Here is a 57,671-nt window from a genome sequence, read left to right on the forward strand (position 1 = left end):
TGCCGCCACGTTTCTGCGCTTGGGATTTGTCGCGTTCGTTGCTGAGAAAATTCTCAAGGCAGGTGAGCAGGAACGTGCGGACCCGGCCTTTGGCCGGGTGGACCGTTTGCAGACCGTCGCGCGAAAGTAAATCCGCAAAAAATCCCTGAGTGAGGTCTTTTGCATCGGCAGGACTGCGTCCGCGCCGCCGGATGAAGGTGTAGAGTGGAGGCCAGTAGGTTGCGCAGAGTTGCTCCAAAGCTTGCTTTGCGTCGGGCGACCGCCGGTTCGCAGCGTCCAAGACCATGGTCCAGTGCGTGAGATCGAACCGAGCCTCCGTGGCGACAGGTGTTGTCTGACTTCCTTCAGACATGCTGATTCCTTTCGTCTGGATTTAACCTTAATTGAATGGTCAATGCAAGCCGCCATTGACGTGGTTTTCAGTGAAAAGGAACTAACTTGCTTAAGCGCCGTTGGACTTTAGTTTCCGTGCATGTCGCAACGAACTCTGACCCTCGGCCACTCGCCCGACCCCGATGACGCGTTTATGTTTTACGGGTTGGCGAAGGGCTTCATCCCGACGCGCGGCTTCAAGTTTGAGCACATTCTGCAGGATATCCAGACGCCCAACGAGCGGGCCACGCGTGGTGAATTGGACATCTCGGCCATCAGCATTCATTCCTACGCGTACGTCAGCGACCAGTATGCTTTGCTGCCGAGCGGTGCGAGCATGGGCGATGGTTACGGGCCAATGCTTGTAGCGAAGCAGAAGTTCTCCAAAAACGAAGTTGCCCGCAAAAAAATCGTAGTACCGGGCACGATGACCAGCGCTTTTCTCGCTTTGCAACTTTGGCTCGGCAAGAGCGCGAAAGAGATTGATTACGTCGTCGTGCCGTTCGACCAGATATTTCAAGCTGTCCGCTCGGGCGCGGCGGAGGTGGGATTGATCATTCACGAAGGACAACTCACCTATCGCAACGAAGGTTTGCAGGTTTGTGAAGACCTTGGTGTCTGGTGGGGACGCGAGAATGACGGACTGCCGTTACCTTTGGGCGGTAACGTGATTCACAAACGGTTCGAGCCGACGGTCCGCAAAACAATTTCTGGGATTCTGACCGCGAGCATACAATACAGCCTCGATCATCGTGCGGCTGCGGTGGAGCACGCGCTGCAATACGCCCGCGACATGGGGCGCGACCTCGCGGACCAGTTTGTGGAGATGTATGTGAATCACTGGACGCTGGATTACGGCGAGAAAGGGCGCGAATCCATCCGCCGATTGTTGGGGCTTGCTTTTGAACGAGGGCTGATTCCGCACCGGCAGGAGTTGGAGTTTGTTGTGTGATGGCGCTCGCGCTTGGCGACAATAAAATGATTTATTAAAGGGCTTTACACCTTCCTCTCAAAAAATTAGACTCACCACCCTATATTAACGAGAAATGGAAATTGGAACTATGGAAGCTAAAGTGAATACGATTGAAGACGTGCGATTGCACGAACGAGACACCGGTTCGGCCGATGTCCAGATTGCTTTGTTGACACAGCGCATCAATCACCTGACCGAGCATCTGCAAAAGAACATCAAAGATCACAGCTCGCGTCGCGGTCTGTTGGTGATGGTGAGCCAGCGTCGCCGGTTGCTTGATTATTTGCACAACACGGACACCAATCGCTACCTGGCGATCACCAAGAAGCTCAAGCTTCGTAAATAGTTTTCTGTGGAGGCGCAGGCGGATGCCATTCATCCGCCGGTCCGCAGTCGGAGTGCCTCCCACCCCTGATTTAGTTGAACTGCCAATCGCGCCCGGTTCAATTATGATTCCTAAACAATTGCGCGTATGAAAATCCCATTGCTCCCGGGTAATTTCAACGAGCCCCGAATCAGTTCGGGGCTCCTTGAAGTTCCTCGGAGCCAATGGGTGTAGAAAGAAAGTTATGTCAGAAAAAATCATTGCCCCATTGGGCGATAAGCAAATCATTATTGAATCCGGCAAAATTGCCAAACAAGCCGACGGGGCCGTCGTCATCCAAATGGGCGAAACCATCGTCATGGTGGCCGCCGTGGCCGCCACCAAAGCCAAACCCGGCCAGGATTTCTTTCCGCTCACGGTGGATTACCGCGAAAAGGCCGCCGCCGCGGGCAAATTTCCCGGCGGTTACTTCAAACGCGAAGGCCGTCCGACTGAAAAGGAAATTCTCACCTGCCGTTTGATCGATCGGCCCATCCGTCCGCTCTTTCCCAAGGGCTGGTATAATGAGGTGCAGGTGCAAAGCATCGTGTTGAGCGCTGATGGTGAGAATGATCCCGACATGCTCAGTCTGCTTGGCGCTTCGGCAGCTTTGATGGTCAGCGACATTCCGTGGGACGGACCGTTGGGCGCGGTGCGTGTCGGTCGGATCAACGGCAAGTTTGTGGCAAATCCTACGCACGCGCAAATGGCTGAAAGTGATCTCGACCTCGTTTACGTCGGCACCAGCGCGGACATCGTGATGTATGAAGGGTCGGCCAGGGAAATAACCGAAGCCGACTTTAACGCGGCGTTGGAATTTGCCCGGGAAAGTTGCCAGCCGCTCATCGACGCCCAAAGGGAGTTGGCTACTAAAGCGGGCAAGCCAAAGCGCGCCATCACGCTCAACATCGTTCCCGAGGAAATCCTTAAGGAAGCCAAAGCCTTGGCCGGGGATCGCGTCGTCGCGGCGCTGCTCACGCCTGGAAAACTCGCGCGCGAATCTGCCGTCAGCGCAATTTTCGAGGAGGTTGGAAAAAAACTGGTGGAGAAATTCGGCGAAGAGAAAGTGACCGAGTTCGTCATCAAAGACGCCTCGTACTACATCCAGAAGGAAGCCGTTCGCGGTCTCATCCTCAACAGCGGCAAGCGGCTGGATGGTCGCGCGTTTGATGTGGTTCGTCCCATTTCCGGCGAAGTCGGCATTTTGCCGCGCGCCCACGGCTCGGCGCTGTTCACGCGCGGCGAAACGCAGACCGTCACGCTGGCCACGCTGGGCACGAGCGAAGACGCGCAGGAGTTTGACTCTTATACCGGTGGCGAAACCGAGAAAAAATTCATCCTGCACTACAACTTCCCGAATTTTTCCGTCGGAGAGACTGGACGCATCAGCGGTCCGGGCCGTCGCGAAATCGGCCACGGCGCGTTGGCGGAACGTTCCATCGAGCCGATGCTGCCGTTGAAGGATTATCCGTATGCGATCCGTGTCACCAGCGAGATCATGGAGTCCAACGGTTCCACGTCGATGGCTTCCGTGTGCGGCGGCACGCTGGCGCTCATGGACGCCGGCGTTCCGATGACGCGACCTGTGGCTGGCATCAGCATCGGGATTTGCACTCAGCTTGATGATCAGGACAAACTTTCCCGTTACCAGTTGCTCACCGACATCATCGGTTGGGAAGACGCGTTCTGCGACATGGACTGCAAAATTGCCGGCACGTCGAAAGGCATCACCGGATTTCAGCTCGATCTCAAACTGCGCGGCATTCCGCACAAAGTGATGGCGGAGGCTGTGGAGCGGGCAAGAGTGGCGCGCCTCTTTATCCTGGGCGAGATGGCCAAGACTCTGGCCGAGCCGCGCAAGGAAATGAGCAAGTACGCGCCGCGTATCGTCACGGTGAAGATCAACCCGGAGAAGATTGGCGCGTTGATCGGGCCGGGTGGCAAAAACATCAAGCGGCTGGTGGAGGAGTCCGGTTGCGAAATCAACATTGAGGACGACGGCACCGTCAATATCTACTCCGTCTCGGAAGAGGGAATGAAGATTGCCCGCGACGCAATTGAAGGCATGACTGCCGAAGCCGAGATTGGGAAAATCTATCGTGGCAAAGTCGTCACGATAAAGGAATTTGGCGCGTTCGTTGAATTTCTGCCCGGCAGGGACGGCCTGTGTCACATCAGCGAGCTGGCCAACTTCCGCGTCAAGCAGACCGAGGACATCGTCAAATTGGGCGACGAAATCTGGGTCAAGTGTCTCGGTGTGGACGAAAAAGGCCGGGTGAAACTTTCCCGCAGAGCTGCCATGGCCGAACGCGATCAGGAAATGGCTGACAAGAAACAGCCCCCGGAAAACTGAATCACAGTCGGCCCAACATCGAAGAGTCAAGGCCGTCGGGTTGCAGCGCTTTCGCAGCCCGCCGGCTGAAGTTTCTTTTCATGATGTCGTCGATTGATGTTTGCCGCATTCTCCTGTTTGCCACTTTGCTGCTGACCTGCCCGGCATCCGACTAATTAGCCACGCCGCGAATGTTGTTGAGGAGAAGCGGTAACTGGAGCACATCCTGAACGGTGCCACGTCAACCCTTGGGAGCCTGATCACGAAATTTCTTGGAGCACTCCGGGCAAATGCCGTGTGAAGTCTGCCCGCCGGTTTTGCGCGTAAAATGTTCCTCAAGCGAAAGCCATTGATTGTCGTGCTCGATCTTCCGACACCAGGCACAGACGTGGAGAAAACTTTCCAAGTAGCTGAGCCGGGAAACGACCAGGTAAATCTTATAGGCTGAAAGCATCCACAGTAGGATGATGACGGCGGTCGAAATGACCGTTTGGTTGATGTCTTGGTCCTGCTGACGTAATCCAAACCAATGATGCGTCAAGTCGAACAACGCATTACACCATGTCAGGACGATGATGATGAGGAAACCCAGACTCTGCCAAAAAATGGCTTTCTGCCAGTATAGCGTTTGTTTGGGTGGCGGAGATTTGAATGGTTCGTTGGTCGTTTGCATCGGTTGAAGGTATTTTTCTTTGAACGCTAAATGGGCTGATGAACCACGACAATCTTAAAATGCCCGCCGCCTTTGCATTCACAAGGATGACCGACTGGAGCAGAAAGCTACGACAGTTGGGACTTCCAAACTCTGATGAATCTGCTATCCTTGACCATCGTTAAGCCAAAGAAGAAACGACCGAGAGATTTGAGATGAAAATTAACCGTAATCTTCGCTGGGCTTTTCTTTCGCAGTTCGTTTTCGTCGTACTCTTCGCCGCGCAGTTGTACGCGCCTGTAGTTGGTGACTTCCATGTGCGGTACGCAGTCGGACTTACGTTGGCGTGTAACCCGCTTGATCGGTTTCCACCGGGTGTAAACAATGCCGTTCCAGTTCCGCTGAATGGAGTGTCGATTTTCGCGATCCGACCAGAGGGCTTTGTCGCCGACAACTATCTCGGGGGATGGACTGACCCAGATTTGCCACTGCCTCCCGGAGATGCTTGGTTCTTAAGAAACCCATTGACTCTGTTTACAAACGAGTTTTTTGGGGCGGTCCATGATGGGACGAATCAATTGTCGGTGGGTTGGAATGTATGTGGCGCAATCGCTCCTTATGATGGTCTTCTCAGCACCGATCACGGGTGCCCGGTTGTGTCCAATGACGTGGTTTACATTTTCAATAGTACGAACCAAGCTTACGAAGCATACACTTTCACCACAAACTGGCAGCCTTTCGAGCCTTCAATAGCAGTAGCACAAGGGTTTTGGATCCAAAAGTCTTTCCCGGCGGAGTGGACGGAATTGGTGTTACCACCAGGCAACCAAATATCGCATTCGCTGACGACGATTTCTTCCACAGTCGGCCAGATCAATTTTTTCACTTATAACCCTTTGAATGGTGGACTTGGCCGTGTATTCGATCTCGGAGGTTCCGTTCCAGCCGGGACAAACTACTTTGGGCAGTTGTACGCGAGTCTCATCAATCAGGAATCATCGCTTAACCCAATTGGTCTCCCGATTCATTTGCTTGGCGGAACTTGGGCGGGCTATATTCGAGGGAGCAGCGTAAACGTTCCTGATACAGTCGGTGGAGATACCGTTTACCTACAACTTCGCGTATAGGAATGGTCTTTAGCTGACTCTTTCGAATCCGCGAGCAGGATCGGCGCGGTGCGAGGCAAGTCCGCAGTGTTTACGGCTCAAGCCGGTGCCACAATAGTCGATGGCCACCCGGGTCTGCCGCCGGCACGAACGGATGCTTTCCCGTCATTTTCAGTCCAGGCATTAGCTCCGGAAGGCACGCTTGTCGCTACCGGCATCAGCCTGAGCAATGGCGTTCCAGTGATCGCTTATTTGGGAGCGGCTGGTCAGACTTATGTCATCGAGTCAGCAACAAACCTTGCTTCGCCCGTGTGGATTCCCGTTGGCACGAACGTCGCCGGCACCAACGCGACTTTCGAGGTGATCGATTCAACGTCAATCCTAACACTGGAGAGATTCTACCGAGGCAGGTCAGCTAATTGAGCCTCTTCGACTTGGGGAGAGAAGCATCGAACCAAGTTCAATGTCGCCGTAAAATCAACCGATGCTCTATCCGCCGGGTCTGGTGATATTCCAACGGCGGCAGATCGGTGAGTGTCGGCGATTCCGTTTCGTTCAAAATGTCTTTGGCCAGCTTTTGCAATTCGCGCCAGCGCGGCCAGTCTAATTCCGGCGCGTGGGAAATCTGTCGGAGCAGGCTGCGCCATTCGATGATGATGCGGTCGATGTCGCCCGCGCCCAGCAGTTCCGTCACCCATCCGCTTTTACTCGCGGGGTTCTTGTGTACCGACGCCACCACCATTTCCGCGCCCGAACCGTATTTTGGTGGCACGCCGTTTTCCAGATAGCCCGGAATCGATTGCAGTCCGAAGCGTTCCTGACAAACCATCGCCAGCCGCCCGCCCCAGCGATTTTCGTCGCCGCAGAAACGGAAGCCGGCGTCGAGATTGGCCAGGTCGTAAATCAACTCGGCCAACGGATACTTTTCATCTTCCAAAGCGGCGGCCACGGCCAGACCGTCGCCTTGCGCAAAAAAACTCGCCACTTGACCGCGTTGCGTCGGCGCACCGTCAGCCTCGACCAAACTAAGCCGCCGCCAGAGTAACGCCACGCCCGTCGACGTGGGAAGCTCACGGCAAATCGGCACGAGCGAACAGCGGGCGCAATCTGCAGGCAACACTTCGCGCTCGATCGGTTTCCAGAGCGCGACACCGTGCGAATCCACCGGCACGCGCATTGTCAGTTCGGCGAGACTGACTTGGGCCACGATTTTGTGTGGATGGTTGGTGAAGCGGACAACGGGAGTTTTTTGCTGGGCGAGTTTCTTTTCCACCAGTGGAACGATCTTTTCGTTCCAGACCGCGCGTGGCGCCTGGCGTCCCGACCAGTTGGTCAAGCGGCGAATCCACTTGGCGAGAATGACGCGGTCATGGCCCAACCGGTCGGCCACGGTGATGGCGCGACCGTAGATTTTGCCCCCCTCGTTCTCAGATAAAACAAAGAGCGTGCCGGTGCCAATTTTGTCGAGCGCCGCGGGGATTTGAAGTGCGGGAATCAACCGTGTTTCGTGAGGCGCGTGTTGCGTGTTGCGTGTTGCATCAAGTATTGCTCCCTCGTCCGACTGGTGTTTGAGGGAAGACGCAAGACGTAGCACATCTGCGCTGACGAATATTTCTCGCAATGGCTTCTCCACCGGCGTCGGGTAAACCTCCCACTCGCCCCGGCTGTTGAGCATCTCTCGGACGCGCTGGCGGACGTGACGGGCGCGTTCGGCGTCGGTTTTCAAGCCACAGGGTGTGTCGGGATGTTTCAACGATTGTTCGACGCCGAGAAAAATTGGTTTGGTGGTGAACAGGCGTTCCTGCACCCGCACGGCTTCCGCGAACGGCTCCCGTCCTTGTTGCGCGGCGATGGCCATCAAGCCGAGCAACGCACTCCAATCCACCGCGCCGCTGCGCGACAGATGGCAGGGACGGGCGTCCAACAAGCGAATTTGGTTGGCGGTGACCAGCACGAAACCGATTTCGTCGATGCCGCGTCGTCCGGCGCGACCGAACATCTGCAAAATTTCGTCCGCCTTGAGCGGCTGTTCCAAATTATCTCGGCGATAGGAATCGCCGGCCAAGGCCACGCTGCGAAGAGAGAAATTAATTCCCGCGGCCAGTCCCATGGTCGCCACGACGACGCGGAGTTGACCAGCCTTGGCCAGCGGCTCGATGACGCCGGCCCGCGCGGCGTAGCTCAATCCACTGTGATGATAAGCAATGCGGCTCTTCAACATTTTGGCCAGATGATCGCCGACGAGGAGCTTTTGTTCGGCGCTGAGTTGAAGCGGATTGGGCGTCGGCAATATGCGGGCGAGTTCGGCAGCCATTGATTCAGCAGACTGCCGGCGTGGAGCAAAAATCAAAATTGGCCCCAAATCATCTGCGAGCGACTTCGCCACGAAGCGCGGCCAATAGCCGCGGATTTCAGTCGGGACACGGTAATTCAAATCGTTCGCATTGACTTCTTCGAGCGGAACAGGTCGGTGATCGTTGCGAATCAAGACGGCGTCGCGTCCCAGGCGGCGCAACCATTTCACCACGTCTTGCGGATTACCGACGCTGCCGCTCAAGAGCAGAAGCTGCGTTTGCGGAGGCGACAAAGCCAGGGCCAGTTCATAATTCAAGCCGCGGTCGGCGTCGCTGATCATTTGATATTCATCCACCACCAACAACGCCGGACCATCGCCTTGAATCAAGCGGTTTTTCTGCGTTTCCAATGTGGCGACAAGAACGGGCGCATTGAGGTTTTCGGCAAGGTCGCCGGTGGCGATGCCCACGTCCCAACCGCGCGCGCGCCATTCGGCGAGTTTGTCGTTGGCCAGCGCGCGCGTGGGCACAGTGTAAATGGCCTGGCCGTGATTCTTGCCCTGATTGGACCAGAGTTCAAAAATAAGTGTTTTACCCGCGCCGGTCGGTGCTTGAACCACGACGTCCTTGACTGCGCGCAAGGCCGTCACCGCTTCCTGTTGCCAGAGGTCAGGCACGGTGACCTGATTGAAGGCGGTTTGCTCCGTGAGTTGTTCAGCGAACGTCTGCACGTCGCCAAGATAGTCGAAGAAACCAAATGTGAAACGAGGATTTTGCTGACCGAGGGAAAAATACAGAATTCTGAAACTTTTTTGCCGACGACTGTGTCCTTGGGGTAACATGGCCCTGAACCTGTTCAGGGAAGACAATGACAGAACCGGAAGATTTTGAGGTGTTCATGAAGAACTACCAGAACATGGTTTATACGACCGCGGTCCGCATGCTTGGCAACGAGGCTGATGCGGAGGACATCTCGCAGGAGGTTTTTCTCAAGGCCTGCGAGCGCTATGAGGAACTTTCGCGCAGCCACCGAGCCGGCGGCTGGCTCAAGACTGTGACGAAGAACCTTTGTTTGAATCATCTGTCGCGTTACCGCTCCCGCTGGCGTTTTTTTTCGGAGATGTTTCACGAGGAAACAGGCGAGGATTATTCCGCTACTTTGGCCGCGCCCGAGGTTCACGAGAAAAACATGGCCGAGACTGAACAGCGTGAAACCTTGGAGACTGCCTTAAAGAAACTGCCCGCCGATCAGCGCGTACCTTTGGTGCTCTACCATTTTGAAGACATGAGTTACGAAGAAATCGCGCGGCAAATTGGCATATCGCTGAGCAAGGTCAAGATCGACATTCATCGCGGGCGCGAGGCGCTGCGACAGAAATTGAAGTTAAAACCGATAGGCGATTTCATGACGGGCAGCGCGCAAATGATGGCGGACCGATCGGCTGCCGAAGTCAACCGTCCGGCTCAATCGAACTGATTAATTCATGGAAAGGGATTTTGAAAAACAGTTGGAGGAACTGATCCATCGGGAACTGCGCAAGCTGCCCGACCTGCCGGCCCCGGACACGTTGATTTCGCGTGTCCGGTCGGCCATCGCCGCCCAGGACCGCCAGCCGTGGTGGCAGCGGCCGTTGCTGACCTGGCCGTTGGCGATGCGGCTGGGTTTTGTGGCATTGCTTCTGGGTGCTTTGGGAGCGGCTGGCTTTTACGGTGCGGAGATTTCGCAAGGCGCAAGTGTTGTCTTTCAAAATGTCGAGCAGATCATCGCGTCGTTCACACCGTTGTGGGAGCGCCTGAGCGCGTTGGCGAACGCTGTGTTAATTCTGAGCCGAGCGATCAGCGCCCATTTTCTGATTTACGGGGCGGTGTTGTTGGGACTGATGTATCTGACCTGCGCCGGCTTCGGGACACTCTTTTACCGGCTAACTTTCGCCAAACGTTAAGCAAAATATGAAACTAGAATCCGCCATTCTAAATGTGTCACTCGTTCTGACGCTGACATTACAGGCAGCGTGGGGTTTGGATGCGCCACAACCCCCAGCCGACGTGGTTCAACCTGAGCTTGGCCTGATTTCCCGCGCCGACAAGGAAGTGGGTACCAACGCGTCAGCGGAAACGGAGGAGGAGTCGAACCAAAAGGAATTCAGGGATATTGTGAAGGTGGGAGGCGATGTGGTGCTCAAAGCGGATCAGACCAGCAAGGATGTCGTGGTGGTGCGCGGCTCCGCCACCATCGACGGAACAATTGAGGGAGATTTGGTCGTGGTCCTCGGCGCGGCAACGGTCAACGGCACAATCAAGGGAGACATGGTCGTGGTGCTTGGTTCTGCAAAATTGGGGCCGAAGGCGGAGGTCAAGCGCGGTGCAACAATCGTGGGCGGAAAACTGGATGCTGATCCCGAAGCGAAGATTGGCGGGCAACGGGTGGAGATCACTGCTGCGAAGGTGCCGGGACTCGGGCCGTTGACGGATTGGTTCAAGCACGGCTTTTTTTTGGCGCGACCTTTGCCGCCGCAAGTCGGTTGGGTTTGGATTGTCGCGATCGTGATGTTTCTGATCAACTTGCTGCTTTGCGTGATGTTTCCTCGTCCCATTCAAGCGTGCATTGACCGTGTGGAGAAAAATCCCATCGGTTCATTCTTCAGCGGGATTCTGGCGCTGATTCTGTTCAGCCCGTTGGCAATTTTGCTGGTGGCGACCGGAGTGGGCATTGTGATCATCCCGTTTTTGGTTTGCGCGTTGGTGGTGGCGTATTTATTTGGAAAGGTCGCAGTGTATCGGTACGCCGGTCTGCAAATCGTGCGGCCGATGAGTTCCGCTGTGGCCCAATCGGCGCTGTTGACACTGGTCGCGGGCACAGTGATTTTCTATCTGCTTTATATGGTGCCGGTAATCGGATTTGTCGTGTGGGGCGTGGCGGGTGTTTGGGGACTCGGGGCAGTGTTGCTGGCGGCGATTGGAAGTTTTAGGAGGGAAAGGACAAGTCCTGCTTCCGGCGCGTCCAACAGCGGAACAGCGCCGGCTTTCGCGATGCCGCTGGCCGGAAGTAATCCGCCGCCGATTTCTGCGGAGCCCACCGTACCACTTGCAGGAAGCAACCCTCCCATCATCACGACCGAGAGTACGCTGCCGCGCGTCGGTTTCTGGTTGCGCTTTCTGGCGAGCGTCCTGGATTTGCTCTTGATCGGGACAATTTCCGCGTGGATGCACCTGCCGCGATGGTTTCTTATTCTGTTTGGAATTTATCACCTTGCAATGTGGACATGGAAAGGAACCACCATCGGCGGGATCGTGCTGGGAATTAAAGTTGTCCGCGTTGATGGTCGTCCACTCGGTTTTGCCGTGGCGTTGATCCGATGCCTTGCCAGTGTGTTTTCGGCTATGGCGCTGTTTGTCGGATTCTTCTGGGCGGGGTGGAGTCGCGAGAAGCAATCATGGCACGATAAGATTGCCGGCACCATCGTGGTCAAAGTGCCCAAAGCCATGTCGCTGGTCTGATCATTTTGTGGCGATCAAAGTCAGGCGCTGCCACCACCAGACAATCTTCCCGTCTTCCTCAGCCAATCGAAATAACTCACGGGCTGACTGCGGTGCAGCGGCGACCAAGGACCGAACCTGCTCGCGGTTTTCCGTCGGAGTGGCGGCAGTGTCGAAATACCAATTGAGGTCGGGCTGTTTGAACGGTCTCAAGATCGCCTGCGTCACTTTCAAACCGTTCGCTTCGCAGATTTGAATCCAGGCGCGTGGAGTCAGCAGCCGATGATGGCTTGGGTCGCGAAGTTTTTCCACGTCGTGCAGCCAGGCTTCGGCTCCGGGTTGATCGTCGGCCACGCTGCCGTCGATCAATAACAGATGGCCCGGCGATTTGAGCACGCGTGCGGTTTCCCTGACGAACGATTCCGGGGAGCTGAAGTGATGGGCGGCGACACGGCAGGTGACCAGATCGAAACTGGCGTAGGAGTAGGGAAATTGTTCGGCGGGGTGTGTTCGGGTTTGCACTTTCAAGTTGCGCCGGGTCGCCGCTTCCGATGCGCGCGCCAGCATGGCGGGCGAAATATCGGCCAGCGTGACGTGATGGCCGAGGCTGGCGAGATACAAGCCAGTATGGCCGGCGCCGGTCGCGACATCGAGTACGTGCGAAGCGGGAGCTAATGCGATGGTTGAAATTGCCGCGCGCACATCATCGACGTTTTCGAGGATGTGACCCTGGGCGTAACAATGGCTTTGTCTGGAGAATTGTGATTGGGCGGCCTGTTGAATTTCGTCGAGTGTCGGGCCGGTGCGTCCGTTTGCTGGAAGGCGCTTGGACATAGTTGAGTAATGTTTCGACTAGTTTGATTACCTCGAGATCGAGTGATTCGCCAGTCGAAAGGCAAAAAGGATCCCCGGCGAAGATAACGGTTTGACTTGCGCAAAGCTCAACCGTAGGGTGTTGGCGCATGCTCGCTGCTGAAACCAGAACCCCGACAGCGGCGGTCGGGGCGGCCACCAACTTAAATCCAGAACCTCCGGCCCGGAATCTGCGCCCCGGTGTGGCTCCAGTTGCCTGGAAGCAGATTGTGGAGCCGTTGGAGCCATTTCTTCAAGCCGTGGCCAAACGTCTGGAAAAGCAGATCGAGGAATTTGAGCCCGCCATCGCGCCGTATGCAGAATACGCGTTGACGGGGCAGGGGAAGCAATTGCGGCCGGCGTTGGTGGCGTTGAGCGCGGGCGCGACGGGCGAAATCAACGACACTCACATCACCGTGGCGGTCATCATCGAGATGGTGCATCTGGCGACGCTGGTGCATGACGACGTGATGGACGAGGCGGAAATCCGGCGGGGACGACTGACCTTGGCGGCGAATTGGGGGAACGAAATCGCAGTGTTGTTCGGCGATTGTCTGTTCGCCCACGCGCTGAAGCTGGCGGCCAGTTTTCCCACACCCGAAATCTGCCGGGCGGTGGCGATGGCGACCAACACGGTTTGTTCCGGTGAGATATTGCAGACGCAACAGCGGCGAAACTTCCAATTTTCACGCAAGGAATATTTCAAGGTGTTGGAAATGAAGACGGCGGAACTGTTTGCGCTCTCGTGTGATTTGGGGGCGTGCCTTAGTCGGTTCCCGGGTGCTCGAAGGAACGCATTGCGCCGGTTTGGATTGGCATTGGGCACGGCGTATCAAGTGTATGACGATTGCCTGGATTTGTACGGTTCGGAAGCGGTGGTCGGCAAATCGCTTGGCACCGACCTGGCGAAAGGGAAATTGACGTTGCCTTTGCTATTGCTTTGGGAACGCGCGGATCGGCTCGAGCGCGAAGAGTTGCAGGAGTTGATCCAACAATGGGAATCAAAATCTTTTCCACGGATTCTCGAATTGCTGAACAAACATGAGACGCGCAATGGTTCCTTGGAGGTCATTCGGCATCATTTGGAAAAGGCGCGGCAGACTTTGAGCGCGCTGCCCGGGTCGGAAAGTCGGACTGGCTTGATCGGCCTGACTGAATATCTGGCACGGCAGGCGGAAATTTTGGGGGCTAACGGCCTATGATTATGACCGACCGCGTACCCCGTAAGGCAACAACGGGCTCGTCAGCCAAAGAGCCTGCGGCGGCTTCATCTGCCGATAAACAGCCCGATGAATCCGCCCTGGTGCAACGCGCCCGCAAAGGAGATTTGTCCGCCTACGACGGTCTGGTCCGGCGCTACCAGGAGCGCATTTATGCCACGCTCTACAACATGACTTCCAATCACGAGGATGCCAATGATCTAGTGCAGGAGGCGTTCATCAAGGCTTTTCAGGCGCTGAAGTCCTTCAAAGGCGGCTCGAGTTTCTACACCTGGATTTACCGGATTGCCGTCAATCGAACCATCAACTTCCTGAAGCAACGGAAGAATCGGACGCATTTAAGCTTGAACGATCTGGATTTTAATGCCGAACATGATCCCGATCTCGTGGCGCTGGTTTCGGACAAGACACCGCGTCGCGAGGTGCAACTCAGTGAGTTGCAGGAAAAATTGAACGCGGCCATGCAGAAACTGTCAGAAGATCACAGATTGGTTGTGACGTTGCATGATATTCAAGGTCTCTCGCATGAGGAAATTGGTGAAATTATGGACTGCAACATCGGCACGGTACGGTCGCGGCTGTTCTACGCGCGCCAGCAATTGCAAGGTTACTTATCCGAATATTTGAAGTGAATATGAACTCCGCTCCTGAAGACTTTGGTCAGTTGCGTCGCTTGTTGGTGTTGAAGCGATATGAACAACCGCCACCCCGTTATTTTAACGAGTTGCCACGGAGAGTGCTTTCCCGATTGGAGGCGGCCCAATCCGCGGAATCGGTTTCCTGGCTGGAGCGGTTGATGCAGATTTTTGAGTTGAAACCCATTCTGACCGGGGCGTTCGGGATCACCGCGTTCGGCTTGTTGCTCATCGGTTTGGTGTCCTTTGAGCGACCTGAGAACGCGACGACGACGATGAATCCAATCGTGGCCGAAGGTTCAAGAGTCCCGGCGACACCTTCGGATGGTGGAGTAAATCAATTTGCGACCGCAACTGCCGAGTCGGGATCCAGCGTTGACCCGGCGATCAGTACCCAACCGTCCAGCGCGATGTTCCCGGGCTACCGTTTGAATGTGCAGTCCATTTCGTTCAATCCGAGCGGCAACTGAACAAGTGCGGAGTGGTGAGTGCGGAGTCCGCACTTTTAGATTTCCCGTTCAAAAACCAGCGCGACGCCCATACCACTTATCGTCAATTTGTCGCCGTCAACAACTGCTTCCAGTGATTCAGGAATTCCTTTACCGGGAAAACTCAACTTGTATTTGGTGTTGCCGCCTTCCCAAGTTCCTTGGATCGATTGCGACTGGCCGGTGACGGCAACTCCCGGTTTGGGTTGCACCGCTCCTTTGAAAATTGCCTGTTTGTCCGCCGCCGCCAGGAAACTCGTTTGACTGAGCTGGGCCGTCATCAACTTCTTCTGTCGCAACAATTCTCCCGAACCGATGTTGGGCTTGGTTTCTTTCAGGTGAATCAATGTGTCGTTCAGATCAAACCGCCAGCGCCCCAGGATTTTTTCGTTGTCGAACTTTGGCGATTTCTCCGTTTCCAGGTAGGTCCGCAAGTCCTTGAGGTTGGGCGCGGCCAGCGACCAAATCTCCTGCACAAGGTCGAGGTTGTTCAAGATGGATTGCATGATCGGATAGTTCACCAGCTCCATGACCGTGACTTGGGAAGAAGCCCGCAGGTTGGCGAATTTCTCGTCCTTGGCCATTTCCTGAAATTCAGGCCGTTCCCCCAACGCCACAAAAACCGGGTAACGGGCCAGCCGTCGGTCAGCCAGTGGATTGTGGTAAATGACGCCGACCACATCTGCGGAGTCGTAATAGGTTGCCGGCATCGGATCGATGGCGGCCACGGCTTTGGCGAGGCCGGTGGTTTGCAAATCCTTGCCGGCCTTGTTTAATATTCTGACCTGCACCGGGCCGGGGTTTTCAGTCGTGACCATCTGAACGGTCAAATAACTAAACGAGTGGATGACGAACGAGATCAGAAGAAGGTAAATCGCGCCGTTGACCAAGCCAAGGCAAAGCCCCACGCGATGGTTCAATCGCTCCCACAGCGCGCCTTTCAAATCGCCTTCCTTGTATTTGTAATGCACGTCCACTTTGCGATGCAGGACCATGCCGGCAATTTTGAAGATAATCAGGACTACCAAGAAAATGATGAAAGGCGACAACAACCAGGCCCAGAGGGGATTCTTGAGACCCACGAGCGGAAATATCGGTTTCAACAACCGCGCCAGCGGCCCAGCCAGCATCGTTCCCAACAAGAGTCCCACCAATGAAAACGCCACGCGGATGGCACCCTGATGAAAGCCAACCGCGCCGAGCGCGCCCAGCAGCAATAGAGCAAGAATCCAGATTGTCATGCGCACAGACTAGAATTGGTTTGGCGCAAAAGCACGCAGAAAATGATGATGCGAATGATCCCAAAGGACGATTCACGTTTGCATTTGTTGCGATTTTCAGGAACATGGATGCAAACTAGACAGTCACAATCAATGGAAGCCATGCACGCACCAGATTCGACGCAACAACCCGACCGGCGCGGGTTTTTCAAAAGAGCTTTTGCGACGGTTATTGGGATCGTGATTGGTTTGGTCCCCATCGCGTCAGGGTTGACCGTGTTTTTCGACCCGCTACGCAGGAAATCATCCACCAGCGGCGCCATTCGCGTGACGACCCTGGAAGCACTGCCCATCGACGGCGTACCCCGCAAATTTCCCGTGGTCGCCAGCCGGGTTGATGCGTGGAATACGTTTACCGAGGTACCCATCGGCGCCGTGTATCTTCGTCGCACGGGTGAAAGGACCCTACAGGCGTTCAACGTCGTGTGTCCTCACGCTGGCTGCTTTGTGGATTTCCTGCCGGAGCGCGGTTCCTTCCGTTGTCCCTGTCACGAGAGCACGTTCACAGCAGATGGCAAAATTGACAATCCCGACAGCCCCGCGCAACGCGGGTTGGACAGCTTGAAGGTGGAGATTCGAGGCAATAAAGAGGTCTGGGTGGAATTCCAAAACTTTCAGGCCGGTCATGCAGAGAAGTTACCCATTGCATGAAAGCGCTTCTGGACTGGCTCGACCAGCGCACCGGTTACCGGCAAATCACCCGCGAAGCCCTTTACGAGAATATTCCGGGCGGCTCGCGCTGGCGTTATGTTTGGGGTAGCACGCTGACCTTCACCCTCGCCGTGCAATTCATCACCGGGATTTTTCTTTGGATGGCCTACAGTCCCAGTTCGCAGACGGCCTGGGAAAGTGTCTATTACATCCAGGACGAAATGGTTGGGGGCTGGTTGCTGCGCGGCATTCACCATTACACCGCACAGGCGATGACCGTGTTGCTGGTGTTGCACCTCATGCAAGTGGTGATCGACGGCGCCTACCGGGCGCCACGCGAGATCAATTTCTGGTTCGGACTGATCCTGCTGCAACTGGTGCTTGCGCTCTCACTCACCGGTTATTTGTTACCTTGGGACCAGAAAGGTTATTGGGCGACGAAAGTGGCGACTAACATCGTCAGCATTGTTCCCTACATCGGCCCAAGTCTGCAGAAGGTGATCATCGGCGGGGCAGATTACGGGCATCACACGTTGACGCGGTTCTTTGCGTTGCACGCCGGGGTGTTGCCTGGATCGATCGTCGCGCTCTTGGCCGGACACATTTATTTGTTCCGGCGACACGGCATCACGGCCAAAGAACCGAAGCGAAGACCCGACGCCGCATTCTGGCCGGATCAAGTGCTCAAAGACGCGATCGCCTGTCTGGCAGTGCTGGCGGCGGTGCTGTTCCTCATCGTGCGTCAGCGTTTGTTTTCCAGCCACGCGCCGCTGGGCGCGGAACTGGCGGCGCCGGCGGATCCGTCGGAGGCGTATTCGGCCGCGCGACCGGAATGGTATTTCCTTTTTCTATTTCAATTCCTGAAACTGAAATGGTTTGCGGGGACGCGGGAAATCTGGGGCGCCATCATCATCCCCGGCCTGATCATGGGAATCGTTTTCCTCATGCCATTCATCGGCCGTTGGAAACTGGGTCATCGCTTCAATCTCGGACTGCTTTGGATGCTGATCGGAGGCGCGGGATGGTTGACCTATCTGGCGCTGGCGGACGACGCGAAGAACCCCGAGTATCAACTCGCCGTCAAGGACGCCGAGCGCGCAGCGGCGCGCGTCAAGGTGCTGGCCAAATCGTCCGCGGGCATCCCGGCAGAGGGCGCGGTCACACTGTTGCGCAACGATCAACTGACCCAGGGGCCCAAGATCTTCGCCGCCAAATGCGCCAGTTGTCATCGCTACGAAGGTCACGATGGCTCCGGTAAAATACCGAAGGACCCGCAATCCGCCTCCGATTTGAAAGGTTTTGCAACGCGCGAATGGCTGGCCGGTTTGCTGGACCCCGAACAGGTCGCCAGCACGAACCATTTCGGCGCGACCAAATTTGCCGACGGCAAGATGGTCAAATTCGTGAAGAAAGACGTGGCCAAATATTCCCCGGCACAAAAAGAGAAATTGAAGAAAGTCATTGCCGCGCTTTCCGCCGAAGCCCAGCTGAAATCCCAGATTGTCATTGATCAACGGGACGCCGCGTTGATCGAGGAGGGTCGCCTGCTGCTTCAAACCGAAACCCGCTGCACCGATTGCCACGAGTTCCAGAAAAAGGACGAAGATGCCACCGCCCCCATCCTCACTGGTTACGGTTCACGCAAGTGGCTCATCAATTTCATCACGAATCCCGCGCATCCCAGTTTCTACGGTGAACGGAATGACCGGATGCCCGCTTTTGGCGCCAAGCAGATTCTTGATTTGCCGTCCATTGGTCTGGTGGCGGACTGGCTGCGTGGCCAATGGCCCGAGCCGACCAAGTGAGACGGGCTCAAGCTGATTATGCTCGATACTGATTTGATTCCCGCGCGCGAAAAAAAAACCCGCCGTCTCATGGTGGTGTTGCACGGTTTGGGCGACAGCATGGACGGCTACCGCTGGCTGCCGGACGCGATGAATCTTCGGTGGCTCAACTATCTGCTCGTCAACGCGCCGGACCAATACTACGGCGGCTATTCCTGGTATGATTTTGCCGGCGACAAAGGCGCTGGGATTCGGCGGAGCCGGAAACTGTTGTTCGACTTGTTGGAGGCGCAACGCAAGAACGGGTTTCCAATCGATCAAACGGTGCTGTTCGGTTTTTCGCAGGGCTGTTTGATGATTCTTGATGTCGGATTGCGTTATCCTCACCGTTTTGCGGGACTCGTCGGCATCAGCGGCTACGTTTTCGAGCCGGAGCAATTGATCGCGGAGCTTACCCCGGTGGCGTTGCAACAACGGTTGCTGGTCACGCACGGCACGCAAGATCCGCTCATTCCTTTCGCCGAAGTTCGCGAGCAAATCAATTTGCTCAAAGCCGCCGGCTTGAACATCTCCTGGCACGAGTTTATGAAAACCCACACCATCGCGGGCGAAGCTGAACTCGAGATCATCCGCGATTTTGTGGGCGCCAGTTTTTCACGGGGCTGACCCGTGTCGATGGTCAGGCGTGGGTTTGGCGCTGCGGCTCGGCGAACCAAATCTGCTCTGGCCGGCATGGCGGGGCTGGTTGCCAGTCCAGCGCGTGATCGACGACGCGCCGCATCTGATTAAACCACCACTGTGCGCGGCTCAGTTGACGCGGGGCCTGCAGATGCACTTGAAATCCGCACGCCTTGTCCAAACCAAGTTCCATTTGTTCTTGAGTTATCATCAATTGCCTTTCGGTTGACCCCGACTCTGGGTCGGAGTTGATTTGCGCATGATGGTAACCGGCGGGGTGGGACAAAAACCGTCCAAGCCAAAAGATTATTGGCGGCAAAAAGGACTCCAAATGCTGACACCCAAATGGGGTGCCGGGTGACGCTTCCGGCTCGGGGTCTGACTTGGCGCTTCCAGTTCGGAGAGCTTCAACTGATTTGCTCTCTGAGGGAAATGAGTTCCGCCTTGGTTTGTTTGAAGGTCACTTCCAGTTCGCGCAACTGCGTATCCGCGCCTTCAACGTTGTTCGAGTAACCCATTTGTTCGAGCTTCAGGCAGATCTCCACCAGTTTCTTGGCGCCAAGGTTGAGACTCATGCTGCGAAGGGCGTGGGCGTGAAAGGCCATCTTGGGCGGGTCGTTGAGGAAATGCGTGATCTGGGAGATGCGCTGGGGTGCGCTTTCGAGGAAAAGCTCGACCAATTCCTTGAGCATGGTGACTCCGCCGGCAGGGGGAGTGCGATGCAGTTCGGCGATGATCGACGGGTCCAACAGATGATCCGCATCGGTGGATCGGTTGGCTATGAAGAACGCGGTGTCCGATGATTGCGTCTCGCCGGACCGCAGGCCGCTCAAGGCCGAAAGCCTGGTTGGTCCCCAGCGTTCGAGCGCGGCCTGCAATTCGGCGATCCGCACCGGTTTGGAAATATAATCATCCATTCCAGCGGCGAGGCATTTCTCCCGGTCGCCCAGCAGGGCATTGCCGGTCATGGCGATGATGCGCGGGCGTTGGTCCGGCGGCCAGCGTTGGCAAATCTGGCGGGCGGCTTCCAGGCCATCCATCTCGGGCATCTGCACGTCCATGAAAATCACATCGAAGGCCGGTCCGCCTTCCGTCTTCGGCCCGCCGGGCTGTAGGCCCATATCGCTCCGGGCCGGCAGTCCTCCACACTTCTCCAGGACTTCCCGACCGTTGTTGGCAACTTCGGCCCGGTAGCCGAGTTTTTGCAGGACGCTGAGGCCGACTTTCTGGTTGATCGGATTGTCATCGGCCAGCAACAAACGCAACGGGAGTCGCGTGGCGAAGGTGGTGTCGAGGGTTGGCGCGGCGGGGGCTTTCTTCTCCTTCTGCCACTGGAGGTTCAAGGCGCGGTACATCGAGTCGAGCAATTGTTCGGGCCGGATGGGTTTATGAATCAAGACCGCGACGCCTGCGCGGGCCAGGCGGGGGTCATCGCTGCGGAGGCGGACGGAGGAGAGCAGCGTAATGGGCAGAGGTGAGCTTGGGAAAGCAGAAAGCGGAGATGTCTGCACTTCCTCGTTTCTGCTTTCGGCTTTCGGCTTTCTGTTTTGTATTTGCTGTTTTTCCCATTGGCGAATTTCCTCGGCCAGGGTCAGGCCGTCCGTTTCCGGGAGTTGCAGGTCCAAAATCGCCACATCAAACGCCCCGGCTTTCGGTGTCGGGGGGTGGTTGAGCAGGGCGAGAGTTTCGGCGCGGGTGGCAGCGGTTTCGGGCATCATGCCCCACTGCTTGGCGCGGTGGGTCAGGATCTGGCGGTTGGTCGCGTTGTGGGCCACGATCAGCAACCGTTTGCCCGTCAGCAAGGGTTGCGGGTCCTGCCAACTGGGCGGCGCGGTGGCCAGCGCGGTTTTGGCCTGAATGACAAAATGAAACGCTGCTCCTTTGCCGGCGTCGCTTTCCACCCAGATGTTTCCGCCCATCAATTCGGTCAGCCGTTTGCAGATGGCCAGTCCCAATCCGGTGCCGCCGAATTGGCGGGTGGTGGAAGCGTCCACTTGTTGGAAGGACTTGAAGAGGCGGTTTTGTTTGTTCAGCGGAATGCCCACGCCCGTGTCCCGCACCGTAAAATGCAGATGCCACAATTCAGGATGACGAATGAAATCGGTATCCGTCGGTTTTGCCACGCCCGGAGCTGCGGCCTCCGAGGCCGCGGTGCGCAAGCCATGCGAGGCCACTTTCACCTCGACGACCACCTCGCCCTGCTGGGTGAATTTGACGCCATTGCTGATCAAATTGACCAGGATCTGGCGCAGGCGCGTGACATCGCTCACCAGGATTTGCGGGATGGCATCGTCCACGATGTAAGCGAGGTTCAACTCCTTCTCCGCCGCCTTGGGCGCCAACAGTTCGAGCGCCTCCTCGATGCAGGTGTGCAACTCAAAGGGATGACTCTCCAGATCGAGTTTGCCCGATTCAATCTTCGACAGGTCCAGAATGTCGTTGATGATCGTCAACAATGCATCCGCGCTGCTGCGGGTGGCCTCCACGTAATCGCGCTGCTCAGTCGTCAGCTCCGTATCCAGCAGCAAGGCCGTCATCCCGATCACGCCATTCATCGGCGTGCGAATCTCATGACTCATGTTCGCCAGAAACTCCGACTTGGCCAACGTCGTCTCCTCCAATTTCTGATTGGCCGCGATCAACGCCGCATTACTCTCCACCAACTGCTGCTGACTCTCCCGCAACGCCCGGTACGCCTCATCCCGCTGCATCTGGTTGAGATACGCCCGTGAATGATAGCGGATGCGCGCGATCAATTCGATCTTGTCCGGCAGCTTCACCAGATAATCATTGGCGCCCGCCGCAAACGCCTGACTCTTGACCTGCGGATTCTCATTGGTGCTCAACACAATGATGGGAATATCCTGCGTCGCCGGACTGGACCGATACTGGCTGACCAACGTCAACCCATCAATCGCCGGCATCACCAGATCCTGCAGAATCACCGTGGGCTTGATCTGATTGGCCAGCAGAATCGCCTCGGCCGGATCGGCGCAATAATGAAAATCAATGTCCGGCTGATGCGACAACGCCCGCCGGATCGCCTCGCACACCATCGCCTGATCATCCACCAGCAACACCATGGCGTGATATTCTGGCGGATGGACCGGCCGGGAAGGTTGAGAGTGCTTAGTTGAGAGTTGAGAGTCCGAACTCTCAACTCTCAACTCCGAACTCTCAACTCTCTTCGGGTTGGCCATGTTGGTCTAAAGTCTAAAGGCTGACTGAACAAAAGTCTACCCCGACTCGGAGTCGGGGCGGACTACGGACTACGGACTACGGACGGCTTGATTAGTCTCTCAAGTTGAGGGCCGATTTTGTCCAGGGGTAAAATGTCCGTCGCCGCCTGCAACTCCGCCGCCGCCTTGGGCATCCCATAGACCGCGCTGCTGGCCCGATCCTGCGCGATGGTGTGATGGCCGGAGTCGTGCAACGCCTTCAAACCCGCGGCGCCATCGCGGCCCATGCCCGTTAACAGAACCCCCACCACCGCACCGGGCCACAACCGATCCACACTCCGAAAAAAGACATCCACCGACGGCCGGTAGGAAATTCCCCGTGGGTGGGCACTGTAACCCAGCCGGTCGGGGCTGACCAATATTAAATGGTCTTCGTTCCCCTGTGTCCCCACACCGGCTGTCAGGGCACGGGGCGAGCCGGCCAGGAGAACCGTGCCGGGCGTGGGTTGATCTCCCGCCTGCGCCAGCCGCACCGGCAAGGCGGTTTGAAAATCCAACCAGCTCGCCAGTCCCGGCGCGAATTGGGCGTCCACATGTTGCACGATCACAATGGCGGCGGGAAAATTGGCGGGCAAATGTGCCAGCAGGGTGGCCAGCGCGGCGGGGCCGCCGGCTGAAGCGCCAATCGCCACTAACGAACGGGTTGAGGGTTGGGAGGTGATAGTTGACCCCGACTCGCCCCGACCTTTCGGCCGGTCGGGGTCAACCCTCAACTTGGAACTCTCAACGGTTCGCTTGCCGTCATTGCCGATCAAGCGGTTGATGGTGTCGATCTTCCCCAATAGCGCCGTTGAGCCGGACGGAATGCTCGCACTGTCCAACGTCGGCGTGTTGACGGCGTCCAATGCCCCGGCACCCATGGCTTCAAACACCTTGGATGAATTGTGGTTCACGTTGGCGGTGACCACGACAATGGCGCAGGGCGTGTTGGCCATGATGCGGCGCGTGGCCTCCACGCCGTCCATCTGCGGCATGATCAAATCCATCAGCACCAGGTCGGGCGTGTCTTTGGCGCAACGTTCCACCGCTTCGGCACCATCCCGCGCGATCCAGGCCAACTCATGCCCCGGCGCCTTGAGCAGCACCCGCCGCATGGCTTCGACGGCCATCAGCATGTCGTTGACGATCGCAATTCTCATAGTTACGTTTCGCGCTCTCCCCGTTCCGCTACACCGCTCCTCGCTGGCCGACTCCTACCGAGGGGGGTGGAGGGGGGAGAGGGCCACTATCGTCCGGTTCGCCAATCAAGTCCACCACCGCCTGCAACAGCGTTTCGTCGTGAAAACTTCCCTTGGTCAGATAATAATCGGCACCGGCTTCCAGTCCGCGCAAGCGGTCCTCCTCCCGGTCCTTGTAAGACACGATCATCACGGGCAGGGAACTCAGGTGCGCGTCCTTTTTGATGAGTGTCACCAGCTCGATGCCGTCCAGGCGCGGCATATCCACGTCTGTTATGACCAGGTCGTAATGGCCCGTCCGCACCGCGTTCCAACCGTCCATGCCATCCACCGCCACTTCGGCGAGGTAGCCCCGACCCGTGAGTAATTTGCGTTCCAGTTCCCGCACGGTCAAGGAATCGTCCACCGCCAGGATGCGTTTGCGCTGTTTGGCGGTGGTGTCGATGGCGCTGCGATTCACCTTGTCCAATCGTCCGCCGGAAACCAGCTTGTCGATGGAACGTACCAGGTCTTCGACGTCCACGATCAACACCGGCGAGCCGTCTTCCATGAGCGCGGCGGCGCTGATGTCTTTGACCTTGCCCAGGCGCGGGTCCAGGGTCTGCACCACCAGTTCGCGCTCGCCCAGAAAGTCATCCACAACCAGACCATAACGAGTCGCGCGGTCGCCCAGCACAACGACGGGCAAATGATCGCCCGATGGTTTATGGTCGCCGCAATCCAATACTTGACGGGCGGCGAGCAGTCCAATGTGTTGTTCACCGAACAAGAAATGATGGCGACCCTCAAGGGATTCGATCTTGTCCAGCGGCAGTTTCATGGTGCGCGTGATCTGTGCGAGCGGAATGGCGTATGGCTCGCCCGCCACCTCCACCAGCAACGTGCGGATGACCGAGAGCGTGATGGGGAGCTGCAGTTGAAAGCGCGTGCCCTTGCCGCGCTGGGAATTGACGCGGATGGTGCCGCGCACGCTCTTGACCATGTTGAGCACCACGTCAAGTCCCACGCCCCGCCCGGAGATTTCCGTCACCGTCTGTTTCAGGGTAAAGCCGGGCAGAAAGAGGAATTCGTACAGCTCGGCTTCACTCAACTTTTCCGCGACCTCGCGGGTCGTCAGATTTTTCTGCACAACGGCCTGGCGGAGTTGCTCCGGGTCAATGCCCGCGCCATCGTCCGCAATGATGATCAAGAGCATGCCGGCGCTGTGCCGGGCCTCCAGCCGGACGGTGCCCGTGGGTGGTTTTCCCGTTTGCCGTCGCTCCTGCGGCGGTTCGCAGCCATGATCCACGGCGTTGCGCAACAGATGGGCCAACGGCGCTTCCAATTTTTCCAGGATGTCGCGGTCCACCTGCGTGCTCTCGCCCAGGATTTCCAGTTGCACCTCCTTGCCCAGTGAACGGACCAAATCGCGGACCATCCGCGGGTAGCGCGCGACCGCGTCCCCAAACGGACGCATCCGGCATTTGAGCACTTCGAGATACAACCGGTGCGAGAGATTCGCGGAGCGGCGATCGTAGATTTCCAGGTCAGCCAACCGGTCGGTCAACCCCATCCGACATTCGGTCACCCGACTGAACACATCGTTCAACTGCGCCTCCAAGTTCGGGAGGCGGAAGGCGGAGTGCGGAATTCCGGTCTCCGCACTGCGAACTCCGCACTGGATTGCCTCGCGCAAACTGTCCAGGGATTTGGCCAGGTCCGATTGTTGGCGCTTGAGCCGTAGCATCGCCTCGGCAAAGGGATGAAGCCAGCGTGAGCCGACCAATGATTCGCCGGCCAGACCCAGCAGACGGTTCAGGTTTTCCGCCGTCAACCGCAACACGCGGTTCGGCGAGTCAGTTGACCCGGACAGCTCAGTCGGGGTTGCGGGTGGTGCCGTTAGTTGAGAGTTCGGACTATCAACTTCCACCCCGTGGAGTAATGGCGGCGACTCCACGGGGCGAGACTCTCCACTCTCAACTGTCCGCTCAACTTTCAACTTTGAACCTGCAACCCCGACAGGGCTGTCGGGGTCAACGGTCTGCTCGGAACGCTGAACTTGCGGAGCGGCGGCGGAGAATTCGTTGACCTGGCTCGCCGTCATTACCCGCGTCAAGGTCTCGAGAAAGTCGTTGATCTCCGTGGCATGATCCGTCTCCCAGCCGGCCAGTTCTGTTTCGGAGCGTTTGGAGATGTAGAGCAGCAGATCCACCCCCCGAAACAGCACATCAATCTCCTCTTGCCTCAGTTTTAGGTTGCCCTTTTGTGCGGCGACAAAACAATCTTCCATGGCGTGGGCCACGCGCACGGCGACATTCAGGTTCACGATTCGCGCCGCGCCCTTCAATGAGTGCGCGGCGCGCATCAACGCTTCAAGCTGGTGCGACGCTCCCGGGTCGCGTTCCAGTTCGAGCAGGCCGCTGTTTAGAACGGCGGTTTGATTTTCGGCCTCCACGCGGAAAAGCTCCAGCATGGAAAGGCTGCTCAAATCGTCCATGTTCTGCTTGTTCACGTGAGACTCCGGTTCAGCGTGTAAAACAACAGTTCCTCGTCCAGACAGCCGACGGATTTGTTGCGCCAGGTTAGTATGCCGCGGCTGTAATTGGCCGCGTTTTTGGCCAGTGTGGCGGGCACTTCCGTCAACTCTTCGGGACGATACCTTTGGATGCCCTGCACTTCATCAACCGGAAAGACCAGCCGGCTGTTGTTCCACTGTGCCACTAGCAGGCGGGAAACCGAAAAGGCTTCACCCTCTGGAGCAAGGCCGGCGACTCCTCGGGGTGAAGGCTCAAGGCTGCGCCGATTCCGAGTCGGGGTAGATTTCAAACTTTGGCCTTTAGCATTAGCGGAGTCCAGCCCCAACAGCCGCCCCACTGAAACGCAAATCAACAGTTCACCCCGGATGTTCGTCAGACCCAAAACGATGCCCTGCCGCCGATGGGGCAGCGAGTGGATGCTCCGGTGCTCCACCACTTCCAGAAAAACCTGCGCGGGCAGCGCCAGCCATTCCGCGCCGATCCGGAAAATCACCACTGAAACGCCCCGACTCCGAGTCGGGGCACTCCCAATTCCACACTCCGCTTTTGAATAGCGTTCCGTCCATTCGCGTCGATATCGGGCGGGTAATTCCCGATCCAGCAAACGCGTGCCCGCCGCCGAATAGACCGGACAGTTTCGACAGTGCACAAATTTCTCCAGTTCAGCGCAAGAACTGTCGCCATTCACACCGATTTTGTCCCAGCAGTCGCTAATGAGTTGACCCCGACACCGGCTGTCGGGGTCGACTCTCAACTCTCCACTATCAACTTGCCGCCCACTTTTCATACTTTAGCCTTTAGACTTCTTTGCGCGCGTTTGTGCAGAAGCCGGGCGCCATGGGCGTCGCCATTTTTTCCCGACAGCGTGGCCATTTGCACCAAGGTTTCATAATGGTTCGGCTCCAGATAAAGCGCCTTGCGGTAGTATTCCACCGCGTCATCCAGTTGGAGGTTGGCCCCGACACCGGCTGTCGGGGTCAACTTGTCACTGGCAACCGCTTCCGAAATAAGTCCCAACAAATAGTAAGCCTCTGCTAGTTGAGAGGACAGTTGACCCCGACTCAGAGTGCGGGGTTGAGAGTCTTTCGTTGAGAGTTGAGAGTCCTCTCCGAGCTGTAGGTCAGTTTGGCGCCGAGCCGGAGGCGAACCCTCAACTCTCAACACTAAACTCTCAACTAGCTTCTCGCATATCCGGGCGGCTTCCGCCAGTCGGCCTCCGTTGGCCAACCGGGCCGCCTCCGTCAGTTGACCCCGACTCAGAGTGCGGGAGTTGACCCCGACACCGGCTGTCGGGGTCGACTTAGAACTCTCAACTTGCTTGCTTTTGGCAACCGGCTTCCGCCCCGACAGCGGCTGTCGGGGTTGACCCCGACTCAGAGTGCGGGGTTGAGAACGGAGAGTCTCGCCCTGAGGAGTAAAGCCGCCTACTCCACGGGGTGAAGGTTGAGCGTTTTTACTCTCAACTCTCAACTTGGAACTCTCAACTGCTTTACGACAGGCCGCCGCCATCGGGATCCGGGCGGAGGTGAATAGCGGCGACGGTTGAGAGTTCGGACTATCAACTTTCAACTCTCCACTCTCAACTGGCCTGATGACCAACGGCAGTTCCACCGGGCAGACAAATAGCACGCCGGTTGGCTGGAGCAGGCGTTCGAGCTTTTGCAGAACTTTTCCCTGCGTGGGGCGATCGAAGTAGATCAATAGGTTCCGGCAGAAGATGTAGTCATAGTGGTGGCGTTGGTTCAGCGGGCCCTCGGCGTGCTCTGCCAGGACGTTGCCTCGGTGGAAGCGGACTTGATCGCGCACGGTTTGACTCAGCAGATAGCTGTCCTCGTGGGGTCGAAAGTGGCGGTCGCGGTAGTCGCCCCGACACCGGCTGTCGGGGCGAAAGGAGTTTTTGCGATAGACGGCGCGGCGGGCGGTTTCGAGCGCGTGGGTGCTGATGTCCACGGCGTCGATTTGAAATCGCTCGGCGGGCAGGCCGGCGTCCAACAGCGCCATGGCCATGGAGTAGGGTTCTTCGCCGGTGGAGCAGGGCAGGCTTAGGAGACGAAGAACTGGTTGAGAGTCTTTAGTTGATAGTCGAGAGTCCGAACTATCAACTCTCAACTGACAACTATCAACCCCGCACTCTGAGTCGGGGTCAACTGTGTTCGCGGGCAGCCATTCGCTGCGCACGAGGCGGACGAGGGCGGTGAAGGATTCTTGGTCGCGGAAGAACCAGGTTTCCTTCACGACGACGGCTTCGACCAGGGCGGTCAGTTCGGCGGGGGTTTCTTGCAGGTATTTAGTGTAATCCTCCAGCTTGGTCAGTTGGTGGTGCTGCATGCGCAGACGGACGGTCTGGCTGATGGAGGTGGACCCGATGGATTCGGCGTCCAGCCCGATGGTGCGCTTCAGTAGATTTTCAATTTGATGCATCAGCGTGGGTTTCAAGTTGGAAGCGGCGCTGCCGCCGCGGGTGAAATGGTTTCTGAAAAGAGCAGGTCGCGGACTTTTTCGGACAGGAGGCGTTGTTCGTGCACCCACTGGATGACGCCCTGGCCATCCATGAGCACCGGCCCCAGGTAGGGCGCGGCGCCGAGTTGCACGCCGGAATCCACAAAGTCTTTGCTGTCGCGGCGCAGCATTTCGGTGGCACGCTCGGCGATCAGACCAAGCAGAAGATTCTTCCCGGCGTGGTCGGAGTACTTCACCACGATGATGCGGGTGCTCAATCGTTCGCGGGCGGGTTGATCAACGGCCAACTCGCTCAGATCCACCGCCGGCACCGGGCGGCCGCGATAGTTGAACAGTCCGGCCACACCCTTGGGTGCGTGCGGAATTTTTTTCAACTCCAGCAACGGCAACACCTCAACCACCCGGCTGGCGTCCAGCACGTAACGGTCATTGCCCAGTTGAAACAAGAGAAACAACACGGCGTTCCTAACCTCCCAATTTGAAGCGCGTCACGCTGTTTTGCAAGCCGCGGGCGGCTTCAGTCAACTGTTCATTCGCCAGGTTCGATTGCCGCAAGGAATCCGCGGTTTGGTGCGCGGCTTCGCTCAATTGTGTCAGAGTTTCGCTGATCTGCTGGGCGCCGGTGGCCTGTGATTGCATACCTTCGTTCACGGTTTGAAAGCGCGGCGTCAACGTCTGAACCTGGTGAATGATCTGTTCCAACTGCGCGCTGACCTGGCGGATGCCTTCGACGCCCCGGCGCACCTCCTCGGAGAACTTGTCCATCCCCATGACTCCGGCGGAAACGGCGGATTGCATCTCCTTGACCATCTTTTCGATGTCGTAAGTGGCCACAGCCGTCTGGTCCGCCAAGCGGCGGATTTCCATCGCCACCACGGCAAAACCGAGGCCGTACTCACCGGCTTTCTCGGCTTCGATGGCGGCGTTCAGGGAGAGCAGATTGGTCTGGTCAGCCACCTTGGTGATGGTGGTGACGACGGAATTGATGTTGCTGGTCTTTTCGTTGACGACCGCCAGTTTTGACGTGATGGAACTGGAGGCTTCCATGATCTGCTTCATAGTCGCTTCCATTTGCGAGATGGCGGTCTGGCCGCTACCGGCGAGGCTCGCGGTTTCCTCCGCCACTTCGTTGACCTCGTTCATGGTCTTGACCAGTTCCTTGGTGGTCGCAGAAATTTCCTTGGACGTGGCGCCAATCTCCGCGGTGGTGGCAGCAATTTCATTGGCGGTGCTCTGTTGTTGCTTGGCCGTGGCCACAATTTCAGTGGCCGTAATGTTGACCTGAATGCCAGACCGTTGCACCTGGCCGACCAGGCCTGACAGATCGTCCGCCAGACGATTCAGTCCGTCAGCCACGACTCCAAATTCGTCCCGCCGCTTCATCCCGATCCGTTGGGAGAAATCCCCGCTGCGCATCCGATCCAATGCTGCGACCAATTGGGACAGGGGTTGGTTGATGGCTTTGGACTGGTAGCGGCTGACGACAAAACTCACGATCAAGAGGATCATCAAAACAGTGATTTCCACCAAAGTCATTGCTTGAAACTTTTTGGAATCAACCACGTCCGTTTTCTGCAACTGGTCGTAAAACTCCTTGATCAAATCATCCTGCTGCTTGATCAACGACACGTAATTCTTCTGGTAGAAATTGACTGCCTCCGTTGTGTTGGTTTCGAGAAGCGAAAGCAGGTCACTCTTGGGCTTTGAATTGGTTTTTAGAGCGAAGTTGCGGAGAGATCTGAGTGCGACATACAGATTGGATTTTTCGTCAATCAGCGTGTCCAGCTTTGCGAGGTCGGTGAACAATTCCTTGTCGGACTCCTGGAGCCGCCTTTTATCCACGTCGCTTTTCGGGTCCAAAATCAGAATCCGCAACGAATCGCTCGTTTGCAGCAGGTCTTGGCGGACCCGATCCGCCGCCGCAGACCGCTGAATGGCCTGAAGCGCGGCCGACGATCGCAGTTTCTCCACCCCAAACACCAGGCCAACGCCAATCAACAACAGCAGGATAAGCGCCGCCGACGATGTGTAAAGATGTTGGCCGATGGTCAATCTTTTCATTGCGTGATTTGGGGGTTAATGACGTGTAAAGTCTGATCGACAAGTCTTGCAATAACAGGCTTGGAAAGACTCATTGCGGCGCCCGTTTCGATGCGTCTTCATGGCAAGAAATCGATCCGCATAGTTTTGTCCACATTGATCTCTGATGACACACAAGTATGACATTTGCCTCCCGAACACAAGACTAAGATGGACGGAGGAAATGCCATAGGTCGCCTTGACAAGAAGCCCCCCGGCCATGTGGATTTCTCGCTTTGAATTGACCTATGGGCGCGCATCGCTTCAGGTCGTCTGCGGACCATCTGACGGCAGGCGGTGCGGAATCGTTGAGGATCAACGTGCCAGTTGTTCGGAGGCAGACACGCTCCAACGCGAGCTCCAACGCGCTTACAACCGCTCCGCAATGTATTTCTCCAGCTTCACCGTATCGGCGGCGAAGTTACGGATGCCTTCGGCGGTTTTTTCCGTCGCCATCGCGTCCTCGTTCAGCAGCCAGCGGAATTTATTCTCATCGAGCGTGAGTTTTTCAATCTTGCTCTCCCTTGCCATCGAAGGGCTGAGTTTCCGTTCGACCGGTACGGTGCTGCCTTTCAACTCCGCTAAAAGATTCGGACTGATGGTCAGGAGATCACAGCCGGCCAGTTCCACAATCTCGCCGACGTTGCGGAAGCTTGCGCCCATGACCTCCGTCGAATAACCAAACTTCTTGTAGTAGGCATAAATCTCCTTGACGGACTTGACACCGGGATCGTCCACGGGTGCGAAATCCTTCCCCGTGCTCTTCTTGTACCAATCCAAGATTCGTCCTACGAACGGCGAGATCAATCGCGCCTTGGCCTCGGCGCACGCGACGGCTTGCGGCAGTGAAAACAACAGCGTCATGTTGCAGTTGATGCCTTCCTTCTGCAAAATCTCTGCTGCGCGAATGCCTTCCCACGTTGAAGCGATCTTGATCAGGATTCTTTCCTTGGCGATGCCGTTCTGCTTGTAGAGCGAAATGAAAGAACGCGCCTTGTTCACCAGCCCTTCCGTATCGAACGACAGGCTCGCGTCCGTTTCGGTGGAAACGCGGCCGGGAATGATCTTCAAAATCTCCAGCCCGAACAAGACCAACAGATAATCGAGCGTCTGACTGATCATCTGCTTTCTGCTCGCGCCCCGACATCCGATGTCGGGGTTGTCGGCCAGCGCTTTTTCCACCAGCGACTTGTATTCCGGCATCTGCGCGGCCTTAAGAATCAGCGTAGGATTGGTCGTGGCATCCTGCGGCGCAAATTCCTTGAAGGCGTCAAAATCTCCGGTGTCAGCGACGACCTTGGTGAATTTCTTGAGTTGCTCAAGCTGGTTGACGGCTTGGCGAGTCTCGACTTTTATCGGTTCAGCAATTGCGCTCATAAATAAACTGGGTTGAGATTTCCCTGGCCAAGATGCCGCAACAGCTAAACCAATGCAAACTTACTTTGCTATTGTATCGATTAGGCGACGCTCGTAGGGGAACAAGGGACGTTCTTTTGCCTGTCCCTTGTTGTAGTGGATGGAATGCTTCCCGTCTTCTTTACGACGTTTTGAAAAATTCTCGTTTCTCCGTTGAAAACAGATCATATTGCGGGCATGGGGAAACTGACCGCCATCGTGGAAGTTGTCGCCTTGCTCCTCGCGCCTGTCGCATTCACTCGCGGAGCAGGAGTCACCATCCTCACGCACGGCTTCAACGGAAATGTGACTGATTGGATCATTCCAATTGCGCAACAAATAACCAATTACGATTCCTTCCCAGGGTTCAACTCCAGTTGTTATCAAATCACCGTGGACGCCGACTTCTTCCACAACTTTTCCGTGACGCAATCCAGAATTGGCGGCGTCAACCCAACCAATTCCGATTCCGGCGAAATCCTCATCAAACTCGATTGGTCGTCGCTTTCCGTTGATCCTTCCTTTTCAACGTCAGACATCGCAGACAATGTTGTCCCCAAGCTCTTGATTACGAATTTCATTCCCGAGCTAGGCGGCCGCGCGCTGGTTGAATTCCCCATCCACCTGATTGGTCATAGTCGCGGCGGCCCTTTGGTTACGCAGTTGTCAAAACTCCTCGGCAACAAGGGAGTCTGGGTCGATCACATCACCACGTTGGATCCGCATCCCGTTTCGCAGTATGGCGACCCGGACGTTCATGTGTTCGCCAATGTTTTTTTTGCGGACAATTACTGGCAGACGAACGCGGACGGTTCGTGTCCGAATGGACAATCGGTTGATGGCGCCTACAACCGGTACTTGATGAATTTACAGAATGGATACGACTGCAACCACAGCGACGTTCACTTTTGGTATCACGGGACGATCGATTGGCAGGATACACCGATCACGGTCGATGGGGCGACAATCACCAGCGCCGAGCGTGGTGTTTGGTGGACCAGTTATGAATCGCAAGGGCGCAACGCGGGATTCTATTACAGCCTGATCGGCGGAGGCAACCGACTCAGCACGAACGAGCCGGCCGGCAGCGGGAACGGGCGAACCCAAGATGGTCTGAATCAGATGTGGAACTTTGGGGTCGGAACTTCGAGCAACCGAACCGCTCTGGCATCAAACAATGCCACCTGGCCAAACCTCATCAAATTCGACTTTGAAACCGTTCGCACGGTTATCCAAGGCGACAATATTTCGCTGAGATACTTTTTTCAATTCGGTCAATCTGCTTCGGATACTGCGACCGTCCAAGTCCACCTTGACGATGACGCCAATCCTTATGACAGAGATCTCGGTCAAGTTTTCCAGGTGACTGAATCGGGCACAGGCACAAATGCTGTCGGGCAGCATCAATTCGCTTTCAATACCACGAACACATCGCCGGGGAGTTATTACGTTTATGCGAAAATCAGCGACGGCATTCACACGCGCTACCTGTATGCTCCTGGGAAATTGATTATCGAACCACCGATGGCCCTCGGAATAGTTAAGATTGGCAATGAGGTGATCATAACCTGGCCGACCAATGCGGTTGGGTTCCTTCTCGAGAGCACGACCAATCTCCTTAACGCCTGGTCAACTAATTCGCCACCACCCGTTATCATCAATAGTCAGAATACCGTCACAAATACTGTCGGCGGTGGGAATGTGTTCTATCGGCTGAAGAAATAGGGTATCATAATCGAGATCCGGCGTGCCATGACGCGCGCTCGGCATAATTCGCGGCGACACAATTCAAGATCCGTGCGGGCTCTACTGCTGTTGCAGCCGGAAAAATCTCGTGGTGCTCGAGACCGGAAGCGTGACGGAAAGTTGGTTGCCGCTCGGCACCGCGGCGTTGGTCACGACCGCCCAGTTCGGTGGCGATAGTTGCGGAGTCGTTTGCAGCGTGAAGTTGGTTGCTGAAGCCGGCCAGGAAAGTATGACCGTGATGGCGCCGGATCGCTGAATGTTGAGCGTCGGCGCAGGGATAAAATTGATCCCAATCTCCCACATTCCCCGACCGAATGTGCCCGCGGCCAGCACACCCAGATCGATGTTCATTTCGAGGTCGATCACGAGCGCGTTCGGCAGTCCGGCGCCGAACCGGCTCCAGCTCGTTCCTGAATCCGCCGAGACGTACACGCCGTTGTAGTTTCCGATGAACACCTTCGGCGGATTGAATCGGGAATCAAGCTGAATGGTGTAAACCGGCAGATCGGGCAGATTGCCGCTGAGGTTGGACCAGTTTTGGCCGCCGTTGATCGACCTGAAGACGTGTCCATTTCCCATTCTGGCACGAACGGCATAAATGATCTCGCTGTTCGCCGGATCAACGAGCAAGTCCTGAATATTATCGGCGACGCCGGGAACATCGCGCTGCGTCCAATTGAACCCATCATCAATGCTCGCGAAAATATGCCCGCCGGCGGAGGCGTAAATCGTGTTCGCATCTGTCTTGGCGATGGCGATGCTGTCGATGACTGCGTCCGTGTTCCAACCATAGAAAAACGGAATGGTCACCAGCGCCCAGGAGTCGCCGCGATCAAGCGATTCGTAAATGCTGTCCGTCCCAAACAACAGCCGCGCAGGATTGGATGGATCGAGCATGTAAGGCGGATAAAAGTTCGATGTGTCCGGATAAAACCCCGCCGTCTTCGGAGCCCACGTGACGCCACCGTCGTCGGACCGCTCGAGCGACAGACCGAAGTAGGTGTGATAGACGACGTACGGATTGCCCGGATCGACGCGAACAAAACCGCCATCGCCGCCGCGAATGGGATTCCAGCGGGACGTGCCATCGAATTTCACCGTGCCGTTGTCCTGCAAGCCGCCGTAGGCAAGGTCAAGGTTGGTTGGATGAAGCGCGATGCCGATGAGCTGAAGCGTGCCGAGATTCGCATTCAGATCCGTCCAGCGGATGTTGCCGGGAACGGAATTGTCCAACCGCCAAAGCCCGCCGTCGTCGCCGAGCAACAATCGATTATTTGGATCAAACGTCATGGCTTGGGCATCGCCATGAATGCTGTTGCCGTCCGCGCCGATGGATATGTCCGTCCAGTTCAAACCGCCATTGGTGCTGAGGAGGAAGCCATTCGTGTTCGGGCCGAAGCGGGCAACGCCGCCCGCGTAAACGATGTTCCCGTTGGTGGGAGAAACCGCGAGCGCAGAGCAGAAAAATCCTTGCGGATAAAGATAATTCGGCGTGCCGGTCAACTCCGTCCAGGTCGTTCCGCCATCGGTCGTCTTCATCATTTTGTAAAGGCCGGTCGTAAACGGAAAGTTTTGGAAGGTGCCGAAGTTCCCATGGATGAGGGGGGCGACAATGGCAGCGTAAAGTGTCAGCGGAGTGCTTTTGGCAATCGCGAGCTTGATGTCTCCAAGGTTCGTCCCCATCGGGAAATTGCCGGCAACCGTCCACAAAGCGCCGCCGTTGACGGTTTTGTAAACGCTGTTGGCGGGCGCGCCTGCGGCATTGCCGACCGCGGCATACAGGATTTGCGAATCGGACGGGTCAATGAGCAGATCGGAAAACGCGTTTGTGCCGGGCAAACTTGCAGTTGTGTTCGACCAATTTGTCCCGCCGTCAATAGATTTCCAGATGTCGGCATTGCCGCTCAAGCCATTGAGTTCACCTGGCGCGACGGCGACATAAACCGTGTTCGGATCGGTTGGATGCACGACGATTTTGGTCATCGTGTGTCGGTCGAACTGTGAAGTGCCGAGCAACGTCCAGGCAGCGCCGCCATCCGTGGATTTGAGCAGGCCGCGGCCGAAGAGGAAAAACGCGAAGGGCGGCGTCCCGTAGCCGGTGGATTCGCCGGTGCCGGCGTAGATGATATTCGGATTGCTGGGCGCGAGGGCGACTGCTCCCATCATCAACGTTGCCTGGCCGTCCGTCAGCGGCGTCCAACTCGCCCCGCCGTTGGTGGTCTTCCAAACACCGCCGCTGGCCGCCGCAATGTAAATAATGTTCGTGTCTGTTGGATGTGCGGCCACGCCGGTGATTCGTCCGCTGACCGGCTGACACGTCGGCGCTTGCCCGCTGGCGACAGGCGCGGGGCCGACTGATGACCAGGTAGAACCGGAAAGCGTTCGCGTTGCCGGCAGGCTGTTCGCAATTTTTGCGATGAAAGCATCGGTGCCGCCACGCAGCGTCGGCAGCAGCGGATTGATCAGCGGAAAATTCGTTGAGATGGTTTGCCCCGCGAGGAAGATGTTGCTGGCGGCGTCCACCGCGATTCCCCAGCCGACATCGTCGCCGCTGCCGCCAAGGTACGACGAGAAAGTCACCGAGCCACTGGAGTTGAGTTTAGCTACGAATGCGTCGCTGCCGCCTCCGCCGTACGCAGCCTGTAAAGGCGTGGTCAGCGGAAAATTCGTGGACGTGGTTGCGCCGGTCACATAGGCATTGCCAGCGCCGTCCACCGCAATGCCACCCAATCCGGCCACGAGCGGAGTCACATTCTCATCGCTGTTGCCGCCAAGGTACGTAGCGTAAACGACGCTGATTGCATTCGAATCGATCATCGTGACGAAAGCGTCGTAACCGCCGCCCGACAGCGATTGATACGCGTTCGTCGTTGGGAAGTCGGTTGAAAGAGTCGTGCCGGTGACGTAAACGTTGCCGGCCAAATCAGCGGCGATGCCCGTGCCCAACTCAATGTCACTTCCTCCGAGATAAGTGGAGAAGACGAGCGCCGAACCGGTTGGATTGAATTTCGTCACGAAGGCGTCACCCGCGCCGCCATAAGGCAGGAGCGGATTACCCAGCGGAAAGACGGGAAAATCAAAAGATGAATCGGTAGAACCCGTAACACACGCCTCACCTGCCGAATCGACCGCGATGCCGATGCCCTGGTCAAATCCGCTGCCACCAAGAAAAGTTGAGTAAACCATCGCCGAACCGGCGGGATTGATTTTGGTTACGAATGCGTCGCGTCCGAAAGATCCGCCGCGCGTGGATTGGAATGCATTTGTTGTCGGAAAACCCGACGACCCGGTGAAGCCGGTCACGAACGCATTGCCCGCGGCATCCACGGCGACGGCGTTGCCCTGATCGATGCCGCCGCCGCCCAAATAAGTTGAATAGACCAGCGTGCAACCCGACGGGCCGAGCTTGGCGACAAAGGCATCGCTGGTGCCGCCGGCGTTGAAGGGCTGGATGGGATTGACCGTTGGAAAATCCGACGAGGCGGTGAACCCGGTGAGATAGGCACTGCCGGCGTCGTCCACGGCAATCCCTTTGCCTTCGTCATCGCCCGTGCCGCCGAGGTAGGTGGAATAGATCACTGCTGAACCGCTTGGGTTCAGTTTGGTCACGAAAACGTCCGTCGGCCCTCGCCCGCCATTCTTGTTGAGTATCTGCAGCGAGTCCACTGCGGGAAAGTTCGTTGAAAACGTCCGCCCCGTTAAGAAGATCTCGCCGCCACTTCCGAGCGCAATCGCGTAGCCATAATCTCCATCGCTGCCGCCGAGGTACGAGGAGTAACTCAGAACCGGATCGATGACGAGGGGCAGCGCCGGATCGTGCGCGCCGACTTCGAAACCGACCAACGGAATTCCAGCCGCAGATTCCGCCGAAGTGGAATTGCGCAACACGTAACGCGCAAGGATTGACTGCCGGACGCCCTCACGCACCTGATAAGCCTGCGGCGCATGTTGGACGAGTTCGCCGCCGGCAATCTGAATATTTAGATTTCCCTGCTGATCGATCGCCAGCTTTTCAGCCCCATGAAAATCCAGCGAAATGATTTTTGGATCGTGGCCGGGCGCGATGACGAAATCGTATTCAAGTTCAGATTGGTTGCCGTAAAGGATCAAATCCACTCCCGGATAGATGCCACTGTACTTCACCTTCGCGAACGTCGGGATGTTTGTGCGCCACAATTTCGGACAATTGCCGCGCAGGTAATTCACTTTCCCTGGCAGCTCAACCAAACCCACCATCGTGGGCGCACCATTGGCGTCAACCCAGCGCATCGAAACGGCGGTAACTTCGGAACATCCCATTAAGTCCGCCACGGGGTCCGTTGCCGTTCTCAAGCCAGGCTCTCGCGACCTCGGCAAAGCCAGCGTCATTTGAGTCGGGGAGAGCAACAGGTTGTAGCCGGGACCACGGGCGAGAAACTTCACGTCATCCGGAGTCTTGCCTTCATCGGCTTCGAAGCTCAGAGGCAAAGCGGTGAGATCCAGACCGGGCGCGAGACGCGAAGATGGCTTGCTCCCATCAAGGGCTACCCGGCCTTCGCTGCGTGGCTGCCACTCTATGGCAACGGCAGGCACAACGAGAAAAATCGCCAGCAGGCACAGTGGCTGAGTGCCGATTGGAAAAGATGCCCTTACATTCATCGAAGTGGTCACTTGCACAATACAACACTCCTTGAGTCCAACTATCCTTGATGCAGGTCAAGCAAGCGCGGCATCGGATTTGTTCCGTTTGCGAACGGACGCGAATCTCAAAAACCTTTTCCCAATCCCTCGCTTCATGCTTTACTCCGCGCGCCATGAAATTGCTCGTTATCGGTTCGGGCGGACGCGAACACGCGCTGGTATGGAAACTGGCGCAGTCGCCGCACGTCACGCAGATGTGGTGTGCGTCGGGCAACGCGGGCATTGCACAGGAACGCCTCGCCAGGAATGGCGCGCTGGTCGAGGGTGTGAACATTGGTGCGGAGGATTTGCCCAAGCTGCTCGCGCTCGCGCAGGAGAAGAAGGCCGATCTCACTGTCGTCGGACCGGACAATCCGCTCGCGCTCGGCATTGTCGATTTGTTTCAAGACAATGGACTGCGGATATGGGGACCAAACCAGAAGGCCGCACAGTTTGAGTCCTCAAAAGTGTTCTCCCAACAATTCATGGAGAAATATGGAATTCCCACGGCGGCGGCCGGAACTTTCGATGAGGCTGGTGCGGCCAAGAGTTTTGCCGCATCGCTTGGGGGACGTTGCGTGGTGAAAGCCGATGGCCTCGCGCTCGGTAAAGGCGTTTTGATTTGCGCCAGCCAGGCCGAAGCTGAGAAAGCTGTGGACGACATCATGGTCGGCAAAGCCTTTGGTGCGGCGGGCGCGCGGGTAGTGATCCAGGAATTTCTCGAAGGCGTGGAGATTTCACTGCACGCCCTGTGCGATGGGAAGACGGCAATACTTTTTCCGACCTCACAGGATCATAAACGCGCGCTCGACGGTGACTTGGGCCTGAACACCGGCGGCATGGGCGCGTATTCACCCACGATGTTTGTGACTGACGCACAGCTTGGCAACGCTCCGCGCAAAATCCTTGAACCGTTCCTTCGCGGCTGTGCGGCGGAGGGGATAGATTTTCGTGGAATCCTCTATCCCGGCATCATGCTCACGAAGTCTGGGCCGAAGGTTTTGGAGTTCAACGCGCGCTTCGGCGATCCGGAGACGCAGGTTTATCTGACGCGGCTGGAAAGTGATTTGGTGGAACTACTCGGCGCAAGCGTAAACGGCACGCTCGATAAGATGGACTTGAAATGGAGCGCGACGGCGAGCGTTTGCGTGGTCATGGCCAGCGGCGGTTACCCCGGCAGCTACGCGAAGGGTAAGGTCATAACCGGCCTAGATGCAGTGAACGCGCTGCCGAACACAAAAGTTTTCCACGCCGGCACAGCAAGGGCAGGGGAGCAAATTTTGACAAGCGGCGGACGCGTGCTGGGCGTGACCGCCTGGGCGAATGATTTGCGCGCGGCACAAGCTGCCGCGTATGCCGCCGTGGAGAAAATCCATTTCGACGGCGCGCATTTCCGCCGCGACATCGCGGCGAAAGCCTTGTAGCCGACGACGTCAGTCGGCGCAAACTGCCCGAGAATGGCGCGGACTGACGTCCGCGGCTACGACCAAGAACGTTGAAGCGCGCCCGAACCCCGTCAACGATTTCTTGCCGTGATTGCCCGGCGCTCGTAAATTGCCAGGGTGACTGCCGAGCATGACGAGTTGCGCGAACTGCCCCCGCCCACACCGGCCCCGCCGGAATTGCGCGAGCGCGCGGCGGCCCTGGTGCGCAACCACCCGGAATGCTTTTGGTTCTGGCATCCGGAGGCGCGCGTCCGCCATCTCGAGGACGTGCGGTCCGTGGTTGAGCACCTGCGCGAATACGGCGACCGCCGCGCCTGGTGGGATGCCCAGGAATTACACCGATGCCTCTCACCCCTTTACAAAAAGACATCCTAGCCATCCTGGCGGCGAACCGGAACGAGGAGAGTCATTTTGCCGGCGGCATTGTCTTGAACGCCGCTGACGACTCGGCCCGCTTTTCGCGCGACTTCGACATCTTCCACGAAGTGGCCGAGGAAGTGACGCGCGCCAGCAATCGCGACGTTGAAAGTCTTCGCCGCGCCGGCTTTCCGGTCGAGACGCCTTCGCGTTACGGCGAGTGGGAGAAGGAAGCCACGTTCCGCAAAGCCAGAGTGAGTCGCGGCAATGAAACCGTGGAAATAGACTGGGCGGCGGACTCGGCGTTCCGGTTTTTCCCCGTCGAACGCGACCCGCTTCTGGGCTGGCGACTGCACCTGTTTGATGTTGCCACCAACAAGGCCCTCGCACTTTCCGCCCGCACGGAAACTCGGGATTACGTGGACATTGTGGAACTGCACCGGACGTTCCCGCTGCCGGCAATCTGTTGGGCGGCCTGTGGCAAAGACCCCGGTTTCAGCCCGCTCTCGCTGCTCAAGATGATGCGGCGTTTCGCCAAGATCAGTCCGACCGAACTCGACAAGATTAAGGCCCGCGCGCTCGATCCGCGGGCGCTGAAAATGGCATGGATCGAGATGAGCGACGCGGCGGAGGCGGAGATGATTCGCGTGGCAGATGAACGACCTGACCTGCCCATCGGTGTAGCGTTCGTGGACGCCTTGGGAAAGCCGGGTTGGATTGGCAAGGACCCCACGCTGCGCCCGCACGCGCCGTCCGTGCGCGGCTGCTGGCCGACGGTGCATGGTTTGGACCAATAGTGCGACTTGGCGGCGAAGGCTTTGTAGAAGTCGAGGTGGCGAGACTCAAACTTTCCTGACCGCGAACCACGCGAAATACGGGAAAGGTTTTTCATTCAGTTAGAGACTCCTCACGTCGTCTCTCACGGGTGAAAAGCGGCAGAGGGCCGCCGCAGTCCAGGACGCTGGCGCGTTTCAGGGGGAGGCCCGGTAGTCGCGAAGCGTTTTGGAGTGCGCCAGTCCTCTGGCGCTTTGGTTTCGCGCCGGCATTGATATGCGAGCGGCGCAAGCGGCGGCTTGGGCGGCGGTGGGGAGGATTCAGTTCGACGACGTGCCGTTCCGCCGCGACATCGCGGCCAAGGCAATTTGAAGTACGGGATCGACTGTCCTTGGAAAGAGCTAGTTGCTCTTTGGTTCAATTGCGAAGTCTTGCTGGGCTTTATCCGTTTCCCCAAGCTTTTGATAACACTGTCCGCGCAGGCGATGTGCATCGCCGTTGTTCGGATCTAGCTGAAGAGCTGCCGAATAATCCGCGATTGCTCTCGCATAGTCCCTCTTGTTGCTTTGATATATATCCCCTCGCCAAACATAGGCTTGAGCTATTGACTTGGTCTTGCCTTCTACGGAACGAGTGAAATCGAGGTCGCCTTCGATGATAACGGTCCAATCGGCGATAGCTTCGTCATAACGCATCAATTGCTGAAATTCACCGGCGCGACTCCAGCGAGCGATCCAGTTCTTTGGGTCAATCTCCAAACATCGCGTACGATCAGCCACCGCCTTCTCGTAGCCACCTCGTTCTTTCGGCAAGTATAATACGTAAAGATCAGCTCGGTCCATAAACGCTTCTGCCATATTCGGGTCGAGTTCAATGGCTTTGTTCAGGTTTTCCAAGGCGGCGTCATATTCGCGCTTCATTTTATTCCGATCGGCCCGAATGTAATAATCCCTTGCCGTTCCAAGTGGAGGTTGTTCTGATTTCGATTCGGTATTTTTTGCAGTCTCTAACTGAAACTTGAGTAAGCCAATCTGGCCACGAAGTTTGGGCACTTCGCGCTTATTCTCATCTGCGATCTTCAATTCTTGTGTCAAACCAACGACACGGTTACTGGCGGCTTCCAACTCGTTTTGCAACTGCTCGATTTGCTCGGCCAACGGCGCTTGCTGTTGCTGGAGCGTCTGGACTTGGTGGCGCAGTTGCGAGGCTTGGCGGGCTTCGTAGATCCCCGCCCCGGCTAGGACGGCAACGGTGGCAGTTACGAGAGTTTTTTGTAGTGTGGTCATGGCAATGGTTTTGGTTGCGGCAATTACTGTTGAAGTGTGGACGGCAGTTCCGGCAAGGGCGGCGGCGGTTGAAATCGTGACGGCCAATCCAACGGGGGCGGCTTGGACGGCGTTGGCGGAGATGACGACGACGAGTCCGCTCGCGCCGGCGGTGACGCCGCGTTTGGCAAAGAATTCCCGCAGCCGTTCAACGGCGCGGCTCACGCGTTTTTGGGCGGCGTCGTCGGACGTGCCGAGAGTTGCGCCGACTTCACGGAGGGATTTGTTTTCGAAATAGCGGAGCAGGACGGCAGCGCGGTCAGTGTCGTCGAGCGCGTGCATGGCTTCGTCGAGGAGAGGTTCGATGTGTGTCCAATCTGCGGTCGTAGCGTTCATGGCATTCATCTCGGTGGCGATTTGTTCGCGCAACTGGCGGCGGGCTTCGCGACGGACGACATCAATGGCGGTGCGGCGCGTGACTTGATAGAGCCAAGCGGTGAGGATGGTGTCGGGCGCGAGGCGACGCGCGTTGCGGGCCAGGTCGGTGAAAACGGACTGAGCGACTTCCTCAGCGAGTTGCGGGGAGCGGACCTGGCGGAGCGCGGCGGAATGGACAAGGTCGAGGTGGCGGCGGACGATTTCGGAGAAAGCATCCTCGGCGTGGTCGCGGGCATAACGCTTCAGTAATTCCAAGTCGGTTTCGGTCATCTTCATAACTATATCGTCGCCGCCGAACCAAATCCGACATTATTTTGCGGCTGATTTCCTCGCCGCTTTACTTTCCAGCTACTCTCACGCATTGTGACGCAGACATGACACGATTTAGTTTCAATTTATTTGCGTTAGCACTCGCGGCGCTGCTTGCCGTTGGGCCAAGCGTCCTTGGGGCGCCGACCAAAGAACCGCCAGCGTTCCAGGAAGTGTTTGATCTGGTTCGCTCGCATCTTGAAGGTGTGAGTCAATCCGAGTTGGACCAAGCCGCGGTGGAGGGGTTGCTGTCCAAATTGCATCCGCGCGTGACGCTGGTGACGAATGAATCGACGAACAAAACGGAAACTGATTCGCCATTCCTAAGTCAATCGCGCGTCTTCGACGACGCGTTTGCGTATCTGCGAGTGGAGCGGGTAGGGGAGGGGTTGGCGATGAAAGTGTCAGCGGCATACCATGACTTGAGCGAGACGAACAAGTTGAAAGGATTGGTTTTGGATTTGCGTTTCGCCCGTGGTGACGATTATTCCGCCGCGACCGAAGTGGCGGATTTATTTCTGGCCAAACCGCAACCGTTGTTGGATTGGGGAAAGGGTGTGGTCGAATCGAAAGCCAAGACGGACGCAATCAAGTTACCACTTACTATTTTAGTGAATAAACAAACTGCCGGTGCTGCTGAGGCGCTCGCGGCGGTGCTGCGCGAAACGGGCGTGGGACTGGTAATTGGCGCAAACACCGCGGGACAAGCCACTATTGGCAGGGAATTTCCCTTGAAGAACGGCCAGCGTCTGCGAATTGCCACTGCCGAAGTCAAATTGGGCAACGGAGCCATTCTGTCGTCGCAGGGGGTGAAGCCGGATATTCAGATCGCCGTGAACCCGGAGGATGAGAAAATCTATTTCGCGGACGCATACAAGGTTTTGCCCAAGCCAACCAATCTGTTGGCAAGCGCCGCTGCTGCCTTGACCAACAACACGGCTAGCGGTACCAACCGCGCGGCCCGCCGTCGCCTCACGGAAGCGGACCTGGTGCGCGAGCGCAGAGAGGAGTTGAGCCGGGATTTGGAAAGCGCGACGTCTGCCGCAAAGGAGAACGAACAAGACAAGCCGACAGTCCGCGACCCGGCCTTGGCGCGCGCCTTGGACTTGTTAAAAGGGCTGGCCATTGTCCGTCAATTCAAGTCGTTTTGATTTCGCCGTTGACGATTTTCTCCACGCCCCGCACCTTGGTATTATTGACGCGCACATGAAGACGGTCCTTTTTGTTTGCACTGGAAACGTTTGCCGCAGCCCGATGGCGGAAGGCATTTTTCGCCATGCGATCAGGGGCCGTGGCGATTACCGGGTTTTGTCCGCGGGGTTGGGCGCGGTGAATGGTCAGCCACCGAGTCCTTATGCCGTGCAGGCGGTGGCCGAATTGGGCATCGATATTTCGCGCCTGCAAAGCACCCTGCTCACAGCCGACTTGGTGCAACAAGCGGATTACATTTTCGGCATGACGCACAGCCATGTTGAGACCATCTGTTTGCTGTATCCGCAGGCGGCGGAGAAGACGTTTTTGATGCGCGAATTTGATGAAACGTTACACGACTTCGAAAAGGACATCAGCGATCCCATTGGCGGCTCCTACGAGGTTTATACAAGTTGTCGGGACCAGATCGAGCAGGGAATCGCCTCCTTGGCGAGATTTTTGGAACAAAGCGCGGGCGCAACCCCCATCGAGCCGCCCAGACATAAATTGACGACGATTGCGATCGGTGCCGACCACGGTGGTTACGAACTGAAGGAAACGCTCAAACAACATTTGCAAAAGCGCGGCCTGGCAGTAAATGATGTGGGCACAAATTCGGTTGACGCCGCTGATTACCCGGATTACGCGCAGGCGGTGGCGCATAACGTGGTGGCCCGCCGGGCGGAGTTGGGACTGTTGATCTGCACGACGGGTGTGGGCATGAGCATCGCAGCGAACAAGGTGCCGGGCGTCCGTGCGGCGCTGGTTTTTGATGAGCACATGGCGACCGCCTCGCGTCAGCACAACAACGCCAACGTCCTTTGCCTCGGCGGCAAGACCACCCCGCCCGAACTGGCCAAAAAAATGGTCGATGCATTTCTTGACGCTCGTTTTGACGGCGGCCGCCATGAACGTCGAGTGAACAAAATGGAAACACTGAATACTGCAGCAGAATTGAAATTGAGATCGGTTGATCCTGAAATCGCGGAAGCCATCGCCCACGAACGCCGGCGTCAACAGGAGAACATCGAGCTGATCGCCAGCGAAAATTTCACCAGCCCCGCGGTGATGGAAGCGCAGGGTTCGGTGCTCACCAACAAATACGCGGAGGGTTATCCCAAGAAACGCTGGTATGGCGGCTGCGAGAACGTGGATGTGGTCGAGCAACTCGCCATCGACCGCGCGAAAAAATTATTCGGTGCCGAACATGCCAACGTCCAGCCGCACTCCGGCAGCGGCGCGAACATGGCCGTCTATTTTGCTTTCTTGAAACCGGGCGACAAGATGCTGACGATGGACTTGAGCCACGGCGGCCATTTGACGCACGGGAACAAGGCGAATTTTTCCGGCCGGTTTTTTGAGATCATTCATTACGGCGTCCGCAAGGAGGATGAGCGGATTGACTACGATCAGCTCGCGCAGATGGCGGACAAACATCGACCCAAGATGATTACGGTCGGCGCCAGCGCCTATCCGCGGATCATCGACTTTGGGCGGATGGGCGAAATTGCGCGGGAAGTGGGCGCGCTGTTGTTGGCGGACATTGCGCACATTGCGGGAATGGTCGCTGCCGGTATTCATCCCAGCCCGATCGAACACGCCGATTTTGTGACGACCACGACGCACAAGACATTGCGCGGGCCGCGGGGCGGTTTGATTCTTTGCAAGGAGAAGTATGCGAAGGAAATTGATTCGCAAGTCTTCCCCGGCATCCAGGGCGGGCCATTGATGCATGTGATTGCGGCCAAAGCGGTTTGTTTTCAGGAAGCCTTGCAACCAGGGTTCAAAGGTTACCAGCAGCAAATCGTCAAAAATGCGCTGGCCCTTGCGGAAGGGATGAAGCGGAACAATTACCGGCTGGTCAGCGGCGGCACGGACAATCACTTGATGCTGGTGGATGTGGGTGCGCGCGGATTGACGGGCAAGGATTGCCAGATCGCCCTGGATGTGGCTGGCATCACGGTGAACAAAAACACCATCCCGTTTGAAACGCGTTCCCCGTTTCAGGCCAGCGGCATCCGCCTGGGCACGCCCGCGGTGACGACGCGGGGGATGAAAGAGGCCGAGATGGCGGCCATCGCCGACATGATCTGCGAAGTCTTGCTGGATATTAAGAACCTTGACGCCGCGCACGAAGTGCGCCAACGTGTTCAGGAGTTGACCGCAAGATTTCCCTTGCCGTATTGAGGGAAGGGATTGACCCTGTAACGCGCTCCCGGTTGGGAACCATTCCAATTTGAACAAATCGAGCCTTTGACCATCCAAGCAAGTGTTGGCTGGCGCGGCCGTGACGTTTTTTGAATCGCTTACCGCGAGAACCTTTAAAAATTTAACCGACATTCATTTATGGCCAGAGTCAGCACCAAAAAGCCCGCCCTACCCAAGGCGGCCAAATCGAAAATCAAGGCACTGGAGCCGACCGCCAACGGCGAACCCGATGCGGCTGCCAATTCGCGCTCCGACACCATGGAACTCGAACCCCCGACGCATGCGGTAGAATCACCCGACGAGGTGAGGACGGAAGCCGCGCCGCCAACCCGGGACGCCATCGCCTCCTCGCTCAACATCGCCAAACTTCAGGCCATGTCGATGACGGAGCTGAACCACATGGCCAAGGAGATGGGAATCGAGAACTTCGGCACGATGCGGAAGCACGAAGTCATTTTCCATATTCTCCAGAAAAACGCCGCCCGCAGCGGCATTCTCTTTTCTGAAGGGGTGTTGGAAGTATTGTCGGAAGGGTTTGGTTTCCTCCGCTCACAGAGTTTCAACTATTTGAGCTGCCCGGAGGACATTTACGTCTCGCCCTCGCAAATCCGGCGCTTCGACTTGCAGACCGGCAACCTCGTCGCCGGCCAGATCCGGCCGCCCAAGGACAAGGAGCGGTTCTTCGCGCTGCTCAAAGTCGAAGCCGTCGATACCGAAGACCCGGACAAGGCCAAGGACAAAACGCATTTCGACAACCTCACGCCGCTCTTTCCGAACAAGCGTTACATCCTCGAGACCACCAACGACGAACTGTCCACGCGTGTGCTCGACCTGGTTTGTCCGATTGGCAAGGGCAGCCGCGGATTGATTGTCGCGCCGCCGCGCACGGGCAAGACCGTGTTGATGCAAAAGCTGGCCAACGCCATCTTGAAGAACAATCCGGAGGCTTATTTGTTCATTCTGCTGATTGACGAACGACCGGAAGAAGTCACCGACATGGAACGCAGTTGCAAACCGGCGGAGGTGATTAGTTCAACTTTCGACGAACCGCCCGAACGCCACGTGCAAGTGGCGGAAATGGTCATCGAAAAAGCCAAGCGCATGGTCGAGCACAAACGCGACGTGGTCATCCTGCTTGATTCCATCACCCGCCTGGCGCGCGCCTACAACACCGTCCAGCCGCATTCGGGAAAAATTCTCTCCGGCGGCGTCGATGCCAATGCGCTCCACAAGCCGAAACGGTTCTTCGGCGCCGCGCGCAACATTGAGGAAGGCGGGTCGCTGACGATCATTGCGACGGCGCTCGTGGATACCGGTTCGCGCATGGACGAAGTCATCTTCGAAGAGTTCAAAGGCACAGGCAACATGGAAGTGGTTTTGGACCGCCATCTGGTCGAACGCCGCATCTTCCCATCCATCAACATCGAGTTGTCCGGCACGCGCAAGGAGGAATTGCTCTACCATCCGGACGAATACAACAAGGTCGTCATCCTCCGCCGCGCGCTGACCGGCGTCCCGACAGTCGAAGCCATGGAACTGTTGTTGGGCAAACTGAAGAAAACCGGCAGCAACATTGAATTCCTCCTGGGCATGGCCGTGGGTTGAAAGAAAGCCAATTGATCATTGCCATCCCGCGCCCTCAGCACTCCACCCATTCTTCCAAACAACAGCTTGCAGTGCCGTTTCGTTGCCAGTACAACCGTAAGGTGAAATTCTTGTTGCCAAGCCGAACCAACCCACGGCAGTTGTGCTGGGTGGCTTGTTTGTTCCTCGCCACTTTGTTCATGGGTTGCCGCAAGGAGGAAATCCGCGTTTACAGAGTGCCTAAAGAAAAGGCGGAAACCGTGGCGTCGGCGATTCCTCCCAGCGAGACGAGCGCGCCACGTCTCCAATGGAAGTTGCCGGAAGGCTGGACGGAACAGGCTCCCAGCAAAATGCGCGTCGCCAGCTTTTCGATCACCGGCAAGGACGGTCAGCAAGCGGACGTGTCCGTCATTCCCTTGTCCGGCATCAGCGGCAAGGAAGTGGAGGTTGTCAATCTTTGGCGCGACCAGGTGAAGCTACCTGCGATTGGCGAGGAAGAAGCGAAACGGGACGTTCAACAAGTCGAGATCGCGGGCGCGAAAGCTGAGCTTTATGAAATGGTGAGTCGCGAGCCTTTGCTCGCCGAAAAATCTCCGACTCGAATCCTTGTGGCCACCTGCGTCCGAGATGACACGAGCTGGTTTTTCAAAATGACGGGAGCAGACGCGCTGGTTCGCGAACAGAAGCCGGTGTTCTTGGAATTCCTCAAATCGGTTGCCTTTCACGAAGGTGGAGCGCCAGGGCAACTCGCCTCAGCGCGCCGCCCCATCAGCACCAACGTCAAGGAGGTGCCGCACGGAGCAACGGGTCCGGAGAAAACCGTGTGGAATGCGCCGGCCAACTGGCAGGAATTACCTCCAGGCCAGATGTTGCTCGCCAAATTTCTGGCTACCGGCGATGGTGGCACCAAGGCAGAAATCACCGTCAGCGTTTTCCCCGGCGATGTCGGCGGGTTGCTGGCCAACGTCAACCGCTGGCGCAATCAGATCGGCCTGACACCGGTCGCGCAGCCGGAGCTGGACAAACTGGTCAACGCACTTGACGCTACCATCGGCAAGGCCATGTTAGTGGATATGACTGGCACAAAATCCAACGATGGAAAAAAAGCACGTTTGATCGGCGCCATTCTCCCTCAAGGCGACCGCACCTGGTTTTACAAAATACTCGGCGACGAACTGGTTGTGGCCCGCGAGAAAGACGCGTTCATCAAGTTCGTTCAAACCATGAAACTTCCCGATGCTCCTTAATCGCATCCTCAAGATTTTTACGTCACTCCGGTTGACGGTTGTCTGCCTTTGCCTGGCGTTGCTGCTGGTGTTCATCGGCACGCTGGCGCAGGTGGACGAAGGATTGTATCAGGCGCAGAACCGGTATTTTCGCAGCCTGTTGATTTATTGGACGCCGAAGGGGTCGGGTTGGAACATTCCGGTCTTTCCTGGCGGTTATCTGGTGGGCGGCGTTCTGCTGATCAATCTTCTGGCAGCGCACGCCAAACGGTTTCAGTTCACGAAGAAAAAAATTGGCATCTTCATCATTCACGCCGGGATCATCCTGCTCTTGCTCGGCCAGTTTGCCACGGACTTGTTTCAAGTCGAGAGCCACATGTGGCTCAACGAAGGTCAGTCAAAAAATTATTCCGACAGCAGTGCGGTGAGCGAACTGGCCGTGGTGGACACATCGAATCCCGATTACGATGAGGTCGTGGCCATTCCCGAATCCGTTTTGGCGCGCAAAGGGGAAATTCACCACGCGAAACTGTCGTTCACGCTACGCGTGAAAAATTATTTTCAAAACTCCGAACCGCGATTGCGCGCGCCGATGGTGGACACCGGCCCGCCGCAGGCCACCCAAGGCATCGGCCAGCGCCTGGAATTCACGGAGTCGCCAGCCACGGTGAAAATGGATTCGCGGAATATTCCGGCGGCCATCGTGGAAGTGGTGACCGCGCAAGGGTCACTGGGCACCTGGGTGGTCTCCAACTGGGCGGTCGAAGAAAAGCTGGTTCAATTGTTGCGCGCCAATTTTCGCCAACGGCTTGGCGATCAATTAGGCGAGCAGCTCGGGAGGCTTTTTGACACGCCGCAACAATTCACTTACCAGGGGCGAACGTATCAGATGGCCTTGCGTCCCGTGCGTTTTTACAAACCCTTCAACATTGAACTCCTTAAATTCAGCCATGACCTCTACAAAGGCACGGAGATTCCGAAGAATTTCTCCAGCCGCATTCGCTTGCGCCGACCCGATAAAAATGAAGATCGCGAGGTGCTGATCTACATGAACAACCCATTGCGCTACGCTGGCGAAACTTTTTTTCAGGCCGGCTTCGACGACGTTGACCCGCGCGTTACGATTTTGCAGGTGGTGCGCAATCCAGGCTGGCTCACGCCCTATTTGTCCTGCGTCCTGGTGGCGCTGGGATTGATCGTTCAGTTCATGTCGCATTTGATTGGATTCGCAAAAAAACGGAGGACTGCATGAAAAGTTTATACAAAATATTGCCCTGGCTGTTTGTCGCTTTGTTCGCCACCGAGATCGTCGCGGTGTTCTTGCCGAAGAAAGACAGTGAATTTCATGTGCGCGAGTTTGGTCGATTGCCGGTGTTGCTGAACGGCCGCATCCAGCCGTTCGACTCGGTGGCCCGCAATTCTCTTCTGCAAATCCGCAGCACCGGGGACTTGCCGCTCGAAATCGTACCGTCGTGGAAATTCTGGCATCATCCCAAGAAACTCAAAGCCACCGAGTGGTTGCTCGAAGTGATGCTGCGTCCCGAGCAGGCGGACGAACGACCGATTTTCCTCATTCATCACCCCGACTTGATTGGCGAACTGAAGCTGGGCGACAAAGGCCTCGAGAAATCCGGCCTGCGCTATTACACCTTCAATGAGATTAGACCGGTCATGCGGGAGATTGGTGACCAGGGCGACAAGGCCAATGCCGTAAAGGCGGAACTGCAGACGCCGCTGCAAAAGCAGGTCGTGAAACTGGCCAATGCCGCCATGCTTTATCACCGCCTCAAGAACAGCCTCCAGCCGGAAGCCACGGACGATTTCGCCAAGGAGCTTTCGGATTTCCAGAACGCCATTCCCGCCGGCATCAGGGCCGCGCGCGCCAGCCAGGAAGGCAAGGAGTACGACAAGGTTGCATTGGAAAAATTGGTTGAACCGCTCGGTCAGTTTGATGCGATGGCGCGCTTCGCTTATCCGCTCATTGTTCCGCCGTTGCATCCGGAAGTCACGCGTGACGACTGGAAGAATGCGGGTGCAGCTCTGATGGAATCAGCTCACAACGGTGAAATTCATCCGGCGATGAAATACTTCGCCGCGATGGCGACCGCTTATCGCCATGACAAACCCGCTGATTTCAACCAGGCCATTGATAATTACAAGCAATGGCTCGCGCCGAAATTTGCGAAGGAGTTAAACAAAGGAAAGAGCGAGTTTTATTACAACGACATCAAGGCATTCCTTCATGCGATGATCATTTACATCTGCGCTTTTGTGCTAGCGGTCGTGGCTTTGCTCACCTTTGCGCTTACACCGAATTTTTCGGAGTCGTTGCGCCGCTCGGCATTTTATTTGATCATCCTCGCCGGTGCGGTGCACACTTTTGGCCTCGTGTTCCGGATGGTCCTCGAAGGCCGTCCGCCGGTGACCAACCTTTATTCCTCCGCAATCTTTATCGGTTGGGGTGCCATGTTGCTTGGGCTGGGCTTGGAACGCATCTATCGTCTTGGCATCGGCAACGTCGTCGCGTCATTCGCCGGATTTATCACGCTGATCATCGCGCACAATCTTGCGCTCGGTGGGGATACGATGGAAATGCTTCGCGCGGTGCTCGACACAAATTTCTGGCTGGCCACCCATGTCGTCGTAGTCACGCTTGGCTATGCATCAACCTTCGTCGCCGGCCTCTTGGCGATCACGTACATTTTCCTCGGTTTGTTCACGCCGATTCTCGCTCGGAATGTCAACAAAGCGGAGATCGGTAAGATTCTTGCCAAGATGGTCTATGCCATCGTTTGCTTCGCCACGTTGTTCAGTTTTGTCGGCACGGTTCTGGGCGGCATTTGGGCCGATCAATCGTGGGGACGTTTCTGGGGTTGGGACCCAAAGGAGAACGGCGCCCTCATCATTGTCCTGTGGAATGCCGCGATTTTGCACGCGCGCTGGGGCGGCATGGTGAAGGAACGCGGCCTGATGAACATGGCGGTCTTCGGCAACATAGTCACAAGCTTCTCCTGGTTCGGCGTAAACATGCTCGGCATCGGTTTGCATTCCTACGGCTTCATGGATGCGGCGTTCAAGTGGCTCATGCTGTTCGTCGCCAGCCAGGTGGTCATCATCCTCATGGGACTCTTGCCGCCGCGATACTGGGCAAGCTTTCGGTCGTCCCGCGGTGTCGCCCCCAAACCCGGCAATTTACCAACTTCACCTGCTGGCAGGAAACCGCGGCTTTCTCCGGCCGGGCGTTAACATCTTCAAGCGCGGAAGCTCAAGTCCTTAAATTCTTTGACGGTTCCACGGGCTTCCCTTAGCTTTGGCCCACTGATTTTCAGTCAAATTACATGATCAAGTACATTATCAAGAAATTTGTCGGTTCGCGGAACGACCGGGAAATTAGAAAGCTTCGTCCGCTCGTGGGGCGGATCAACGAGTTTGAAGCCGCGCTGCAATCGCTTTCGGTTGACGCGTTGCAGAAGAAAACCGCCGATTGGAAGGAGCGCCTCTCGAAGATCGAAGACAACGACGAACTGGCGGTCGCACTGGACGAAATCCTGCCCGAAGCGTTTGCCGTCGTCAAAAACGCCTGCCGCCGGCTTTGTGGGCAGGAAATCATCGTTCGCGGACAACCGCTTAAATGGGACATGATCCCGTTCGACGTGCAACTCATCGGCGGCGTCGCGCTGCACAACGGCAAGATTGCAGAAATGGCCACGGGCGAAGGCAAGACGTTGGTCGCCACGATGCCGGTTTATCTTAATGCGCTCACCGGTCGGGGCGCGCACGTGGTTACGGTGAATGATTACCTAGCCGCCCGCGACAGCGAATGGATGGGCGCGGTTTACAAACTGACGGGCCTGACGGTCGGTTGTATTTTGCACGATCAATCGCCCAACGTTCGCCGTGAGCAATACAACTGCGACATCACCTACGGCACCAACGCCGAGTTTGGTTTCGATTATTTGCGCGACAATGGCATGGCCACGCGCGCCGAGGAGCAGGTGCAGCGCGGTCATTACTTCGCCATCGTGGACGAAGTGGACTCCATTTTGATCGACGAGGCGCGTGTCCCGCTGATTATCAGCGGCCCGTCGGTCATCAACGCCGACAATCAATACGGCCCATACAAACCTCAGATCGAGTCGTTGGTGCATGCGCAGGAGAAATTGTGCAGTCGTTTTATTTCGGAAGCCGAGGAACTTATCAAGAAGTTACGCCCCACCGACGGCTCCAATCCTTCCAACCCCGACGCGCTGCAACGAGAGATTGGGCTGCTGCTTTACCGGGTCAAACAAGGCAGTCCGAAGTCCACTGAGTTGATGAAGCTTTTGGAAGACCCGGAGAATCTGAATCTGATGAACAAGGCGGAGTTGATGTTGCACGGCGACCAGTCCAAGAAGGATCTCTATGCGCAGAAGGAAGAACTGTTTTACGCCATCGACGAAAAGAGTCACGAAGCGGACCTGACGGAGAAGGGGCGTAATTTTCTCAGTCCCAAAGACCCGGACGCTTTCGTGCTGCCCGACCTGATCACCGCGTTCCACGAGATTGATGCCGGGCCGGAAGCCGACCTCAAGAAGCGCTTGGAAGCGAAGTCGAAGATGCAGGCGGAGTTCGAAGCCAAGGCGCAGCAGATTCATTGCATCTCGCAACTGCTCAAAGCTTACAGTCTTTATCTGAAGGACGTGCAATATGTCGTTCAGGAGAACAAGGTCATCATTGTGGACGAGAACACGGGCCGCTTGATGACCGGCCGGCGGTGGAGCGACGGATTGCATCAGGCCGTCGAGGCCAAGGAAGGCGTGGAGATCGAGCGCGAAACGCAAACGCTAGCGACCATCACCATCCAGAATTATTTCCGCCTCTACCACAAACTCGCGGGCATGACCGGCACGGCGGAAACCGAGGCCTCGGAATTTTTCGACATTTACAAGCTCGGTGTCCAAGTCATTCCAACGAACAAACCGGTGGCACGCAAGGACGCGAATGATTCAGTCTATAAGACCAAGCGCGAAAAGTTCAATGCCGTCCTCAAGGAAATTCAAGGCATTCATCAACAGGGCCGGCCCATTCTCGTCGGCACTATTTCCGTCGAAGTCAGCGAGCATTTGTCCCGCATTCTGAAGAAGGCGGGCATCATTCACTCCGTGCTGAACGCCAAATATCACCAGCAGGAAGCAGAGATCGTCGCCCGCGCCGGACAGCGCAGTTCCGTCACCATCGCCACGAACATGGCCGGGCGCGGCACGGACATCAAACTGGGTCCGGGCATTGCCGACCTCGGCGGCCTGCACGTCATCGGCACGGAACGCCACGAGGCGCGGCGCATTGACCGGCAGTTGCGTGGACGCTGCGCGCGACAGGGCGACCCCGGCTCGTCGCACTTTTTCATTTCGCTGGAAGACGATTTGATGCGCCTGTTTGGTTCGGACAAGATCGTCAAAGTGATGGAGAAGGTCGGCTTGGAGGAAGGTCAGGAACTGGAGCACTTCATGTTGAACCGTTCCATCGAGACGGCGCAAAAGCGCGTCGAGCAACACAATTTCCAAATTCGCAAACGCACGCTCGAGTACGACGACGTGATGAACAAGCAGCGCGAAGTCGTTTATGGTTTCCGTAACGAAATCATCCACGGCGAGGACGTTCGTGACCGGCTGATGGACATCATGGAGGAAGTCGTCGTCCAAAAGGTCGAACAGTTCACTGCGAGCGACACCGAGGTTGGCGAATGGAACGTGCGGGGGCTGGCTGATTGGGTAAACCTCAACTTTCCGCTCGGCATGCCGGAAGGGGAAATCGTCAAGGCCGCCAACGCCGGCGGCGATGAACCGGTGGCCGGCTCGTTATACGATGGGTTGAACGCGGCGCAGTTTGCCGTCTGCCGGTTCATCTCCGAGGCCGTCCGCAAAGCCTACGAACTTAAGATCAGTTTTGAGCAAGCCGACGCGCTGAAATCCGTCGAGCGTTACACGATCCTGACCGCCATCGACCGGCTCTGGCAGGAACATCTTTACGGCATGGACAGTCTCCGTGGCAGCATCGGCCTGCGCGCCTACGGCCAGCGCGACCCGCTCATCGAATATAAAGCCGAAGCGTTCAAGGTGTTTGAGGAATTGATGGTCAACATCAAATCCGAAATCTGCCACAACATCTTCCGCAGCGCATCCAGCATGATGGCGTTCGAGAATTTTCTCCGCAACGTGCCACAAAAAACGATGCATGATCCGACGAGCGCCTTTGGCGAGCCGCCAAAGCCGGATGGCTCAAAGCCCAGTGATATCGTGAGCGAGGCGGCGAATGAACTTGCCACAGACAAGCCAAGGCCCAAGCGCTCTGGCCCGAAAGTCGGCCGCAACGATCCTTGTCCCTGCAACAGCGGCAAGAAATACAAACATTGCTGCGGTCGGTAATTAAGGACTGTCGGTAATTAAGGACTTGCGTGTGACCGGCAGGTCTGGTTCATTCGCTTCAGATTGCAACAGGAACGAACATTTTTCCGCCTACGACCGGTTGTGAAATCAGCTTTGACTGGTTTGTTGGGGGTGTTGTTGCTGTCCGCGGGCCTGCTGGCAGGGAGTCCGTTCCATCAACAGTTGTTTCACGGAACCACCAGCGCAGACAGTCATTTCTGCGTCGTTTGCCTTTTCGCCAGTGGCCAGGTCAATGCCGCCGATGTTGCGCCGGTCTTGACAGATTTCGTCTCCGATTTTGCCGGACTTGCCCCTGCCGTCCGAATAGTCCATTTTGAATCCGCTGATTACCTGCTTGCTCCGAGTCGCGCTCCGCCTTCCTATTCTCCTTCGTTGGTTTTCTTTGGTTAGTCGTCGATTCATTCAAGTTCGATAATGTTTTTGGCGTGCTCGCTTGGCGCGGCCGCCCGCAACGGAGAAAGGTTATGAGAATTTCAAAAATGGCAGTCTTGGCTTTGGCACTTGGCTTGGGTTCATCCATGATTCAAGCGCAGGATGCAAATCAGGTAGAGCAGTTGAAGAAACAACTGCAACTGATGCAGGACAATTTCGAAAAAGTGCAGCGCGAACAGCGGCAGCAAATCGAATCGCTGCAAAAACAACTGGACGAGTTGACCAAACGGCAAAGCGCCGAAGTTGAAAAGAAAAAGTTGGAACGGGAACTGGCCGTCGAATTGCAAAAGGGCCAAGCGACCAACGCGCCGCCGGCCGCTGCAAACCAGGTCACTGCATCATGGTCGCCGTCGCAGCCGATTACACTCGCCCGCGCGGGGTCGGCTTACATGAACATCAGCTTCGATGCATTGATGGATGCCGGCTGGTCCACAGCGCCCGACCCGTCGGCCATGCTTCAGCTTGGCGATCACGATCCCATCAACCGCGGATTTTCGTTGCGGAACGCGGAGATTGCCTTGGACGGCGCGGTGGACCCGTATTTCAAGGGCTTCGCCAACATCGTGCTCAAACTGGACAAGAACAACGAAACCTCGATCGAGTTGGAAGAAACTTATTTGCAGTCCACCTCCCTGCCGGCCAACCTCCAACTCAAGGCGGGTCAGTTCTTCGCCGGCTTCGGACGACAAAACCCGCAGCACCCGCATCAATGGGCGTTCGTCGATCAACCGCTCATTTTGAACCGCGCGTTCGGTCCGGACGGTTTGCGCAACGTCGGCGCGCAACTGTCTTGGTTGGTGCCAACACCGTTCTACACCGAGGCATTTCTCGGTGTCTTTGACGGGCAGGGAGGGACAGCCTTCAGCTTTCGCAACTCTGGCGAGAATGACGGCACCGGCACAGACCGTTTTCACGGTCGAGCTACTTTGGATCGCGGTTTGCGCGGGCCGGGAGATTTGTTGTTCGCGCCGCGAGTCGCATCGTCGTTTGAGTTGACCGATCAGCAGACGCTGGTGGTCGGCGCTTCGGCGGCGCTTGGGCCGAACGATACGGGCGCGCACAGTCGCACGCAAATTTACGGTGTGGACGCTTACTGGAAATGGAAGGCGGCGAATGCGGATCAGGGTTTCCCGTTTGTCGCGTGGCAAACGGAAGCGCTGATCCGCCGGTTCGACGCCGGCGCTGATCCGCTCGCGCCGACACCGCTTGCTGCGGAAACGTTGAATGACTGGGGCTTTTATTCGCAAATACTCTGGGGCTTCAAACCGCGTTGGGTCACCGGTCTGCGCGGCGACTACGTCAACGGCGACCGTGGAGCGTTTGATGCCAACGATGTTTTTCGCGGTGAGCGGACGCGGATTTCGCCGAACCTGACCTTTTATCCCAGTGAGTTTTCCAAAGTGCGGTTGCAATACAACTATGATCACGGTCATCTATTTGGCGATGATCACTCGGTCTGGTTGCAGATGGAGTTCCTGCTCGGTGCACACGGTGCGCACAAATTTTAGAGCAAAGTGTTCCCACATTAACGTCAAACCTATATGAAGAATCTTTTCCTCAACATTTTCACTGTGACAACGCTGGCGT

Annotated in this window: 43 protein-coding genes (1 of these 43 running past the window's edge); 27 read left to right on the forward strand and 16 right to left on the reverse strand. The window is 56.8% G+C overall.

All coding sequences use genetic code 11. From position 1 onward, the window contains the following. A partial coding sequence (locus HY298_10685) for a sigma-70 family RNA polymerase sigma factor (GenBank protein ID MBI3850721.1) occupies positions 1 to 352 on the reverse strand: 352 nt, incomplete at its 3' end. A 120-nt stretch (positions 353 to 472) separates the two neighbouring features. On the opposite strand from HY298_10685, the gene HY298_10690 reads away from it, so the two are divergent. The 3 genes from HY298_10690 to pnp all read left to right on the forward strand — a co-directional run bounded on the left by HY298_10690 (position 473) and on the right by pnp (position 4,062). Further along, positions 473 to 1,324, forward strand: coding sequence for an ABC transporter substrate-binding protein (locus HY298_10690; GenBank protein ID MBI3850722.1), 852 nt, complete (start codon positions 473 to 475; stop codon positions 1,322 to 1,324). A 94-nt stretch (positions 1,325 to 1,418) separates the two neighbouring features. Then, positions 1,419 to 1,691, forward strand: a complete 273-nt coding sequence (gene rpsO / locus HY298_10695) for a 30S ribosomal protein S15 (GenBank protein MBI3850723.1) — start codon at positions 1,419 to 1,421, stop codon at positions 1,689 to 1,691. A gap of 223 nt (positions 1,692 to 1,914) precedes the next feature. Then, positions 1,915 to 4,062 (forward strand): polyribonucleotide nucleotidyltransferase, encoded by a 2,148-nt coding sequence (gene pnp, locus HY298_10700; protein MBI3850724.1) that lies wholly within the window; start codon positions 1,915 to 1,917, stop codon positions 4,060 to 4,062. 220 nt (positions 4,063 to 4,282) lie between these two features. Here pnp and HY298_10705 read toward each other — a convergent pair whose 3' ends face one another. Beyond that, on the reverse strand, positions 4,283 to 4,714 hold the full coding sequence (locus HY298_10705; GenBank protein ID MBI3850725.1) for a hypothetical protein: 432 nt from the start codon (positions 4,712 to 4,714) through the stop codon (positions 4,283 to 4,285). A gap of 194 nt (positions 4,715 to 4,908) precedes the next feature. Here HY298_10705 and HY298_10710 point away from each other — a divergent pair, with 194 nt between their 5' ends. Next, complete coding sequence (locus tag HY298_10710; GenBank protein MBI3850726.1) at positions 4,909 to 5,820, forward strand: hypothetical protein; 912 nt, start codon at positions 4,909 to 4,911, stop codon at positions 5,818 to 5,820. A gap of 439 nt (positions 5,821 to 6,259) precedes the next feature. Here HY298_10710 and HY298_10715 read toward each other — a convergent pair whose 3' ends face one another. Further along, complete coding sequence (locus HY298_10715) at positions 6,260 to 8,935, reverse strand: DEAD/DEAH box helicase (GenBank protein MBI3850727.1); 2,676 nt, start codon at positions 8,933 to 8,935, stop codon at positions 6,260 to 6,262. Between the two features lie 26 nt (positions 8,936 to 8,961). Here HY298_10715 and HY298_10720 point away from each other — a divergent pair, with 26 nt between their 5' ends. From HY298_10720 to HY298_10730, 3 genes are read left to right on the forward strand one after another with little or no spacing between them, the layout of a single operon-like run. After that, positions 8,962 to 9,570 carry a sigma-70 family RNA polymerase sigma factor gene (locus HY298_10720; GenBank protein ID MBI3850728.1) on the forward strand — a complete coding sequence of 203 codons (609 nt, stop codon included), beginning with the start codon at positions 8,962 to 8,964 and terminating at the stop codon, positions 9,568 to 9,570. 7 nt (positions 9,571 to 9,577) lie between these two features. Next, entirely contained in the window at positions 9,578 to 10,036 is a 459-nt protein-coding gene (locus HY298_10725) for a hypothetical protein (protein ID MBI3850729.1), read from the forward strand. Between the two features lie 7 nt (positions 10,037 to 10,043). Beyond that, positions 10,044 to 11,591: an RDD family protein gene (locus tag HY298_10730; protein ID MBI3850730.1), complete on the forward strand. Its 1,548-nt coding sequence runs from the start codon at positions 10,044 to 10,046 to the stop codon at positions 11,589 to 11,591. Here HY298_10730 and HY298_10735 read toward each other — a convergent pair whose 3' ends face one another. After that, positions 11,592 to 12,404 (reverse strand): class I SAM-dependent methyltransferase, encoded by an 813-nt coding sequence (locus HY298_10735; protein MBI3850731.1) that lies wholly within the window; start codon positions 12,402 to 12,404, stop codon positions 11,592 to 11,594. A gap of 128 nt (positions 12,405 to 12,532) precedes the next feature. Here HY298_10735 and HY298_10740 point away from each other — a divergent pair, with 128 nt between their 5' ends. The 3 genes from HY298_10740 to HY298_10750 are packed head-to-tail and all read left to right on the forward strand — an operon-like array spanning position 12,533 to position 14,747. Continuing rightward, positions 12,533 to 13,624 (forward strand): polyprenyl synthetase family protein, encoded by a 1,092-nt coding sequence (locus HY298_10740; GenBank protein MBI3850732.1) that lies wholly within the window; start codon positions 12,533 to 12,535, stop codon positions 13,622 to 13,624. A gap of 2 nt (positions 13,625 to 13,626) precedes the next feature. Further along, positions 13,627 to 14,274: a sigma-70 family RNA polymerase sigma factor gene (locus HY298_10745; protein ID MBI3850733.1), complete on the forward strand. Its 648-nt coding sequence runs from the start codon at positions 13,627 to 13,629 to the stop codon at positions 14,272 to 14,274. A gap of 2 nt (positions 14,275 to 14,276) precedes the next feature. Continuing rightward, entirely contained in the window at positions 14,277 to 14,747 is a 471-nt protein-coding gene (locus HY298_10750) for a hypothetical protein (GenBank protein MBI3850734.1), read from the forward strand. Positions 14,748 to 14,782: 35 nt separating this feature from the next. On the opposite strand, the gene HY298_10755 is transcribed toward HY298_10750, so the two are convergent. Continuing rightward, on the reverse strand, positions 14,783 to 16,006 hold the full coding sequence (locus tag HY298_10755; protein ID MBI3850735.1) for a CvpA family protein: 1,224 nt from the start codon (positions 16,004 to 16,006) through the stop codon (positions 14,783 to 14,785). 141 nt (positions 16,007 to 16,147) lie between these two features. On the opposite strand from HY298_10755, the gene HY298_10760 reads away from it, so the two are divergent. From HY298_10760 to HY298_10770, 3 genes are read left to right on the forward strand one after another with little or no spacing between them, the layout of a single operon-like run. Continuing rightward, positions 16,148 to 16,696, forward strand: coding sequence for a Rieske (2Fe-2S) protein (locus tag HY298_10760; GenBank protein MBI3850736.1), 549 nt, complete (start codon positions 16,148 to 16,150; stop codon positions 16,694 to 16,696). Then, positions 16,693 to 18,501 carry a cytochrome b N-terminal domain-containing protein gene (locus HY298_10765; GenBank protein MBI3850737.1) on the forward strand — a complete coding sequence of 603 codons (1,809 nt, stop codon included), beginning with the start codon at positions 16,693 to 16,695 and terminating at the stop codon, positions 18,499 to 18,501. Before HY298_10760 ends, HY298_10765 begins: the two co-directional genes overlap by 4 nt. An 18-nt stretch (positions 18,502 to 18,519) precedes the next feature. Continuing rightward, positions 18,520 to 19,146, forward strand: a complete 627-nt coding sequence (locus tag HY298_10770; GenBank protein MBI3850738.1) for a serine esterase — start codon at positions 18,520 to 18,522, stop codon at positions 19,144 to 19,146. 13 nt (positions 19,147 to 19,159) lie between these two features. Here the strand turns inward: HY298_10770 and HY298_10775 are convergent, their stop codons facing one another. From HY298_10775 to tal, 9 genes are all read right to left on the reverse strand, one after another. Beyond that, positions 19,160 to 19,369: a hypothetical protein gene (locus tag HY298_10775; protein MBI3850739.1), complete on the reverse strand. Its 210-nt coding sequence runs from the start codon at positions 19,367 to 19,369 to the stop codon at positions 19,160 to 19,162. A gap of 196 nt (positions 19,370 to 19,565) precedes the next feature. Then, positions 19,566 to 22,358, reverse strand: coding sequence for a response regulator (locus HY298_10780; protein ID MBI3850740.1), 2,793 nt, complete (start codon positions 22,356 to 22,358; stop codon positions 19,566 to 19,568). Positions 22,359 to 22,420: 62 nt separating this feature from the next. Beyond that, positions 22,421 to 23,536, reverse strand: a complete 1,116-nt coding sequence (locus HY298_10785; protein MBI3850741.1) for a chemotaxis response regulator protein-glutamate methylesterase — start codon at positions 23,534 to 23,536, stop codon at positions 22,421 to 22,423. Positions 23,537 to 23,564: 28 nt separating this feature from the next. Next, positions 23,565 to 26,051 (reverse strand): hybrid sensor histidine kinase/response regulator, encoded by a 2,487-nt coding sequence (locus tag HY298_10790; protein MBI3850742.1) that lies wholly within the window; start codon positions 26,049 to 26,051, stop codon positions 23,565 to 23,567. 11 nt (positions 26,052 to 26,062) lie between these two features. Next, positions 26,063 to 26,878 (reverse strand): chemotaxis protein CheW, encoded by an 816-nt coding sequence (locus tag HY298_10795; protein MBI3850743.1) that lies wholly within the window; start codon positions 26,876 to 26,878, stop codon positions 26,063 to 26,065. Next, on the reverse strand, positions 26,875 to 28,512 hold the full coding sequence (locus tag HY298_10800; GenBank protein MBI3850744.1) for a hypothetical protein: 1,638 nt from the start codon (positions 28,510 to 28,512) through the stop codon (positions 26,875 to 26,877). Before HY298_10800 ends, HY298_10795 begins: the two co-directional genes overlap by 4 nt. An 11-nt stretch (positions 28,513 to 28,523) precedes the next feature. Further along, positions 28,524 to 29,009, reverse strand: a complete 486-nt coding sequence (locus HY298_10805) for a purine-binding chemotaxis protein CheW (GenBank protein ID MBI3850745.1) — start codon at positions 29,007 to 29,009, stop codon at positions 28,524 to 28,526. A 7-nt stretch (positions 29,010 to 29,016) separates the two neighbouring features. Next, a complete protein-coding gene (locus tag HY298_10810) occupies positions 29,017 to 30,612 on the reverse strand; it encodes a methyl-accepting chemotaxis protein (protein MBI3850746.1) in 1,596 nt (531 codons plus the stop codon). A gap of 387 nt (positions 30,613 to 30,999) precedes the next feature. Continuing rightward, entirely contained in the window at positions 31,000 to 32,007 is a 1,008-nt protein-coding gene (gene tal, locus HY298_10815; GenBank protein MBI3850747.1) for a transaldolase, read from the reverse strand. Between the two features lie 192 nt (positions 32,008 to 32,199). On the opposite strand from tal, the gene HY298_10820 reads away from it, so the two are divergent. Then, on the forward strand, positions 32,200 to 33,750 hold the full coding sequence (locus HY298_10820) for a hypothetical protein (GenBank protein MBI3850748.1): 1,551 nt from the start codon (positions 32,200 to 32,202) through the stop codon (positions 33,748 to 33,750). Between the two features lie 81 nt (positions 33,751 to 33,831). Here HY298_10820 and HY298_10825 read toward each other — a convergent pair whose 3' ends face one another. Continuing rightward, complete coding sequence (locus HY298_10825; protein MBI3850749.1) at positions 33,832 to 38,427, reverse strand: SBBP repeat-containing protein; 4,596 nt, start codon at positions 38,425 to 38,427, stop codon at positions 33,832 to 33,834. Between the two features lie 137 nt (positions 38,428 to 38,564). On the opposite strand from HY298_10825, the gene purD reads away from it, so the two are divergent. The 4 genes from purD (at position 38,565) to HY298_10845 (ending at position 41,378) form a co-directional block, all read left to right on the forward strand. Beyond that, entirely contained in the window at positions 38,565 to 39,854 is a 1,290-nt protein-coding gene (purD, locus tag HY298_10830; protein MBI3850750.1) for a phosphoribosylamine--glycine ligase, read from the forward strand. 138 nt (positions 39,855 to 39,992) lie between these two features. Beyond that, positions 39,993 to 40,250, forward strand: a complete 258-nt coding sequence (locus HY298_10835; protein ID MBI3850751.1) for a hypothetical protein — start codon at positions 39,993 to 39,995, stop codon at positions 40,248 to 40,250. After that, positions 40,217 to 41,029 (forward strand): nucleotidyl transferase AbiEii/AbiGii toxin family protein, encoded by an 813-nt coding sequence (locus tag HY298_10840; protein MBI3850752.1) that lies wholly within the window; start codon positions 40,217 to 40,219, stop codon positions 41,027 to 41,029. The genes HY298_10835 and HY298_10840 overlap by 34 nt, the downstream gene beginning before the upstream one ends. A gap of 253 nt (positions 41,030 to 41,282) precedes the next feature. After that, positions 41,283 to 41,378, forward strand: coding sequence for a hypothetical protein (locus HY298_10845; GenBank protein ID MBI3850753.1), 96 nt, complete (start codon positions 41,283 to 41,285; stop codon positions 41,376 to 41,378). A 29-nt stretch (positions 41,379 to 41,407) separates the two neighbouring features. Here HY298_10845 and HY298_10850 read toward each other — a convergent pair whose 3' ends face one another. Beyond that, complete coding sequence (locus HY298_10850; protein MBI3850754.1) at positions 41,408 to 42,985, reverse strand: sigma-70 family RNA polymerase sigma factor; 1,578 nt, start codon at positions 42,983 to 42,985, stop codon at positions 41,408 to 41,410. Positions 42,986 to 43,083: 98 nt separating this feature from the next. Here HY298_10850 and HY298_10855 point away from each other — a divergent pair, with 98 nt between their 5' ends. The 9 genes from HY298_10855 to HY298_10895 all read left to right on the forward strand — a co-directional run. Beyond that, positions 43,084 to 44,169 (forward strand): hypothetical protein, encoded by a 1,086-nt coding sequence (locus tag HY298_10855; GenBank protein ID MBI3850755.1) that lies wholly within the window; start codon positions 43,084 to 43,086, stop codon positions 44,167 to 44,169. 55 nt (positions 44,170 to 44,224) lie between these two features. Then, entirely contained in the window at positions 44,225 to 46,396 is a 2,172-nt protein-coding gene (gene rpiB / locus HY298_10860; protein ID MBI3850756.1) for a ribose 5-phosphate isomerase B, read from the forward strand. Between the two features lie 279 nt (positions 46,397 to 46,675). Then, positions 46,676 to 48,022, forward strand: a complete 1,347-nt coding sequence (gene rho / locus HY298_10865; protein MBI3850757.1) for a transcription termination factor Rho — start codon at positions 46,676 to 46,678, stop codon at positions 48,020 to 48,022. A 101-nt stretch (positions 48,023 to 48,123) separates the two neighbouring features. Next, positions 48,124 to 49,248 (forward strand): hypothetical protein, encoded by a 1,125-nt coding sequence (locus HY298_10870; GenBank protein MBI3850758.1) that lies wholly within the window; start codon positions 48,124 to 48,126, stop codon positions 49,246 to 49,248. Next, on the forward strand, positions 49,238 to 50,479 hold the full coding sequence (locus HY298_10875) for a cytochrome c biogenesis protein ResB (protein MBI3850759.1): 1,242 nt from the start codon (positions 49,238 to 49,240) through the stop codon (positions 50,477 to 50,479). The genes HY298_10870 and HY298_10875 overlap by 11 nt, the downstream gene beginning before the upstream one ends. Beyond that, positions 50,476 to 52,473, forward strand: coding sequence for a cytochrome c biogenesis protein CcsA (gene ccsA, locus HY298_10880; GenBank protein ID MBI3850760.1), 1,998 nt, complete (start codon positions 50,476 to 50,478; stop codon positions 52,471 to 52,473). Before HY298_10875 ends, ccsA begins: the two co-directional genes overlap by 4 nt. 92 nt (positions 52,474 to 52,565) lie before the next feature. After that, positions 52,566 to 55,631: a preprotein translocase subunit SecA gene (gene secA / locus HY298_10885; GenBank protein ID MBI3850761.1), complete on the forward strand. Its 3,066-nt coding sequence runs from the start codon at positions 52,566 to 52,568 to the stop codon at positions 55,629 to 55,631. A gap of 500 nt (positions 55,632 to 56,131) precedes the next feature. Beyond that, entirely contained in the window at positions 56,132 to 57,592 is a 1,461-nt protein-coding gene (locus tag HY298_10890; GenBank protein ID MBI3850762.1) for a hypothetical protein, read from the forward strand. A 33-nt stretch (positions 57,593 to 57,625) separates the two neighbouring features. Beyond that, positions 57,626 to 57,671, forward strand: partial view of a zinc ABC transporter substrate-binding protein gene (locus tag HY298_10895; GenBank protein ID MBI3850763.1) — the start only. The gene runs 857 nt beyond the window's last position; 46 of the gene's 903 nt are visible here — the first part of the coding sequence; its start codon is at positions 57,626 to 57,628; its stop codon lies beyond the right edge, outside the window.

This window comes from Verrucomicrobiota bacterium, from assembly GCA_016200005.1.
Classification (GTDB): Bacteria; Verrucomicrobiota; Verrucomicrobiia; order Limisphaerales; family PALSA-1396; genus PALSA-1396.

What these genes read in the sequence shown, in the direction of transcription:
- HY298_10690 (MBI3850722.1), top strand. Translation starts at nt 473, where the DNA reads ATGTCGCAACGAACTCTGACCCTCGGCCACTCGCCCGACCCCGATGAC.
- rpsO (MBI3850723.1), top strand. Translation starts at nt 1,419, where the DNA reads ATGGAAATTGGAACTATGGAAGCTAAAGTGAATACGATTGAAGACGTG.
- pnp (MBI3850724.1), top strand. Translation starts at nt 1,915, where the DNA reads ATGTCAGAAAAAATCATTGCCCCATTGGGCGATAAGCAAATCATTATT.
- HY298_10705 (MBI3850725.1), bottom strand. Translation starts at nt 4,714, where the DNA reads ATGCAAACGACCAACGAACCATTCAAATCTCCGCCACCCAAACAAACG.
- HY298_10710 (MBI3850726.1), top strand. Translation starts at nt 4,909, where the DNA reads ATGAAAATTAACCGTAATCTTCGCTGGGCTTTTCTTTCGCAGTTCGTT.
- HY298_10715 (MBI3850727.1), bottom strand. Translation starts at nt 8,935, where the DNA reads ATGTTACCCCAAGGACACAGTCGTCGGCAAAAAAGTTTCAGAATTCTG.
- HY298_10720 (MBI3850728.1), top strand. Translation starts at nt 8,962, where the DNA reads ATGACAGAACCGGAAGATTTTGAGGTGTTCATGAAGAACTACCAGAAC.
- HY298_10725 (MBI3850729.1), top strand. Translation starts at nt 9,578, where the DNA reads ATGGAAAGGGATTTTGAAAAACAGTTGGAGGAACTGATCCATCGGGAA.
- HY298_10730 (MBI3850730.1), top strand. Translation starts at nt 10,044, where the DNA reads ATGAAACTAGAATCCGCCATTCTAAATGTGTCACTCGTTCTGACGCTG.
- HY298_10735 (MBI3850731.1), bottom strand. Translation starts at nt 12,404, where the DNA reads ATGTCCAAGCGCCTTCCAGCAAACGGACGCACCGGCCCGACACTCGAC.
- HY298_10740 (MBI3850732.1), top strand. Translation starts at nt 12,533, where the DNA reads ATGCTCGCTGCTGAAACCAGAACCCCGACAGCGGCGGTCGGGGCGGCC.
- HY298_10745 (MBI3850733.1), top strand. Translation starts at nt 13,627, where the DNA reads ATGACCGACCGCGTACCCCGTAAGGCAACAACGGGCTCGTCAGCCAAA.
- HY298_10750 (MBI3850734.1), top strand. Translation starts at nt 14,277, where the DNA reads ATGAACTCCGCTCCTGAAGACTTTGGTCAGTTGCGTCGCTTGTTGGTG.
- HY298_10755 (MBI3850735.1), bottom strand. Translation starts at nt 16,006, where the DNA reads ATGACAATCTGGATTCTTGCTCTATTGCTGCTGGGCGCGCTCGGCGCG.
- HY298_10760 (MBI3850736.1), top strand. Translation starts at nt 16,148, where the DNA reads ATGCACGCACCAGATTCGACGCAACAACCCGACCGGCGCGGGTTTTTC.
- HY298_10765 (MBI3850737.1), top strand. Translation starts at nt 16,693, where the DNA reads ATGAAAGCGCTTCTGGACTGGCTCGACCAGCGCACCGGTTACCGGCAA.
- HY298_10770 (MBI3850738.1), top strand. Translation starts at nt 18,520, where the DNA reads ATGCTCGATACTGATTTGATTCCCGCGCGCGAAAAAAAAACCCGCCGT.
- HY298_10775 (MBI3850739.1), bottom strand. Translation starts at nt 19,369, where the DNA reads ATGATAACTCAAGAACAAATGGAACTTGGTTTGGACAAGGCGTGCGGA.
- HY298_10780 (MBI3850740.1), bottom strand. Translation starts at nt 22,358, where the DNA reads ATGGCCAACCCGAAGAGAGTTGAGAGTTCGGAGTTGAGAGTTGAGAGT.
- HY298_10785 (MBI3850741.1), bottom strand. Translation starts at nt 23,536, where the DNA reads ATGAGAATTGCGATCGTCAACGACATGCTGATGGCCGTCGAAGCCATG.
- HY298_10790 (MBI3850742.1), bottom strand. Translation starts at nt 26,051, where the DNA reads ATGGACGATTTGAGCAGCCTTTCCATGCTGGAGCTTTTCCGCGTGGAG.
- HY298_10795 (MBI3850743.1), bottom strand. Translation starts at nt 26,878, where the DNA reads ATGAAAAGTGGGCGGCAAGTTGATAGTGGAGAGTTGAGAGTCGACCCC.
- HY298_10800 (MBI3850744.1), bottom strand. Translation starts at nt 28,512, where the DNA reads ATGCATCAAATTGAAAATCTACTGAAGCGCACCATCGGGCTGGACGCC.
- HY298_10810 (MBI3850746.1), bottom strand. Translation starts at nt 30,612, where the DNA reads ATGAAAAGATTGACCATCGGCCAACATCTTTACACATCGTCGGCGGCG.
- tal (MBI3850747.1), bottom strand. Translation starts at nt 32,007, where the DNA reads ATGAGCGCAATTGCTGAACCGATAAAAGTCGAGACTCGCCAAGCCGTC.
- purD (MBI3850750.1), top strand. Translation starts at nt 38,565, where the DNA reads ATGAAATTGCTCGTTATCGGTTCGGGCGGACGCGAACACGCGCTGGTA.
- HY298_10840 (MBI3850752.1), top strand. Translation starts at nt 40,217, where the DNA reads ATGCCTCTCACCCCTTTACAAAAAGACATCCTAGCCATCCTGGCGGCG.
- HY298_10845 (MBI3850753.1), top strand. Translation starts at nt 41,283, where the DNA reads ATGCGAGCGGCGCAAGCGGCGGCTTGGGCGGCGGTGGGGAGGATTCAG.
- HY298_10850 (MBI3850754.1), bottom strand. Translation starts at nt 42,985, where the DNA reads ATGAAGATGACCGAAACCGACTTGGAATTACTGAAGCGTTATGCCCGC.
- HY298_10855 (MBI3850755.1), top strand. Translation starts at nt 43,084, where the DNA reads ATGACACGATTTAGTTTCAATTTATTTGCGTTAGCACTCGCGGCGCTG.
- rpiB (MBI3850756.1), top strand. Translation starts at nt 44,225, where the DNA reads ATGAAGACGGTCCTTTTTGTTTGCACTGGAAACGTTTGCCGCAGCCCG.
- rho (MBI3850757.1), top strand. Translation starts at nt 46,676, where the DNA reads ATGGAACTCGAACCCCCGACGCATGCGGTAGAATCACCCGACGAGGTG.
- HY298_10875 (MBI3850759.1), top strand. Translation starts at nt 49,238, where the DNA reads ATGCTCCTTAATCGCATCCTCAAGATTTTTACGTCACTCCGGTTGACG.
- ccsA (MBI3850760.1), top strand. Translation starts at nt 50,476, where the DNA reads ATGAAAAGTTTATACAAAATATTGCCCTGGCTGTTTGTCGCTTTGTTC.
- secA (MBI3850761.1), top strand. Translation starts at nt 52,566, where the DNA reads ATGATCAAGTACATTATCAAGAAATTTGTCGGTTCGCGGAACGACCGG.
- HY298_10890 (MBI3850762.1), top strand. Translation starts at nt 56,132, where the DNA reads ATGGCAGTCTTGGCTTTGGCACTTGGCTTGGGTTCATCCATGATTCAA.